Consider the following 57,671-nt stretch of genomic DNA (forward strand, 5'->3'; position numbering starts at 1 on the left):
GACCGTACGTGATGTTAAAACCATGGGCAAACGCCAGCGCTTTTCCGGCCTTTAAATGGGGGGCAACCGATTCTAAGAAGACCGCTCGCTGGTGTTCATCGGGCACGAGCATCATGATCACGTCGCCGCGCTCAGCTGCACCTGACACCGTTGTCACCTCGAGACCCGCGTCTTCAGCCTGTTTCCAGGAACTCGAACCCTTGCGAAGCCCGACCACAACCGAAACGCCACTCTCCTTCAAGTTCAGAGCGTGAGCGTGTCCCTGTGATCCGTAACCGAGCACCGCCACTGTCTTTCCTTCGAACAATCCCAAATTCCCATCCTTTTCATAAAACATTTTCATCTCAGTTCCCCCATTTCTCTTACGACGACTGATCTCAGTCCCACCAATTTTTCCATTTGTTGTTTTGCTTCTAATCCACCGCAACCGTCCTTCGACAGAATCGCAATCTCCAGCTGATGGTCCTCAGACCAACGGATGTCCTGAATGTCAAAATTTTTCCGTCTCAATACGCCCACAACCCGCAGAAGCGCATCTACGCCCTCGTCCATCTGTGCCATGATATGATTGACCATCATGATCCTCCTTCCCTTGTTGAAAAAACTTTTTTTAACATTATTTACTTTTTTGATCATTTCGAGGTATAAAAAATACCCCCCCGCCTCTAGTTGCCTTAGAGGTGAGAAAGTTTCCCACGGTACCACTCTACTTACAGATCAAATCTGTCGCTTATCGGATCGTCCGATCGTCATCGGATTAATCCTCGCCCTGTAACGGGAGCCCCCGGCGTCATTTACTCATCTTCAACTCAGCGATTCAGGAGGGATGGTCACCTTCAACGTTACGCCCGCTCGCACCAACCGCGGGCTCTCTGCATTTTGAAACGTTTCTGAATGTGACGGTCTCCATCGATATCTTTCTTCGTGATTGCATTGTCAGAAAATTCTTAGTTGTTATTATATGACCCCTTCCTTCGTTCGTCAACCCCCCTTCTGAAATTTAAAAAAAGATCAGCGCAGTGCTGATCTTTTTTGAATCCTATTCTTTTTCTTTTATGGCTTTCGCCATATCCCATTCCATGATATAGCGGTCGTGTCCTTTCCCGTACTCATCTTCTTTATAGAGAACGGACTTGAATCCAACCTTATCGCGATACAAACGGATCGCCGGCTCGTTTTCCACATCAACCGTGAGACTCATCTTATCAAAGCCCTGTTCCACTAGGCTTTCAGCGATCACCTGCAGAAACTCATAGCCCAGACCGTGACCTCTAAAGTCCTCGGCAATTGCATAATCGAAGAGATACGCTTTATAGGGGTCTTCCCAATCGCGCATGAGAATCGCGAGTCCGATGATTCTTTTCTTATCCTTCTCCTTGAGGAGGTACACGTTCCCGTGACGTACCTGGGGCACAAGACCCCACTCGTCCATGCCGAGCTCTCCAAAGATATCGAGACCGAAACTCACCATGCGTCGTAATAGTTTTAAATCGAAATCCTGTACTAAATATACACTCAGTCGTCCGACATCGAGATCGATGTCCTTGATCACCTTATGCGGCAGTTGATTGACTTCTTCTAACATAGATGCACTCCTTTCAACATATAAATCCGTATATAGTATACAACAAAAGACATGATAATGCAAAAACCGTCAGGGTATCCAACGCCTCTCTTCTTTGCAGTACATACCCACTTTTTTGGAAGGATGACAAAGAAAGTGTAGGGAAAACGTTTTTTCTTTTCACAGTCTGTGGGAGTGTAAAAATATTTGTTGAAATTTTCTGAAAACTATTGACGGTGCCTACCCGTGACTGCTATAGTGATGAAAATCAACAAAACATCCATGACGGAGAGAGCTTATGATCGATGCGCTAATCTAGAGAGTCGACGGTTGGTGGAAGTCGATAGCGTGATCAATAGCAGATCCCTCCCGAGATGCCCGACTGAAAGCTATTGTCAGTAGGCTGGGCCGTTTCCTCCGCGTTAAGGAGATGATAAGCGGTCGCTGAACTAGCGACAACTAAGGTGGTACCACGGCGTAGACGTCCGTCCTTAAGTCATGAGGACGGCTTTTTTATTTGAAGAAAGGGGAGGTGAAAGCGAAAGGACACTTCAAACCTGAGCATCCATCGACTGAATAGCATTTCACTCGCAAACAAAGGAGGAACCACGTGAAAACAACACAGGCGAACCACAGGCGCAAAGAAACATCTCCCGACAAAAAGAACAAGACAGCACAGCAGGCCGTTGCACCCGAAAATACCATCAATTACTTTGGCACTGGGCAATTCTACCGCTTTTACTAAACCCTTAGGAAGGAGCACTAGCATGAAAACAACACAGGCGAACCACAGGCGCAAAGAAACGTCTCCCGACAAAAAGAACAAGACAGCACAGCAGGCCGTTGCACCCGAGAATACCATCAATTACTTTGGCACTGGGCAATTCTACCGCTTTTACTAAACCCTTAGAGAGGAGCACTACCATGAAAACAACACAGGCGAACCACAGACGCAAAGAAACGTCTCCCGACAAAAAGAACAAAACCGCACAGCAGGCTGTTGCACCTGAGAATACCATCAATTACTTCGGCACAGGGCAATTCTACCGTTTTTACTAAACTTGAGAGAGGAGCATCATTTGGAATCTGATATTTATGATCTTACCGTAAAAAGGTGAGGCGCCGGAAGAACATAGCCGGGGACCTCACCTTTTTCATTTTTTGCAGCCCATGGTATACTACTCCTGAAAGCTCCTCATCATCCACTGCTACGAAGAAGGAGGCTACCATGCTGACCATCGACCTCACCCACACACTCCATGAAAGCACACCCGCTTATCCGGGTACCGCCCCTCCTAAGATCATTCCGGCCAACACACTGGCCACCGATGGTTTCAGAGAGAGCCTGCTCACGATTTTTTCACACACAGGTACCCATATGGATGCGCCGGCGCATCTTCTCGAAGAGGGCCTGACCCTCGATGCTCTTGATCCAGATCGTTTCCTAGGGCAGGCCCGTGTGCTACACCTCAATAAGATGGGATCCATCACCAGGGACATGGTCGCCGAAATGATTCCACCCGGTGCAGGTGTAGATTTTCTTCTGATCGCAACGGGATGGGACCGGCGCTGGGGAGGCCCAGATTACTTCGAAGGCTTCCCAACACTCACGCTAGAAGCCGCTGCCTATCTGGCGACAACGGGTCTCAAGGGGATCGGCGTCGATGCCATCTCTGTGGATCCGGTAGAGAGTTCAACACTCCCCGTGCATCGCGTGCTCTTGGAAGCCGAAATCCTGATTGTTGAGAATCTAAAAGGACTCGAAGCACTTCCCGACTACTGTTGGTTCTGTACGCTTCCATTGAAGTTCCTGGAGGCCGACGGCGCACCCGTACGGGCCATCGCCAGGTATGAATAGGAGGATCTCTTCGTGTTCTTTTTCGCCGTTTTTCGGCATCTCCGACGAGAAGCGCTCTGTCGGTCAAGTTCCTCACGTCACCTGCCCCGCCTGTGGCGCATACACGCACCTGAAGGTCGAGAAGACCTACCGCGTGTTCAAGGCCTATTTCCTCCCCCTGTGGCGCTAGCAGGAGCGTTATCTCGCCACGACACACTGTTGTGGTGCCGTCCTCGACGTTCCACCTGTTGCTGGAATCACTTTGGAATCTACGGGTCATCTGGCAGAAGAGCAGGATCCTTCCGACTGGCGACTTCTCCACAGCACAGCCCGGTGTGCGTGCGGTCATCCACTCGAGCGCTCACACCACTACTGCCCTCACTGCGGGCATCCGACAGAAAGGAGCTGAGCATGGCGCATTACTTGATCAACACACGATGCATTGGGTGTATCGCCTGCACCCGTGTCGCTTCTGAGCTTTTCGAAGTTTACCAGAAACGGGCACGCCTCTTACGCCAACCTACCACCGCCGAAGACCTCGCGCTGTTTGCAGAGGCCATGGACTGCTGTCCCGCCTCTGCCATCGAAGCAACCGAAGAAGCGATCTCCCTCTAGGTATGAATACCACGGGAGATCGCTTCTCTTTGTCCTTGATTTTCAGTTGGTCAGGCCTTACGGAGCGCGTCTACAATCCGATCGCCCATCTCTTTGGTGCCGATGGACGCACTACCGTCGGAGAGATCTGCTGTTCTGAAGCCTTGATCGAGCACTGTGGACACAGCTCTCTCCACGGCTTTCGCCGCCCCTTCTTCACCCGCACTATGCCTCAGGAGCATGGCGATGCTCATGATCGCTGCTATGGGATTTGCCAGGTCTTTCCCCGCAATATCCGGGGCAGAACCATGGATCGGCTCGTAGAGGCCGATTCCACCATCTCCCAGAGACGCGGAGGGTAGCATGCCGAGGGATCCTGTGAGCATGGAGGCTTCATCGCTCAGAATATCACCAAAGATATTGTTGGTTAAGATCACGTCGAACTGCTTGGGATTCCGTATCAGTTGCATGGCCGCATTATCCACATACATATGATCGAGCGTCACATCGGGATAGGCTGCAGAAAAAGCCACAACCGTTTCCCTCCACAGGCGGGAGCTTTCGAGCACATTGGCCTTATCGATGCTCATCAGACGTCCGCTCCTCTTGCGAGCCGATTCAAAGGCCACTTTTGCCACGCGCTGGATCTCCGCTACGGTATACCGCTCGGTGTCCCACGCCGACTGGTCCTGACCCTCGCCTTCGCGCCCCCTCTCGCCAAAATAAATCCCCCCTGTGAGCTCACGCACCACAAGAAGATCCAGTCCGCCGGCGAGCACCTCCGGTCGCAGGGTAGAGGCTTCGGTCAGCTGGGAAAACAAAATAGCCGGTCGGAGGTTGGCGTAGACGCCTAGTGCCTTACGGAGTCCCAGGAGGCCCGCCTCTGGCCGCTGATGTCCGGGTAGGCCATCCCACTTTGGACCGCCAACGGCGCCTAGGAAGACCGCGTCGCTTGCTGTGCAGACATCAACGGTCTCCCTGGGCAGTGGGCTTCCCGTTAGATCGATGGCCACGCCACCCATGGGGACCTCTTCAAAGGCAAAATCCAATGCATACTGTCCTTCCACGGCACGGAGTACTTTCACCGCTTCCGCGGTCACCTCGGGACCTATCCCATCACCTGGAATCAATGCGATTTTCATCGTAGATCTCCTTTCTCTCTGATCGCCTCGATCAACCCCCCTGCATCGATAATGGCCTGCATGAAGGGTGGAAAAGGAGCTACCTCGTAGGTCTTCTGTTGGGTGTGGTTGGTGATGAGGCCTTTTTTTACATCGACACTCACCACATCACCCTCTGCAATTTCCTTTGCCGCCTCTGGAGAGGTAACAATCGGCAGTCCGATGTTCACGGCATTCCGGTAGAAAATGCGGGCGAAGGTCTCTGCGATTACACAGCTGATACCCGCTGCTTTGATCGCCACCGGCGCATGTTCTCTGGACGATCCGCATCCAAAGTTTTTTCCCGCCACCATGAGATCGCCGTCATCCACCCTATCGATAAACGTTGCATCGAGATCCTCCATACAGTGCTGGGCTAGCTCCATTGGATCACTGGTGTTCAAATACCGTGCTGGAATGATCACATCGGTATCTACATTATGTCCGTATTTGATCGCTTTTCCTTTCATCTACAGCACCTCCTCCGGTGAAGACAGTTTTCCCGTGATGGCCGATGCGGCAGCGACGGCAGGGCTGGCCAGATAGACCTCACTCTCCGGATGCCCCATACGGCCCACGAAGTTTCGATTGGTCGTGGCCACGGCGCGTTCGCCCTTGGCCAAGATGCCCATGTGTCCGCCTAAGCATGGTCCGCAGGTCGGCGTGCTCACAGCGACACCCGCCTGGATGAAAATCTCGATCAGCCCCTCTCGCATGGCCTCAAGATAGATTTTTTGCGTAGCGGGGAAGACCAGTGTCCGTACCTTTGGATGGACCTGGCGTCCCTTCAGGATCTCAGCGGCAGCGCGCAAATCACCCAGGCGCCCGTTGGTGCAAGAACCGATGACCACTTGGTCGATGGTCACTTCACCCGCCTCGTCGATGGTTCGCGTGTTGTCCGGTAGGTGGGGGAAGGAAACAGTGGGCCTCAGGGTCGACAGATCCACTTCAATGGTTCGCACATAGGATGCATCGGAATCCGACCGGTACACCACGGGCTCTTTCGCGCTGTGCTCTTCCACGTAAGCCAGGGTTCGTTCGTCGACTTCAAAGATTCCGTTCTTAGCTCCCGCCTCGATAGCCATGTTGGCGATGGTGAACCGGTCGTCCATCGTCAGGTTCGCTACTCCTCCGCCCGTGAATTCCATGGACTGATACAAGGCTCCATCCACGCCGATCTCACCGATGATATGTAAGATCACGTCCTTTCCGCTCACCCAAGGTCCCATCTGTCCTGTGAGCTCAAAACGAATTGCCTCGGGCACTCTGAACCAGGCGCGTCCGGTAGCCATTCCGGCGGCCATATCCGTACTCCCGATCCCGGTTGAAAAGGCGCCCAGTGCACCGTAGGTACAGGTGTGGGAGTCGGCGCCAATGATGACATCGCCAGGGACGGCCAATCCCTTTTCGGGAATCAGGGCATGCTCGATGCCCATCTGGCCAATTTCAAAGTAGTGCTTGATTTCTTTTTCGTGCGCGAAATCCCGGATCACGCGACACTGCTCGGCCGATTTGATGTCTTTGTTCGGTGCAAAGTGATCGGGCACAATAGCAATTTTCTCCCGGTCGAAAACGTCCTCTTTTCCAATGGCTTGGAAGGACTTGAGTGCCACGGGTGTCGTGATATCATTACCGAGGACAAGATCGAGATCGACGGTGATCAGGTCACCAGCCTCCACTTTCTCAAGCCCCGCGTGAGCTGCTAGTATCTTTTGAGTCATGGTCATGCCCATTAGCTGTCTCCCCTTTCTGAAGTGCATTAGATTCGCTGTAAAGAAATGATTCGAAGGAATCGATCAAAGCCGCGAAGCTCGCCTCAATAATATTCGTTGATACGCCAACGGTTCCCCAAACACTGCGCCCATCAGTCGATGTGATGTGCACGCGGACCTTGGCCGCCGTTGCCCGATCAGTATCTAGCACTCGTACTTTGTAATCGAGTAGGCGCATCCGATCGAGCTCCGGATAAAAGACCCGGAGCGCCTTCCTGAGCGCACGGTCGAGTGCATTCACAGGCCCGTCTCCCTCTGCTGCCGTCATCTCTTCTTTGTCGTCGACCACCAGCTTCACCACCGCCGATGCACTCTCTTCCTCTTTGCGGTGATCATCACTGAACACACGGTAATCCACGACTTTAAAAAACGTCCGGTGGAGGCCCATCAACCGTCGGATCAATAGATCGAAAGAATTCTCAGCCCCCTCGAACTGGTAACCATTGTGCTCGAGCGTCTTGAGCTTCTCCATGAGATCGAGTGTCTCGGGCGATTGTTTCGTGACCCATGGGGCCACACGCTGTATCTTGTCCAGGATGGTACTTCTACCTGACACCTCCGACATCAGAACACGGCGATCGTTGCCCACCCAAGCGGGGTCGAGGTGTTCGAAGGAGCGGGGATTCTTACGCACGCCATCAATGTGCATTCCCCCCTTGTGTGCGAAAGCACTATTGCCCACATAGGGCGCCCGTTCGTCAGGAGCAAGGTTGGCAAGCTCGCTGACGGTGCGCGACAAGAGCATGAGCTCTTTCATCCTCTCCGGAGGAACGCAGGTGTAGGTTCCCTTCAACTGAAGGGTCGGCAGGATCGATATGAGATTCGCATTGCCGCAACGCTCCCCGTAACCGTTGATGGTCCCCTGCACCATCGTGGCCCCGTGGTGGACGGCAGAAACCGAAGCCGCCACGGCCATGCCGATATCATTGTGGCAGTGGATACCCACCGCGGTGCCAAGGGTCTTGTCCACGTCTTCTACTGCACGGGCTATCTCCTCAGGTAGTGTTCCGCCATTGGTATCACAAAGGACGAGCCAATCGGCACCGCCTCCTTCGGCGGCTGCCAGCACTTGCATGGCATAGGTGCGGTTTTCGCGGTAGCCGTCGAAAAAATGCTCCGCATCAAAGATGACCTCCTTACCCATCGCCTTGAGATAGCTGACGGTCTCGTGAATCATCGCTAGGTTCTCTTCCAAGGTCGTTCGAATGATCTTTGTCACATGAAAGTCCCACGCCTTGGCAAAGATCGCCACCGCTGGTGTCCCCGCCGAGACCAGGGCCCTTACGTTCTCATCCTCCTCCACGGAACAGCCGGCACGTCTGGTGCTACCGAAGGCCGTCAATTTTGCACGCTCCAGGTGTAGCTCCTCCGTGCGTTCGAAGAATTCCAAATCCTTGGGATTCGATCCGGGATTACCCGCCTCAATATAGTCGATGCCAAACCGATCGAGGGCCCGTGCAATCTTGATCTTGTCGAGCACGGTGAAGGCGATACCTTCGGCCTGTGCACCGTCTCGTAATGTTGTGTCGAAGGTCATGATCTTTTTCTTACGTCTTAAATCCCCAAGGGGTTCACGCTCCTTTTCGCTCATCGTTTTCCACTTCCATTTGATCGAACAGCACCTTGTTCACCGCGCTCATATAGGCGCGGGCACTGGCTTCGATGACATCTGTGCTCACGCCGCGACCGATGTACAGCTTCCCAGCGCTCTCGACCTTAGCCGTCACTTCACCGAGGGCATCCTTCCCACCGGTAACCGCTTTGATATAGTACTCTTTCAATGTGATTTCAAGTCCCGTTGCCCGGTCGATTGCCTTGTATGTCGCGTCCACCGGACCATCACCACAGGCAGCTTCCTCCACGCAAACATCTTCTCGCTTGAGACGTACGGTTGAGGTGGCCAGTAAGGTGTTCCCACTGGAGATATGATAGTAATCCAAGGTGTAGATCGACGGGGTATCGGAGGTTTCCGCACTAAGCAGGGCCTCGATGTCCTCATCGAGTACAGCCTTCTTTTTGTCGGCAAGATCCTTGAACCGCTCGAAGGCGCTGTTCAAGACGGTCATGCCGATGTCACGATAGCCGAGGTCCTTTAATTTTTCCTCGAAGGCATGTCGACCAGAGTGCTTGCCGAGTACCATCTGGCTCTTTTTCAAGCCGATGGATTCCGGTGTCATGATCTCATAGGTTTCCCTATGGCTCATGACACCGTGCTGGTGGATGCCCGATTCATGGGCGAAGGCGTTGGCTCCGATGATCGCCTTGTTCGGTTGGATCTGAACACCCGTCAGATGACTGACCAGGGCACTCGTCCGGTGAATCTCCTCGGTGATCACCTGGGTATGATAGGGGTAATGGTCTCCGCGGGTCCTGAGCACCATCACGATTTCCTCGAGTGCGGCGTTACCAGCTCGCTCGCCTAGGCCATTCAAGGTACACTCTATCTGCCTGGCGCCATTTGTGATGGCGGCGAGGGAGTTGGCCACGGCCAATCCTAGATCGTTGTGACAGTGAACGCTCAAAATCACGTTGTCGATTCCCTTTACCTTCTCTTTGATCCCTTGGATCAGCCGCCCGAATTCTTCTGGTGTACTGTAGCCCACGGTATCCGGAATATTGAGTACCGTGGCCCCCGCCTCGATAGCGGTTTCTAGTACGCGGTGGAGAAACTCAGGTCTCGTGCGTGACCCGTCTTCCGGTGAGAAAGAGATATCCTCGCAGAGACTTTTTGCGTAACCCACCATCTCGCGGACTCGATCGATCACTTCCTCCGGTGTCATCTTGAGCTTATACTCCATATGGATGTCCGAGGTCGCGATAAAAGTATGGATCCTCGGCTTCTCAGCATACTGAAGTGCTTCCCAAGCACGATCGATGTCAGCCTTGACCGCTCTGGCCAATCCGGTGATCACAGGACCGCGGACGCTCTTTGCGATGGCCTTGACCCCTTCGAAGTCTCCTTTCGAAGCGATGGGAAATCCCGCCTCGATAGCGTCTACACCGAGGATCGCCAGCTGTTTGGCAATCTTTAGTTTTTCTTCAACGTTCAAACTGATTCCCGGTGACTGTTCCCCATCACGAAGTGTTGTGTCAAAAATATAAATTTGATCTGTCATCTCAATTCAACCCCCTCTTGGTTTTTCGGCTGTCGTCTGTCGATGGCCACGGTTCCCGTCCGCACCATCTCCTGGATGCCATAGGTGAGCATCAGATCGCGTAGCGCATCGATTTTCTGCCCCTCACCGGTCACCTCTGCTGTTACCGTCGATTGATCCATGCCCACGATACGCGCGCGGAACACTTCCAGTGTCTTCAGGATCTCCTGCCGATTCTTCTGCGGTGCATGAATACGAAGGAGCGCCAACTCCCTTGCGACGGGATCGTGATCAATAATCGATACCTTGATCACATCGATCAGCTTGTTCAGTTGCTTGGTGATCTGCTCGATCAGTGCTTCGTCCCCATCGACCACGATCGTCATTCTGGAGATTCCGTGTTTTTCCGTAACGCCTACAGCTAGGCTGTCGATATTGAATCCGCGTCTGCTGAATAGCCCGGCGACTCTCGATAGCACGCCGGCGTGGTCGAGCACCTTGATGCTCAGGATTGTTCTCATACCACTTCATCTCCCTTCCTCGGGATCACCGCTGCATCGGGAGAGACCATGAGATCCAATAATACCGTTTGCTCTCCCCGGAAGACGTTCGGTAACGCCTCGCTAAAAGCAAGGTCATCAATGACTCTTCTCCCCTCGAAACCATAGGCCGAAGCGATGATGGAGAAGTCCGGATTCCCCTTCAAGTGCACTTGTCTGTGCCTTTGTTCGCAAAAATGGTCCTGGAGCTCACGCACCATCCCGAGATGATTGTTGTTGAACAGAAAAACCTTAATCGACGCGGATTCGGCCGAGGCAGTAGCCAACTCAGCCATCGCCATTTGGAAGGATCCGTCGCCGGTTATCAAGATCACCTCGCGGTCGGGATTGGCCACCTTGGCCCCGATGGCCGCAGGCAATCCGTACCCCATCGTTCCCAATCCTCCGGAGGAAAGAAACAGACTCTCCTCCTTGATCGCGAGATAGCGTCCCGCCCACATCTGGTGTTGCCCCACATCTGTCACCACGATGGTGTCGGCTGGCATCCTTCGTCCGATCTGCTGGAGTGCCTTCATCGGATGAACGCCCCCGGAGATACGACCAACCCCATGATGGATCTTTTTCCAAGAGGTGACTTTTTCGATCCAACCGCCACCCGACCGATGGATACGCTCTGCTTGAAGCTGTTCGAGAATGTTCTTCGCATCGCCAACGATCGGTAAATCCACTCTGACATTCTTTCCGATTTCCGCCGGATCCACATCCACATGGGCGATGGTCGCGCGGTGACCGAATCCACCGGTGGCACCTGTCGCCCGGTCGGCCATCCTTGCACCGATGACAAGGAGTACATCGGCTTCTTCAAGAGCGAGCGTGGCCGCGTGAACACCGTGCTGCCCCCCGATCATGCCCAGACTCAAAGGATGATCCGTCGCGATAGCCCCGATGCCCATGAAAGTAGTGGCCACGGGTATCCCCACCTGTTCGGACAACGTTCTCAGGGCTTGTTTCGCCCCTGCAGCCACTATACCGCCACCGGCAATAATCAGCGGTCTTTTGCTTTTGTTTAACAGTTCGGCCAATTTTTTCACTTGACCGGGGTGCCCTGCAACGGTTGGTTTGTAACCGGGTAGATCGAGAGGCATCGCCTGCCAACGGTCAGTCGTGGCCTGCTGCACATCCGTGGGGATATCGATCAACACAGGACCCGGTCGACCGGTTCGCGCAATGTAGAAGGCCTCTTTGATGATCCGTGGGAGGTCCTCCACGTTTTTCACCAGATAGTTGTGTTTTGTAAAGGGTTCCGTCGCTCCTGTTATGTCCACTTCCTGAAAAGCATCCGACCCGATACGCTCCCTGGGTACCTGTCCCGTGATGGCCACCAACGGTACGGAATCCATATATGCAGTGGCGATTCCTGTGATCAGGTTCGTTGCCCCGGGGCCCGATGTCGCTAGACAAACACCCGGGCGCCCGGAGCTCCGGGCGTAGCCGTTTGCCGCGTGGGCCGCCGCCTGTTCCCCCCGAACGAGGATATGCCGGATTCGCGAGTCGCCCAGCGCATCATAGAGCGGAAGAACGGCACCACCGGGATATCCGAAGAGCGTATCGACGCCCTCACTTTCAAGACTTTTGATAATCAGCATCGCACCTGTCATTTTCTCCACATCGATCGCCCCTTTCACTCGATTTTTTTGCATAAAAAAACCCCGCCCCAATCTTTGGGGCGAGATGTTTGTCCCGCGGTACCACCCATTTTTTTCAGGGCCTCGCAGCCTTGAAACTCAGTGGATCCGAATAAATGCTCAGATCACTCGATCGATAACGGGATCATCCGACCGCATCTAATGACAAGCGAAGGCTTGTGTTCAAATCGGTGCCTTGGAAGTGAGAAGGATCCAGCTAGGTTGTCGGTTTTCAGCCACGACCGACTCTCTGTTGAACGTACTGGCGCTGTGCCTCATGTCTTCCGCATTGGCTTTCGAGGTAATTACTGAATATTCTAACAGCACCTCTGGTGCCTGTCAACGGAAATGTCGAGATTTCAACAGGGTGTTTAAGACCTGTGCCAACCGTCGCAAAGCTTGCATTTCACTACACTGCAGCGTTTTGAATCTGGAAAACGATTGCACGCCCTTGTTTTGACGCAATTTTTCGAAAACGAATTGACAAGCCTTCTTGCAACCTGTTATCATAGACATCAAATTCAATACGCTTTTCATCCAGAGAGGTTGAGGGACTGGCCCTACGACACCTCAGCAACCATCGACTCGTTCGAAACGGTGCTAATTCCAGCAGAAGTTATCTGGCAGATGAAAGGAACGAAGTGCTTGACCAAGCGCATCTTCTCCTTTTTGCCGGGAAGATGTGCTTTTTTTGTGATAAGGAGGAAAACGAGATGACCGTTCAAAGTAAACAGCTAGCAACCATTGCAGTGCACGGGTCCTATCGACCGGATGCTACAGGAGCCATGCTCCCCCCCATCTACCAGACGACGGCCTATGCTTTTCAGGACGCAGACCACGCCGCACGATTGTTCAATCTTGAAGAGGGCGGCAACATCTACACACGGATCAACAACCCGACGAACGATGCCTTCGAACAGAAGATCGCAGCGCTCGAAGGAGGTGTGGGCGCACTGGCCACTGCCTCTGGCCAAGCAGCCACTACCCTGGCGCTGCTCAATATCTGTACCTCGGGGCAACACATCGTGGCTGCCAATACACTCTACGGTGGAAGCTATAGTCTCTTCGCAAACACCTTTGCAAAAATGGGCATTGAAGTGACCTTCGTGGACCCCGATGCCTCTCTCGAGACTATCGCGCAGGCATTTCGCCCCGAGACGCGGGCTCTCTTTGCGGAGACCATCGGCAACCCGGGCCTTAATCTACTGGATTTCAAAAAATTCTCAGCCCTCTCGGAAAAATTCAACGTCCCACTGGTCATCGATAACACCTTCGCGACGCCCATCTTGTGCCGCCCCCTCGAACTGGGCGCACATATTGTTGTACACTCCGCAACAAAATACCTGGGGGGACACGGTAACAGCATGGGAGGGGTGATTGTGGACGGTGGGGGTTTCGAGTGGGATCCAGAAAAATTCCCGGGACTAACGGAACCCGATCCTAGCTATCACGGCATGCGCTATGTAGATACCTTCGGATCCGCTGCCTATATTGTCAAAGCTCGCGTTCAGCTTCTGCGTGACCTCGGTCCCACCATTTCTCCCTTCAATGCTTTTCTGATCTCACAGGGTATGGAGACACTACCGCTTAGAATCAAGAAACACTGTGAGAATGCTCTGGGCCTCGCCCGTCATCTTGAAAAGCATCCCGATGTCAGTTGGGTCTGTTATCCGGGTCTAGCTAGTCACGACAGTCATGCCCTGGCCACCCAGTGGATGCCGGATGGTGTGGGGGGTATCTTGACCTTTGGAGTCAAAGGTGGAGCCACCTCCAGCAAGGTTTTCATCGACAATGTAGCATTGGCCACACATGTGACGAACCTGGGGGACACCCGTACCCTGGTCAGCCATCCGGCCAGTACAACGCATCGTCAATTGACCGAAGAAGAACAAAGGGCCTCAGGTGTACTGCCGGATCTCATCCGCGTCTCTGTGGGCATTGAAGATCTTCAGGATATTCTGGAGGATATGGACAAGGCGCTCGCAATCGCCACCACAGAAAGGGAGTGACCCCATGCCCATCGTGATTCCCGAATCCCTACCCGCCGCAACCACCCTCCGGGAGGAAAATATTTTCGTCATGAAGGAAGGCCGGGCCATCCACCAGGACATCCGGCCACTTCAGATCGTGATTCTCAATTTGATGCCTACAAAGATCGAGACCGAAACACAGTTGCTCCGATTGATTGGCAATACCCCCTTGCAGGTAGAGGTCACCCTTCTCCAGACCTCTTCTTATCAACCGACCAACGTCTCTCGAGAGCATCTGCTTCGTTTCTACACAGCCTTCGAAGCCATACGTCACCGTCATTTCGACGGGATGATTATCACAGGCGCACCAGTGGAAACACTCCCTTTTTCGGAGGTAGACTACTGGCAAGAGTTCACGGAGATCTTGGATTACGCTCGAGATCATGTGACCTCCACCCTTCACATCTGCTGGGGAGCTCAGGCTGCTCTCTATCATCGGTATGGTATTGAAAAGCATCCTCTGCCCGAGAAAGCCTTCGGTGTTTTCGATCACTACATCCATCCACATCCCTATCCACTTTTGAGGGGTTTCGATGATCTCTTCGCCGTTCCTCATTCCAGGCACACTGAAGTAAAGACCGAAGAAATCAATAAGCACCAGGATCTCGTGGTACTCGGCGATTCCGAAGAAGTGGGCGCAGGGATTGTGATGAGCCGTGACGAACGTCAGATCTACGTAACCGGTCATTTGGAGTATGATCCCGATACGCTGGATAAAGAATACCGCCGGGACCTGGGCAGGGGACTATCCATCGCACCCCCGAAACACTACTACCGGAAAGATGATCCCGACCAACCGCCGGTCGTTCGTTGGCGGTCTCATGCCAACCTACTCTTTTCCAACTGGCTGAATTATCACGTCTACCAAGAAACACCTTTTCATCTCGATTGAAGAGAAAAAATGCGGCGCATGTTCTGGATTTACCGGAACATGCGCCGCATCAGTTTTCTATTCCTGGGTTTCAGTCTGGACTAGGTTGACGAAGACCCGGGCGATATCCGGATCGAACTGACTACCGGCATGGGCCTCGATCTCCTCGATCGCCTCTCCAAAGGTCATTGCCGGGCGATAGGGGCGCTCAGTGGTCATCGCATCATAGGCATCACAAAGGGCGATCATGCGTGCTTCTACAGGGATCCGTTCCCCCGTCAGCCCCTTGGGGTAGCCTGTTCCGTCATAGCGTTCATGATGAGATAGGATGATCTCTGCAAACTCTGTCATCTCGTGAACGGAGTTCATGATGCGATAGCCGATCTCAGGATGACGCTGTACTTCTCTCCACTGTTTCACGCTCAGTTCCCCGGGACACATCAGGGTCTCCTTCGATAGGGCAATCTTACCGATATCATGGTACCATCCAATCTGCCTCAGATCTTCCACCACATGGGGTTCATAACCCAGTGCATCGGCCAATCGACCGGCTAGATCACTGACTCTTCGGGCGTGCTGTTCTTCCCCCGGGGTCGTCTCATGAAGGTGCTTCATGATCATCTTGAAGATGCCTGATTTGTACCGAGGGCTTTCTACCAGCTTATGCCGATACATTTTCTCCTCAGCTCGTTTCAGTAGGTCCGAAATCGCTTCCTCCGGTTGTGTTTTCGTCGCCCATCCTGTGGAAACCGAAAGCGGAATAGAGCGCACGGTCTCATGACGACACGCCAACTGAATGCGAGTCGCAATCGTCAGCAGATCCTCCTCCGCCGCGTGCGGCAGCAAAATCACAAACTCATCACCACCTAGCCGTGCGATGATCTCATCGGAACGGCAGTGATCGCGCAGGACCCCACCGATGCGCTTGAGCAGTTCATCCCCCGCATCATGACCGAAGGCATCGTTCGTCAGCTTCAGTCCGTTGACATCCGCCATGATGATTCCGATGGGATAATTCCGCTCGGCATCGAGGCGTTGTGATTCTTCCTCAAAAAACCTGCGATTGTACAAACCCGTGAGCTCATCGTGGTAACTCACGTACAGGATTTCTTCCTCTGTTCGCTTGCGGTCCGTGATATCCGTGTAGATACCGTAACCACCCACCACCTGTCCGTTTACAATGATGGGAACACCTTTGATACTAACGTCAACAGGCTTGTCATTCTTACCGTACCGTACCCCTTCTTCTGCGATCTTGTTCCCGCGCAGGAGAATCGTCGTCAAATTCTCAGTGTATTTTCGGTGGGCCCGATTGATAATCACTTCATCGATTTTCCGAGCGATCACATCCTCTATGGCGTACTGGAAAAGCTGGGTGAACTGATCATTGATCTCCAGGATGCGGTGTTCCTTATCGAAACGAACTATCGCATCGGAAGAATTCGTGAACAATGCTTCTGAAGTGATTTTCTGGGTCGCCAGCTCACGCTCAGCCATCTTTCGCGCCGTGATATCACTGTAAATGCCGTAACCACCCACCACTTCTCCCTCGACGATGATCGGCACACCACGCACCGAGAACTCCTTCATGAGATCGCCTTTGGTCCTGCGGTACCCTTCCACAGCAATCTGTTCTCCCGCCAAGAGAATGTCGGTCAGTCCTCGGTTTTCTTTCTCCAAGTTCTCCGGAGCAATCAAGTCGTCGATCCGCATACCCCTGATTTCTACTAAAGTGTACCCAAAGATCTCCGCGAAGGTTTCGTTGATGTCCAAGATCCTCTGTTGTGTATCAATGCGGACGATCGCATCGGAAGAATTTTTAAAAAGCGCTTCAAAATTGATTTTTTGAGATTCGATCTCCTTCTCCGCACGTTTCAGTTCCGTGATGTCAGTATAAATACCGTAGCCACCGATCGCCTTCCCCTCGAACATAATCGGCACACCCTGAACGAGGAAGGTCCTTCCATGCCCCTCCTTATCACAACGTATTCCTTCGGCCGATACCTTTTCTCCATCGAGCAGGGTTTTCGTGAGCGCCGTGTTACGCTCCACTTCCTGTGGCCCCGCGATCAGGGGATCTACGACCATTCCGCGGATCTCATCTATGCTGTATCCAAAGGTACGCTCGAAGACCTCATTGATCTCCAACACACGCTCCTCTGTATCGATGCGAACGATAGCATCGGTGGCATTGGAGAAGAGCGACTCGAAGATCCGATTTTGCTTGATCATTTCCAAACGGGAGCGATTCTCTTCCGTGATATCCCGATAGATCACAAAGGCCCCCTCGACCTTTTTCACCCCGACCACGGGGATCGCCGCTACGATTACTTCGAGCGATTGACCGAACTTGGTGTAACGCACTGCAGATTCTATGTACACGCGTCGATCCTCGATGCGATCAGACCAATACTTTGCCTTCTGGTAGCCCGCCTCATCGACGATGATCCGGTCGAGATCACGCCCGATCAACTCTTCTTCATCATATCCGAATAGCTCGACGAAGCTCTTGTTGACAGCAACAATCCGATGCTCCCGATCCACACGAGCAATGGCATCAAATGAGAATTCAAAAAGCACTTCATCATGTCGATCTCTGAGCATACTTTCACCAACCTTATCGATCTTCTCGAATAATTTGAAAGCTTCTAATTCTATTATACCTATAAAAAGCTGAAATCGCTATGTCGACTTCCTACAAATGCCATAGGAATCAGATTTTTCTCTCAATACCCAAAGAGCGCAGGGGCCGATCTGAACCAATGCAACAAAAAACACCTCTTTCTCAAAAATATCATGAGGAAAAGGTGTTCAGTCAATTGTATGTCTTCGCCGCTCGATTTCTTTCATATTAATTTGCCTTTGGTATCATGGTCTTTAAATCATGGAGATGATACTCTACCGGCAATTCATCGATTACATATTTGCCCATCATCTGATCAAAAGACAAGAGGCTGTATGGACCAGCATCGATAGCAAAGGCACCCAACTCACCGCAGGTTAGTTCCCAGCTCGCACCATCCTTCTTCATGACGCAACCCACCATATTTTCTTCAACTGGTATCGAGCACTGTAGCTGTAGACCGTTCTCGAGCAATAGATACTGTTTCATAAAGATCACCCTTCCTCTCCACACATCATAATTTATGCATCCGTTTGCATAAACACTTTATTTAATGGTAATTATACCACGTGTGCAGGGATTGTCAATGCATAATTATATATTTATATGAATATTATTCACGCCCTCGATTGCAATAGCAAATTGAAATAGTGAGCCAATATGTAACCGATGGACTAATCTAACTGCATCTAAGTAATCCTAGTTTTTCCTCAAAGGCTTCTTCAGGGGTGCTATACCCCAGGATTTTGCGAGGCAATGTGTTACACCAGAGCTCGATCCAAGCAATATACTCAGCAGAGAAGTCATTTAGGCTTTTCCCTTTTGGGATGAACCTCCTGATCATTCCGTTATGCCGCTCGTTAGTGCCACGCTCACCTGAGGTATAGGGATGAGCGAAGTAGACGCTGGTTTTGATGTGCTCCTCTAGTGAAGCTAAACCTGAGAACTCGGTGCCATTATCACTCGTGATGCTTTTGAAGACCTTCGGGGTGAACGCTCCAAATGTGATAGTCAACTCCTCTAGAGCCTCCATAACGGCGTGTGCCGTTTTACTGGGTATCTTGATGATCAACTCATAACGCGTCTGCCTCTCTGTGAGCGTCAAGAGTACAGGCTCTCCCGTGGTCTTCTTGCCGATGACCGTGTCAATCTCCCAATGTCCGAATTCGCTGCGGTCATTGATATGTTCTGGGCGTTCTTCGATACTTGTCCCTAGCTTGAGCTTATTCTGCCGTACGCGAGCGGGTTTACTCGAACGACGAACTTTCAGAGGGAGATCAAGGTTGATGATCTCAAGAAGGCCTAGGTCGATATAGTTGTAAAGGGTCTTCGTACAGACCATTTCTGAGGGTGCGAAAAGCCCTAGTTTTCGAGCTTGCCCAACGATGGCGTCGATCGAATGTTTGCTCTTTCTGAACTGTTTCATTACATGCTTGATGAAAGCTCTGACCTGGAGCAGCTTGTATTGTTTCTTCGAGTTTTCCCGATTACGCTCGTAAATGAGCTGGCCGGTATCTGGATAGTAGATCTTTACCTCGCGGTCGTTTTTGATCTGGGTGACAGTACCTCTTTCGAGCTCGACTCGAATCGTGTTATACGCTCGTCCTAGCTTCTTTGCGATGGCATAAGCGCTGTAGCCCTCTTTGAGCAGAGATGCAATTTCACCCCGCTCAAATGCACTTAGATGTTTATTCTTTCGGTCAACTGGTGTATCATTGATGGTATCCATAGTGATGCCCTCCTTATAATTGTTTGTGGTGAACTAATTATATTACAGGTTGGCACACTATGGATTTTTTATTGTTTCAATTTCATTTTACAATCAAGCATATTATTCACGCATTGCTTGTACCCGATGAAGTGGGTACGAGGGAGAGCCACTGGATTTTTATCGCTCCGCCTTTTCTAAGATCAGCTCCCATCGTTCCTCTACCAAATCTTGTCCCCAAATCTGGTGCGGTACTTCTTCCATTTTCACAAACCCAAAACGAGCGTAAAGGGCTCTTGCGGGTAGGAGCTGACTTACCGTCCAAAGTAAGATCCCGGCATAGTACTTTTCACGACTAAAGGCCACGGCCTCTCGTAAGAGGTTGGTCCCGATTCCCCGCCCCCTGGCCTCGCGATCGAGGAAAAACCACCTGAGCTGAGCCCATCCCTCCGGTGCCTTCACGATGGCCACGGCGCCCACGGGCGACCCCTCTACCTCGGCAATCCAGAGATTCTCCTGCTCAGCATCAAAGTCAGCCCAGAACGCTGTCAAAGGCTCCGCCACATAACGCTCAAAGGTATCGTCGAATCCCTCTTCCTCACCATAGATGGCCACGTGGCGTCGGATGACCCACTCGAGATCCTTCTCCTCAAATGTTCTGATCTTAGCGTTCATTGGAAGGGCTCCTCTCCTGCTGGAATAATGCTTCTGCATAACGTACCATCTCCATGGGGTCTTGTCCGTAGGCATCGGCACCGATCGTCTGAGCATACTGTGCATCGAGCACAGCCCCTCCCACAATCACGCGAGTGTTGGGAAGCTGGTCTTTGATCAATGCGATCGTCTCTTGCATACTGGTCACAGTGGTGGTCATGAGGGCGCTGAGACCGACGAGGGGAATTTCCTCTTGTCGACAAACCTCTAGGATTCTTGACGCAGGGACATCTTTGCCCAGATCAACGACCGTGTACCCGTAGTTTTCGAGCACAACCTTCAAGATGTTCTTACCGATATCATGTACATCGTGTGCCACAGTGGCCAAAAGAATCTTCTTGCTGGGCCCTTCTTCTTGCCCTGCCTGTGCCATTTTTACCTTGAGGACCGCAAAAATCTCCTTGGCCACCTCCGCCGACCGGATCAGTTGCGGCAAAAAGAGTTTTCCCTCCTCATATTGTTCCCCGACGACGTTGAGAGCCGGAATCATCTCATCGTTGATAATCTCCAGGGGATCTTTCTCTTCCAGTAGTTCATCGAGCGCACGCAAGGCCGCTCTCGTGTGCCCCGCCCTAATGGCCTCTGACATCGTCATCATGATGGTCTCAGACTGAGTCGATGAATCGTCGTTAGATTTTCCATATCGGTCGATGAACCCTCTTCCGTCCACATCCGTTCCCCGGAGCAAACGGGCGGCATGAACCGTCTCCACAACAGAAGCCTGCCCAGGGTTGGCGATGACCAGGTCGAGACCCTTGCTGATGGCGAGGGCTGTGAAGGTGCGGGTGATCGCCTCACGGTTCGGTAGGCCAAAGGAGATGTTGCTCACGCCCAAGATGGTGTGCACATCGTATGTCGCTTTGACGCGCTCAAGTGCCTCTAGTGTAGGCTCGACCTGTTCCTGCTTGGCTCCAGCGGGCAGGGTGAGGCAATCCATGACAAGATCCTTCGGATGAACGCCGAGCGCGGTAGCTTTTTTTAGGATCTGTCTGGCGATCTCCAATCGCTCGTCTACCGTTTCCGGTAGTCCGCTGTCATCGAGTAACAAGCCGACCACCGATGCCCCGAAGCGTTTGACCAGTGGGAGTATGTGATCGAGGCTATTCACTTTCCCGCTCACTGAGTTGATCAGTGCTTTTCCTTGGTAGACCCTGAGCGCAGCTTCGAGAGCCTTTGGATCAGAGGAGTCGAGCACAAGAGGCACATCGACCACCGTCTGCAGTTCCATGACCAGCCGTGGTAAAAGCGCCACTTCATCGATACCCGGGAGCCCGATGTTCACATCGAGCAGATCGGCACCTTCTTCTACCTGACGAATCGCTTCCTCGATGAGATAATCGAAGCGCTCTGCTTTCAGAGCTTCCTTCATGGCCGGACGTCCGGTGGGGTTGATCCGTTCTCCAACGATCAGTGGCCCTTGCGCCAAGCGGACAACACGGCGATGGGAGGCCAGCCGGGCGATATGCGAGATCCTTCTCTCTACCAAAGGCGCTTGATCCGCAGCCTGTCGGATCAGTTGGATGTGCTCTGCCGTGGTCCCACAGCAACCGCCCATGATCGAAACACCCCGATCAAAAAAAGTGCGCGCATGAAAAAGGAAAGCCGCATCCGGCTTTTCGTAAACAGTTTGTCCGAATCGAACCGTGGGGAGGCCGGCATTCGGTTGGACCATGATCGGTAGATGCGTGCTGCTGAGAAGATTCTCAATATGGGACAAGAGCCCCTCGGGTCCAAAGGAACAGTTCAGTCCGATGGCCGTGGCGCCCATGCCCTCGAGAACGGTGGCCATGGTCTCCGTGTCTGTTCCCATGAAAGTACGACCGCTCTCTTCAATGCTCATGGTGACAATCACCGGTAGGTCTGTATGGTCTTTTGTCGCCAAGAGTGCACAGCGCGCTTCCTGTAGATCGGTCTGTGTTTCGATAAGCATCAGATCCACGCCAGCGGAGACGCCCAGTTTCACTTGTTCAGCGTACAGAGTGTAGGCTTCGTCGAAATCCAGGTCGCCGTAAGGGGCCATGAGACCGCCGATCGGGCCTAGATCGAGGGCTATAAATCGTTCCTTATCATCTGCTCCAAGTTGGTCAATGGCCTTCCGTGCACAGGCCACCGCCTTCGGAATGACTTCTTCAGGCGTGAACCCGCCCTTTTTCAACTTGATTGCGTTCGCACCGAAAGTTGCTGTAGTGATCACATCGGCACCTGCCAGTAGATGCGCCCTGTGGACTTCTTCTAGCCAATCGGGGTGCTCGATAGCCACAGCCTCCGGTAGCATGCCATGTGGTAAGCCTTTTTTCTGTAGAGCCGTTCCCATAGCGCCGTCAAAAACGATGATCCCTCTTTTGAGCTGCTCAATGAATCGATTCATGTGCGACTCCTTTCTGTCAGACATAGCTTTGCATCGCATTGCAAACATCGGTGGTCACAAGCTACCGATGTTTGCATCAAACCTTCTGGTCCGATACCCACCAGAAATAAAATCGACTTCTCTGGAATCATCAGATGCCCTGCGTTGGTGTGAATCCCCAGTCGTTCTTGTGCGCCGATCAGCGCAAGTAGCTCCTCTTGACTTTCCAACGACAGGTCGCCGTATCCGGGACTGTAGCGTATCCCAACAGTTTGTTCTTTGGATCGGGGCAAATCCCTGTGGATCACTTCGGCCAGCGCTTCGACCAAGGCAGAGGCAGCGGCATCGAAAAGAACACCCTCCGAGGGACGTGTCATCATGCGCTTCTTGATCTGTCGCATGACTTCGTGGCCCAAGGTGCAGGCCACGACCGCCACCTCCTCAGCACCTGTAAGCGTTCGGGCGAGATCTTGCGATAAGAGGGTCGGCCCCTCTTGGAGCGCTACACCCTTTTCCACGCTAGCCAGTCGAAAGACGTGAGCGATGGCCCGCGGATTCGAAATTGCGATGACCTCATCGATGGCCGTTTCAATGGCCATTTCCTGTTCTGAATGGAGTCCTGCTCCCCCATGGTGTAGGTAGGAGAGGAGGGCAGTGCGATCGATCTGTTCTCGCATGCGTTCTTTACGCTTCTTGAGCATATGGCTTCACACTGCTTTCACCGGATTTCTCCGCCTTGAGCATCTTGACGATACTCTGTGTCGATCGAACCAAACGACGGGCAACCTCCGGTTTATTCATCACATACAGATGGATCCCATCAACCCCACTGGAGAACAAGTCGACGATTTGCTCGACGGCATAGGCTATTCCAGCATCGAGCAGTGCATCCGGGTCATGCTCGTAGCGCATGAGTACTTTCCTGAATTTCGGGGGTAAGGTGGCGCCGCTGAGCGCCACCATCCGCTCGATCTGACGTCTATTGAGCACCGGCATGATCCCTGCGAACAGAGGAGAATGGATATCGATCGAGCGCATTTCCTTGCGAAAATCATAGAACTTCTCGTTATCAAAAAACAGTTGGCTGATTAAGAAATCGGTTCCGGCGCCCGCTTTCTCGCGCAGGTGCAGAAGATCGGCTGTGAGGCTCTTCGCTTCCACATGCCCCTCCGGATAACAGGCGGCGCCAATGGAGAAAGCCTCGCGCTTGCGAATCATCCGAATCAAATCGGAAGCGTGGTGGAAGTCCGATGTGAAAGGTCCTTCCGTCTCCGGACGATCCCCCCTTAGGGCCAGGATATTACGGATGCCGCGCTCGGAAAAAGTGTCGAGCACCCTTTCCATCTCTTCACGGGTGGCTCCCACACAGGTCAGGTGGGCGAGAGCATCTATTCCTACCTCCCTTTGGATCCAGTCGGCGATACGCAGGGTTCCCTCGCCACGCTCTGATCCTGCAGCTCCGTAGGTTACACTACAGAAATCCGGAGAAAGATCGGATAACTCCTCAATCGTGCGATAGACCGATCTGAGATCACCCTTTCGCTTCGGTGGGAAGACTTCGAAAGAAATCAGTGGTTTGTTGCTTTTCGCAAGCTCGTGGATGTACATGGTCTCTCCTCCTCTACTGAAATAAAAAAGCGTCGCTTTCTATTGATAGAAAGCGACGCTTGATCTTATAATCTGACGCTCTCATCTTTCATTCCCCTTATCGGGGAATGCAGGATTTAGCACCATGCTTAGGAACAGCTGGTTGCCGGGCGTCATCGAGCCTGTCTCTCGGCCTCTCTTGATAAGAAATGCGATGCAATTGTCTGAATGGTTCTAATTGATAGTCATCCTACCACAGATTGGCACCTGCAGACAAGTGATCAGATGAGAAACCTTCCAATTTCTTCGCAACCGACGCTCGTAGGAGGCCCGCCGACTTTCTCATGGTTTCTGTTGAAAAAAGACCCTCCATTGTGGAGGGTCCGGTTATGACTAATTAAAGTTGTAAGCGGTAACGATCTTTTCGCGATCCGTAGTCTGATCGCGGAAGTACTCGTGACAACAAATGCCCAGATAAGAGCCCGAAATGTTGCACACGTTGTCAAACCCGTTACCCTGGAGAGCCAGTACCGCATTGTAGCTACGCTGCGCAGAGCGGCAGTGTAGGTACACGGGTTGGTCCTTCGGAATCTCATCGAGGCGATTGCGGATCTCGCTGAGCGGGATGTTCACAGAGTTCACGAGGTGACCCTCTGCGAACTCGTCGGGCTCGCGTACGTCGATGATGAAGGCGTCGCTTTCCACGAGGTTCCTCACTTCGGATACGCGCACCTGGTTGAACTTACCGTAGAGCAAGTTCAGACCTACGAGGGCAGCAAAGTTCACGACATCTTTCGCCGTTCCAAAGGGAGGAGCGTAGCAAAGCTCGAGTTCTTTGAGGTCTTCGAGTGTCCCACCCATGGTGATCATCGTGGCGATGACATCGATGCGTTTATCCACGTTGCCGACACCGATGGCCTGTGCGCCGAGGATTTTACCCGTCGGGTATTCGTAGATCAGCTTGAAATGCATAGGGCTACACTCGGGCATCAGACCCACCATATCACCAGGAATCACATAAGCCACATCGTAGCTGAGTCCAGCGGCCTGGCAGGTTTTTTCGTTGAGGCCCGTGGAGGCAGCACCCAGCTCAAAGATCTGAACAACGGAAGAACCGATGACACCGTTATTGTTGTGGTGGATGCCGTACATATGATCAGCCGCAGCTCTCGCCTGTCGCTGGGCGGGGCCAGCGAGAGCCAATCGCGTGGGTTTGCCCGTGATCTTGTGGAAGACTTCGATCGCGTCACCGACAGCGTAGATATCTGGATCGTTCGTCAGGTAATTGTGATCGACCTTGATTCCACGCGTTGCACCGATCTCCAGACCAGCGTCTACGGCTAAGGATGTTTCCGGTGCGATACCAATAGCCATGATCACAGCATCGGCCTTGATTTTTTTATCAGAAGCCAATTCCACTTCTCCTTTGGTAATCTTAGAGACACCATCGGAGAGAACGAGATCGATTCCATTGTCGTGCATTTCTTTATGGAGGAGTTGGGCCATGTCGTAGTCAAAAGGAGCCATAATTTGATCCTGGGCTTCGATCAGGGTTACATTCTTTCCAGCCATCTCGAGGTTCTCAGCCACTTCACAACCGATGAAACCACCACCGACAACAGCAACATCCTGGATCTTGTTCTCGTTGATGTATCCCTGGAGCTTGCGAATATCCACAACGTTTCTCACGACGAATACGTTTTCACCCGTGATCCCCTCGATGCTACGCGGTAAAATCGCATTGGCTCCGGGTGAGAGCACCAGCTTGTCATAGCTTTCCTCGTATTCTTCATTCGTCACGAGATTTTTCACGAGAATTTTCTTCTCATCTCGCATGACCTTGATGACTTCTGAGTTAACACGCGCTTCGATATTGTACTGCTTATCAAACATATCAGGGCACATCAACACAAGGTCGTCAGCTTCCGGCACGATACCCGACAGATGGTAGGGCAGTGAGCAGTTTGAAAAAGAAACATTGGGACCTCTCTCGAACATGACCACTTCTGCTTGTTCATCAATTCGTCTCACACGTGCGGCAACTGATGCGCCTCCCGCTACGCCACCCACGATCAAAATTCTTTTGCTCATTGGTACGCCTCCTCTTTCCGCGTTCTCTATATTTATATGTAGTTCTCCCCCTCCCTACTGAAGGGGAGATGGTTTTGATACCAAGCTGCTTATGCTTTCACCAAGTTGGCGACTTTCTTACCGATGACTCCTCCGACGACCATAGCCACGAGGAAAAACCAACCGGAAAGCGATAAATTGGCGATCGGCGTGTAGAGTGCTCCCACGTTGCATCCATTGGCGAGTCTCGTTCCGAAGCCCATGAAGAAGCCACCCATGGCGAACAGTACGACTTCTTTCGGTGTCACCTTCAGCTCTGCGGTGAACATCTTTTTGAACTGACCGGCGGTGAGCATGAAGACCAAGGTCCCCATGATGATCCCGAAGTTCTGTACGGATACGGGATGCTCAAAGAACGGGAGTAAAAAGGCCGACGGTTTCATCTTCGTGAAGTTCGCGATACTGTCCACAGGTGTGCCGAAGACCATCATGATCTTGCCCCACCATAGACCGTAAGGTGTCGACGCGCCCCAACCGGAGCGTGTTACGCCCATGAGGACCGTGTAGAGCAGGGCCAATACCAGACCACCCTGCAAGAGTGTCCATGGTTTAGCGAAGACACGGTAATAGGTATCTTCACTGAGGACTTTGAAATTCGTGGGGTCAAAAGGTTCGGATGTATCCTGCAGGCGCTCGATATCGAGTCCTTTGTACGTGCCTGTCTGCTTTCTCTTTTTTTCGTAAAGGAACGAAAGGTAGATCACGATACCGCAGAACACTGCGATCAGGCCCAGTGCGCCGAGGTAACCGCCCATTCCATCCCATTGAAAGAGGTCCGGTAAAAATACGCCATTTTTGAAGTTAAGCCCCGTCTCCGACGTGAACCAGGAGTCCCGAACAATCGAAGCACGATTCTGAATCGGAAACCCGACGAACACACCGAGCATGAAGAAAATCAAGGTGACAAAGGCTCGCGGAAGTCCCGTTACGAGGTCCGTCATCACACCAGAAGCACAACACGTGGAAAAGCCCATACCGTAACCAAAGGAAATTCCTCCCAAAATCAATCCAAGGTTGATCGGGTTGATCCAGAGACCGTAAGAAGTCACATCGTTGTTGAAAAGTAGCCCCGCCGTGATCACGGCAGAGATAAAGAACATGAACATCATGGCGCGCATCAGTTTCGTAGAACCTGCGTTCAACGCCCTGTTCACGCTTCCTGCAAAGCCTGTGTATGCTCTAGAAAGCGCGTACCCTAGTCCAATCCCGACGACCAATCGGAAGAATATCATATTGGAAACCAACATCGATTTTCCAATGAACAACAACAGGCCCAACAAGACAAACCCTAGAATTCTTTCCGCTTTTTCCATGGTTACTGAATCGGCTCCCCTCGTGATGGATTGCTCCGATACCATAATTCTTTCTCCTTTATTCATTGTTTCCTCCAAACTCTTGCTTTCATTGAACTGATCCGGACATTCTCTCGAAGTGACACGTTTACGCACTCACACTTTGGAATCATTTTTAGAATGAAAGATGCATGAAAAAATGATCTGAACTATCCAAAGCGAACGCGGGCCCCTTCTCCATGAGTCTCTCCGATCTTTGCCAACTGTTAATGGAATATTCTTGACTCGTCCTAGTACGTTCACAGGAGATTGCTAGCGTACGATTCTCGTAGTGAACGCAATAAACGAACTATTGGGGAGTGTCTTGGGCTCCTCTGGGCCCGATTTAAAAGCGATACGAGAATGCGTCATCCTCCTTTCCTAGTTTGACGATGCCTTCACAATCGATGGTATACGTTTCCTATCTGAAAATAATGTATTCACCACTTGGGTCGATTCTCCATACGTTCGAAGCCTTTGCTCTCTGCTCCACGGGTTGGACCGGCATGGGCCGCGACCTATCGGTCATCCACCCTACGAACGTCCTGCTCCTACTCTGTGGACACCATGGTTCCACTTTTTTCATAGTAGTTGCAGAAAACCTCGACCACTTTATGAAAACTTTAACATTCAGGACTGGAACCTGTCAATTGAATCCCTTCAATAAAAGCCCACTATTAAAGAAACCTTTTCTGACCCAGTTTTTCTAATAGCACAATCCTCACCTACGTTTTCGTTATCCTTACCCCTATCACAAAATATATAAAGGGTTCGCATGTGTATTCTTTCATCAGACCATGCTTGCAGAGTAGATCGCACCGGTATCATATAAAAATCTGGGTACTATGAAAAAGAGAATCATTAAAAGACCAAATCAGAAGGAGGAAGTGAGATGAAAGCAATACAATTGACTGAATTCGGCGGACCTGAAGTACTAATCTATAGGGATGTTAACGAACCCATTCCACAGACGGATGAAGTACGCGTGCGCTTGTTTGCCGCTGGTGTCAATCCGAATGAAACGTATATCCGTACGGGTACTTATTCCTTTTTAATTCCCACACTACCCTATACACCAGGATTCGATGGTGCTGGCATCGTCGATGCAGTTGGTGACGGCGTGAATCACCTGGCCGTCGGTGATCGGGTTTTCGTTGCCGCACTGCTGGCCAAGCGAAATACAGGCACCTATGCGCAAAAAGTCGTTTGTGATGCGAATACTGTTCACCGACTACCGGAGACGATCTCTTATCAGGAGGGGGCCTCGCTGGGGATTCCTGCTTTGGCCGCTTATCGTGCTTTGTTCCACAGGGCAAAGATCAAGCCGGGTGAAAGCATTTTGATCCACGGTGCCAGTGGCGGGGTCGGTTCTCTGGCCGTTCAGATGGCAAAAGGCATGGGGGCCACGGTCATCGGGACAGCCAGCACCGAGAAAGGACAACTCGTGGTGAAAGCCTCGGGGGCCGACCATGCGATCGATCATGTGACGAAAGAGAACATGGACGAAATCATCTCCCTGACCAATGGCCGCGGCCCAGATGCTATCATCGAATTCCTGGCCAATGTGAACTTGGAGACTGATTTAAAAATCATCTCGTCCTATGGTCGGATTGTCGTTGTCGGTAACCGCGGTAGTCTGGAGATCTCCCCTAGGCTGGCCATGATGAAGGAAGCGGCTATTCTGGGCATGGCCCTTTGGAACGCACCACCCAGCGAGTACCAAGAGAGTCTTGCTGCCATTGGGGCCTTTCTACAATCAGGGATATTACGCCCTCAGGTTGGAGATGAAATTCCGATCGAGAATGCAAAAGACGCGCACGAGCAGATCTTGAACCAAAAAGCACACGGGAAGATCATCCTAGCGATTGATTGATTCTACAAAATTATCCAGTTCGTCCACTAGGAGAGGGTTTTGCTCATCTGCCTGCTCTGCTCATGCGAAATGATCGTCACCTTTCTCGCCGATGAACGTGTAATAAAATTGCCCCTGAGAATGCCTTCGTCATGGCACTCTCAGGGGCAATTGCTTTCTTTTCTTTCGTTCTAGCGAACGTCCGCATGAACCCCCCCACTTATTGAAATGTGGGATGAATTGTGGAAGTGCTTTAAACTTTAAACTTCTCAAGCAAATGACGTAATTCTGAAGCCACAGTAGCTAAGCTCTCTCCCATGTGAGCAATTTCTTCAATCGTTGCGGCTTGTTCTTCCATGGATGCTGACACCTCTTCAGTTCCAGCTGCATTTTCTTCTGATATTGCAGATAGATTTTGTACAAGCTCTATGATATTATCCTTATTTTTCTTCATAAGGTTACCTGAAGCATTTAGCTTCACCACGACCGTCTTAATCAATTCACTTGCCTCGGCTATAGCATCAAACTTCGTTTTAGTAGCTTCTACACTTTGGCTTTGTTCATTTACAGTGACTTTCACACCATCCATTGTACGAACTGCGAGTTCGGATTTTGATTTTAGTTCAGTGATTACCGACTTAATATCACCCGTAAATCGATTTGATTCTTCTGCGAGCTTCCTTATTTCATCTGCAACCACCGAGAATCCTCGACCTGCTTCTCCTGCCCTAGCTGCCTCGATCGCAGCATTTAATGCCAATAGATTGGTTTGATCAGCGATATTTTGAATCATCTCACTGGCCGTTTCGATCTTTTCAGCACTCTCGTTGTTACTAAGAATAATCCCATAAACATGATTTGCCGATGCGTTTACATTTTTTGTTTTGCCGACCAGTTCTTCTAGAATGAAAACGCCTTCATCGTTTTGGGAATCTATTCTTTTAAATGCAACATTCAGATCCTCTACGCTTTGACTGTTTTCCTCCATTATGCTAGCGAGTCGTTCCATGGTGTTGTAAGTGTTTTCCGTATCTTTAGCTTGATCATTTGCACCGTTCGCAATTTCTTCGATGGTCCGAGCAACTTCTTCTGCGGCTAGTGATGACTGTTTGGAAGTAGTAGACAATTTTTCTGATGATGAGGCTATTTGCTCTGATGATTGCTTGACTTCATTAATAATGTTTCTAAGATTATTCGTTATGCCCTGTAGTGCATTTGAAAGTTCTCCCACCTCATCATTCTTGTTTTGCAGACTTTCTGGAATATTTTCTACTATGTCTAAGTTAGCAATTTTATGGGCGTACATCGTGACTTCAATTATTGGTTTTATCACAAATTTCTTGACTAAAGCAAATGCAGCTAGACAAACGATCATTACGATGCTAAATAGCATGATGGAAAGGTTATACAAACTGCTTAGCTTTCTAGCTATTACTTGATTTCCTGTGATGAAATTGTTCTCTGCTTCAATGATAAGCACTTCAATATTTTGTTCCATTCTCTCGGAAAAAGGATCGAATTGTTCCATATAGATATTTCCTTCATCAGTCCCTTGATCTATATAGGTGTTTGCCATGACTATTCCCATTTCGTAAAATTCTTCTAAACTATTAGATAGCGTAATAATCATTTCAGGATCAATTCCAAGTTCTTTTAGCGTTTCAATTCTGTTCTTAGCACTCTGATAGAATTCTTCTGCCATATCAAATCCATCATCAAATCCTGGCTTTCCCCTAGTTGCTGATACATCTGTGAGCCATTGTTGAATCTGGATTATATCTTTTTGTAATGATAAAGAAGTAATCATCGCGGGTGAATTTCTATTTTGATGCTCATTGGTTATTGCACTAATATCATGCAATGAATTCACAGTTAAGTACCCAAAAACCCCGATCGCGATAATAATGGAGAGTATTATGAATGCAAACTTAGTTGTCAACTTCATCCTAATGTAACCTCCTCAATGCCTATTGCTTTTTTAAGCTACGTGGTATGACGTTCCAAGTAATTTTCTTGGCTGTTCGTAAAAAACACAGGGAATTTGATCGCATCAATCTTCAACAGATATTCATTGCTTCAGCTTCTTTGCGGTGTTTTTCTTGCGTATAGGATTGGATTATTACCTCCTAACCACTCGTCATTCTTTAAAATGAGGATTAACGAAACAGAAATATTTTACATAATTTAGAATCTATTCTCTATATTGTAAATATACAAATATTATATTCTTAGATGCAAGCAATAGCAAGACTTAATTGGAATTTTTTGTATATTTTATAAGTGCATGATTGTAAATTTCGACCAGAAGTAATTCCACCAAACATTTGACCGCAAAAAGCTAAACTGCTATCAGGATGGGTAGGATAAGGCTCTTTCTCTTTTTCACGTTAAGAACGCTCTAATCTATCATCTCAATCACCACAAAAAATAAAGAAACCCCTGAAAACGCCGTAAACACGGCATCTTCAAGGGTTCATGTATCTATTTTCTTGTCAGCAGAACAACGGTCTCGACATGGTAGGTTTGCGGAAACATGTCCACCGGCTGTATGTTCTTGACCTGGTATCCATTCTTCTCAAGGTAAGCAAGATCTCTCGCTTGCGTTGCCGGTTCACAGGAGATGTAGATCACGCGGCGAGGTGATAGTTCCACTAAGGCCCCGAGGAAATGCTCATCGCTCCCCGCACGCGGTGGATCGAGAAACACCACATCGATCCGCTGCCCATCGGTTGCCATGGCCTGCATGAGTTCGCTGGCATCGGCCTGGTGGAACCAGATGTTCTTCACACCATTGCGATTCGCGTTACCGATGGCATCCCTGACCGCCGTGGCGCTGAGCTCCACACCGATTACGGCCTCAGCTTCTTCGGCCGCCATGATCCCAATGGTGCCCGTTCCACAGTAAGCGTCGAGGACAATATCGCCAGACTGAATCTCAGCCATGCCCAGTGCGATTTCGTAGAGTTTCTCCGTCTGTACCGGGTTCACCTGGTAGAAAGAACTAGAGGAGATTCTGAAGCGTTTACCACGGAGGTGATCCTCAATATATCCTGGGCCATAGAGCGTTTTGCTTTTTTTACCGAGAACCATACTGGTTTGGTAGTCATTCACGTTCTGGATAATCGTGGTGATCTCGGGATGTTTCTTCCGAAGTGCCTGGAGGAAATTATTCTTCGATGGAAAGACCTGCATACCCGTCACCAAAACGACCATGATCTGACCGGTATGGTAGCCCGTCCGAATGAGCACATGGCGCAAGAAACCCTTGCCGCGGTCCTCATCATAGGGATCCAACTTAAAGGTGCTCAGTAGTTTCCCGATCGTCGAGATAATCTTGTTCGCACGATCATCCTGGATGATACATTGATCCACATCGACCACGCGGTGGGTGTTCTCTTCGTAGATGCCCGATCGGATTTTGCCGCGCTGGTCGCGCTGGAAGGTCGCTAGACTCTTGTTGCGATAGTAGTAAGGATCCTCCATCATGATTAGCGGCTGTGGTGTGGTGAAGCGTCCGAGAAGGCTCTTGACCTTTTCTTCCTTGAAGACACGCTGTCCTTCCACGGTCAGGTGCTGGATCTGGCAACCACCACAAGCTTCATAATAAGGGCAGGGTGGCTTGGCCCGAAGGGGCGATGGGCTTTCGAGATCCATCTCCCTGAGCATCTCGCGACCAATTTTGCCACCGAAGTCAATTTGAGCGCGCTCCCCTGGGATCAACCCGGGGATTGCCGTCTCCTTGTTGCGGAGCATGACGACACCCCGTCCCTTCTCATCGAAGGCAGTGCATGTTACGATATCCTTCATCGGACAAAATCCTCCTTCTCAAGTAAAGCGATACTTTCCACATGGTAGGTGTGTGGGAACAAGTCCACGGTCTTCGCGCGCTTGACGCGGTAACCTGACACGGCCAAGGTCTCCAGATCTTCCTTGAGCGTCACAGGATTACAAGAGATATACAGAATCTGAGGGACTCCGTACTCGGCAATACGAGCCGCTGTCTTCTGACCCAGTCCCACTCGTGGTGGATCTACCACAATGAGGTCCGGTTTTTCTTCAATTTCCGGGAGCGTTTGGAATACATCCCCCGCTAAAAATGTCACGTTCTCCAGAGCGTTCGAGCTGGCGTTGTCCCTCGCGGCCTTTACCGCATCAGCGACAATTTCGATTCCATAGACGTGTCGAGCGCTCCGGGCCATTACCTGCGCGATGGTCCCCGTCCCCGAGTAAAGATCGTATATCACCTGATCATGGTGGTTATCGAGGAGTCCGATGGCCTCAGTGTAGAGGCGTTCCGCTCCCGATGTGTTGGTCTGAAAGAAGCTGAAGAAAGACACTTGAAAAGACAAATCGAAGAGACGCTCCTCATAATAGGAGCGACCGTGGATCACGCGCACGTCGCCATCCTTAACCACATCACCGAGATCTCGGTTGACGAGCAGAAGAATCCCCACGATCTCATGCTCCAGTTCTAGATCGAGCAAGAGATCTTTGTAGGCTTCGGTGTCGATCGCGCTAGGGTCTGCTACCGAGAGCCCCACCAATATCTGTCCGGTTTTCTCACCCCGACGGATGACAAGGTGCCTAAGCGTTCCTTCGTGCTTCTTGCGGTGGTACTGACGGACCTTGCGCTCTTCGAAAAACGCAAGCGTTGCCGCCTGGATTCGATTGAAATCCTCGTGCACGATCAGGCACTGGTGCGTGTTAATCACGTCCATGAAACGCCCCCTACGGTGCATGCCCAGGGTCATCGGACCGTCTTTCTCGGCATCACCAAAGGAGTACTCCATCTTATTGCGGTAGTGAAAAATGGAGGGACTCGGGACGATCCCCTCGTAGGTTTCTTCATCCCATCCCATCAGTTCTCGGACGGCGTTAGATTTCAATTGCAGCTGGTCATCATAACCAAGCTGTTGCCTTTGGCAGCCGCCACACGCCTCATAATGAGCACAGGGAGGTAGCACGTGATGCGTCGCCGGCTCGAGCACAGCAATCGGTTTTGCTTCCGCTTTTTCTGCGCGCGTACGCTTCACTCGTGCCAAGACCGTTTCGCCGGGTAGGGCATGCTTGATGACCACCGGTTTTCCTTCAAACCGACCGATTCCCTTGTTCGGAAACCGGAAATCCTCTATCTTCACTGTAATCTCTTGATTTCTTTTCATCGGATAGCCTCTTTCACGAGTAACTCATAAGTTTCCAGATAATAATCAGCATCTTTGGCGATGGCGTCGCGATGGGCTGCCGACACTTCATCGAAAATAGCCACAACGTCCATTCCGGCTGCTTTGGCTCCTTTGACTCCGGCATGCGTATCTTCGAAAACGAGACATCTCTCAGGTGTCACGTCAATACGAGACGCCGCTTCCAAGAAGACATCAGGGGAGGGTTTTCCACGCCCCACCATGTCGGAGGTGACGATCTGCTCGAAGAAATCCTCGATCCCATTGTTCCTCAGTACCTTTTCTGCAAGGGTCAGCGAATTCGATGTCGCGATGGCTATGCGTTTGCCGGAATCTTTGAAGGCTTGAAGGAGTTCTAGAATCCCCTCTTTGACGAAAATTTTCTCCTCGTAGAAGGTCACCGTGTGGGCGTGAAACTCCTCCATAATAGCCTCGGGACTCTCCGGAAGACCGAAGGTCTCCTTGAAGTATGCTGCCGTCTCCTGAAAGCCCATTCCCTCGATCTCCTTGCCCAGGTTTTCGGGGATGTTGAGATTCCGTTTTTCCAAAAATGTACGATCGACCTCGAGCCACAACCACATGCTGTCCACCAAGGTTCCATCCAGATCAAAAATTACTGCATCGTAACCCATCATTTTTTCAAAAGTCATTCTACCACTTCCATTCTCATTCCTTTTGTCTCTTCATATATCAGGAAAAAAGATGGGTTGCCCCATCTTTTTAAAAATCTTTATTCTGTAGTGCTTCAACCCGCTCTTGGGCTCTGTTGAGCAACCCTCTCTGGTTCAAAATGACACGGGTGTTCTCACCTTTGCCGATCTTACCAACCTCATCGTAAGCTTCCATCGTCAAGTAGACGTAGTTGCCCTCCACATGATCCACCGACACTTTCACCGTCACCTTTTCACCCATAACCGTGGGTTCCGTGTGATCGACCATTGCTTTTTTCCCGACAGAGATGTAATCTTCGGGTAGTTTTGCATCAACGAGCTCAGCACCCGCCTCTAACATCATCTCGAGTAATGCGGGGATGGCGAAAAGCGTCTCCAGCTTTCCACTGCCATAGTGCATGGCTGTTTCATCCTCCGTCACCATACGCTGTACTGTGACCGATTCTCCTCGCTCATAATGTGGAATCTTGATCATGTCTTCACCCCTTTCGGTTCTTATTCCATAGATACCAAAAGAGGTGAAGCTCTAATCAATACTTTGTATTGATATAAGCATCGATCAGTGAAGGCTTCGTCTCTTCGCAAAACACATTGCGATGCTTGAGACGCTTGAGGATCAGGGTGCTTTTCGAATGAAAAATGGCCCTTGGATAATCTTGAATGACGATCTCATAGAGCTGACCTCTTAGAGATGGACTATCCGTTTTAACAAAATAAGCCTCGATCCGATGGTAACCCGCTGCCTCCAACAGGTGGAGCAGCCCTCGGTCCTTCTCATCGTAGTAACGAAGGGCACGATCCCGATGATCATCGGCGCTTTCGGGGTCCTGAAAGGCGAGTTCATCGGCTCGTATCAACTCGTGTTTTGCCATGACATTATAGTACTGATAATTGAAAAGACCTTGTTCGAGGGTGTGATACGGTGTAGAAAACGGCTCTGCATCCAGACTGTGAAAATATCTCACATTCTCCACGATGTAGTCCGTTTTATCCAACTCCCCCAACTCAAGTCTATCGATCAGTTGATCGCGATTTCGCGAAAAATCATCGATCAAAGCTTGTTCTCTTATCCCTTCTTGCACAGTGTTCCCCCATCTTCTAACGATAGCAATCGAAAATCCAAGTAATCACAAGCTGTGAGGTAAACCATCGTTTCTTTCCAGCAACCTTTGTACCCCATCTTGAAGGCCTTCTCTGTGTGCAGATGGCCGTAAATAACCGTCTCCACTTCATACCGTTCGATCAACTCGGTGAACAGAGAGGGTTCCATCTTATCATTGGTCGGTGGATAGTGCAACATGGTGATGATCCGATGAAAACCTTCTTTCTTCGCAGCGGCCAGACTCAACTCCAACCGTTGTGCCTCCCTACGGTAGATTTTCTCGTCATGTTCGGAAAAGGTGGCATCGTTCGGGCACAACCACCCCCTACTACCGCAGATGGCTATCTCTTTATGGACATAAAAATTATTGTGTAGAAAGTCGATCGATGGATAAAGCCCTTGCATCTTGTTCAGTGATGACCACCAGTAATCGTGATTTCCCTTGATGATGATCTTGCGACCCGGTAGGGCGTCAATGGCCAAGAGATCTCGATCAGCTTCCTCCAGACTCATGGCCCAGGAAGTATCCCCACCGATTAACACGAGGTCCTCATCCGTCACTCGCTCCTGCCAGTCCCTCTTGATCTTATCGAAATGACCGATCCAGTGAGCACCGAAAACATCCATGGGTTTATCCGTCGAAAGACTCAGATGTAAATCGCTGATCACATAGATCATCGCATCACTCCTTGTCCGTTTCTAGAACTTTGTAACGAGGCATAGCCTCTTTCATCTCCTCGAGCAGCCTCTCAAGGGCATCAGCATCCCCGTGCCCGATGTCATAGATCTCTTCAAAACGCTTCCTAAAGGATAAGGCTTCTTCCGTGCGGTCGCTTAAGAAGAGTACCTTGAGATTGTTGACAATGTCAGCCACTACATTGGACTTCTGTTCGAACATCATCTGCGCATTGATGACCTCATTGCGGATCTCGGTCATCTCATTATCGAGCTGCCATGCTGCCTCCGCCGAACTCTTTAGCCGTTTGCGCACCTCTGCTGGGATGTTCTCCTGGTACTTGTAGTTCAAGGAGTGCTCGATTGTCGCCCAAAAGTTCATGGCCAGAGTTCGGATCTGGATTTCCGCCAGGATCTCCCGCTCTCCCAAGGCTGTCTGAACGGGATACTTGATGATCATGTGGTGGGACTTATAGCCGCTCGGCTTCGGGTTGTTGATGTAGTCCTTCTCGTACATGATCATCAGGTCTTTTCCATCGCGTTCGCGCAAGAGCTCGGCCACTCGAAAAATATCCCCTGTGAACTGACACATGATCCGGATCCCGGCGATATCCTCCATCTTCTCTTCAATTTCATCGTCTTCCATATGATAGCGCTGGGCCTTTTCGATGATACTCGAAATTTTCTTCACCCGACCGGTGACAAATTCGATCGGCGAGTAAAGACCTAGGTCTCTATATTCCTTGCGAATCGCTTTGAACTTGACCTTCAGCTCTTCTATGGCCTGTTCATAAGCGATCAGCATTTCTTTCCATTCCCGATTGTTCTCCATGTCAGTTCACCTCAATTAGTTGCATGAAACGTTCGATCTCCTCAAAAGAGGTCAGAATCCCCGTGGGTTCATGGGCCGCCAGTGCCGGGTGAGCATAGGACCCCGTGGTGACGACAAGTTGCTTGTACCCGGCACCCTTGCCCGCATGAATATCATCGGGGGTATCCCCGATGACATAGACCTCGTCGCTCGTGTACTTGCAAGCGAATGCCGCTTCGGCCCTACTCACGGCAAGCTTGACCAGGTCGGTCCGGTTCTCCGCCTCGTCACCATAAGCACCTAGTGTAAAGAATCTCTCGAGGCCGGCATGTCGCAATTTGATCTCTGCACCCCGTCGATTGTTCCCAGTCACAATAACCATGTGAATGCCCGCCCTACGCTTTAGTCTTTCGAGCAGCGGGACCACACCAGGTAAACAGGTGATCGTATTCTCTTCCCTGAGGTGGCGATCAAGAATAGATCCATAGGCTTCGAAAAAGGAGTCCATGGAGTCCAGTGGGAGCGCATGGTGGTCCAGTGCCCGCCTCAAGATCCCCGAGTCCAGTTTCCCGGCCATGGGGACATCTTTGAAACCAGAATCAATTTCGAAAAAAAACAAAAAGGTTTCATCCATGGCCCTACGGCCGCTACCGCCACAATCGATTAATGTACCGTCGATATCCCAAACCAATAACCGTCGCATCGGTTTACACCCCTTCTATTGTAATATAAATCCACTGCGAATGAAAGTCACCGGAAGCGACTCATCACGCCGCGGTTCGCGTTCTGGACCCAGACGTCCCCCTGCTCCGCTCCTTGGTCTTCCAACCCCTCGTCAATTGCCTCGACGATTTTCCACCAACTCTTGTTCCAATTGCAAAAGAGTGTATCTTTCTCCGGCGCACGACCGGCCAATCGCTGGATGACCATATCGGGATTCACCAGTCGGAGAAAGCGAATGACGCGGGCGACGTAGTCCTCAAAGGCAATCACTTGAAGGGTCCCTTCCTCGAACTGTCTTCCCATAAGGGTGTTCTTGGCGATATAAAGGGAATGTAGCTTCACCGAGTCCACAGACAAGGCGTTCATCATTCCCGCGGCCTCTTCCACATCGATCAATTCGTCACCGGGTAGGTTCAAGATCAGATGCACACATAGTTCGAAACCCCGTCGTTTCACACGTAGCGCTGCATCGACGAAGGCCGCGAGACCGTGTCCGCGGTTGATACGCTCGAGGGTCCGATAGTTGACGGTCTGCAGACCCAGCTCGATGGTCACCGATATACCCGTTCGATCACGCAAGCGTTCGAGATAATTGAGCTGTTCCTCGGTCATGCAATCCGGTCTCGTGCTGATGGCTATTTCTACGATATCCTCCCCAACGGCCTCCTCCATGTACATTTCAAAGGTTTTTTGGTCCATGTAGGTGTTGGTGAAATTCTGAAAATAAGCAATGAAACGTTTCGCTTTGAAACGCTTTGCCATGAAGGTTCTGTTTTGATCCAACTGGGACCGCACGGGCACACAATCGGCAAAACTTTCGAAACCGGTCCCCACCTCCGCACAGAAGGTGCATCCCGATCGCGATAGGTTGCCATCACGATTCGGACAAGTGACCGGTAGATTGACCGGTAGTTTATAGACCTTTTCACCATACTTTTCTTTTAAGTAGACGCTGTAGGTACGGTAGCGTTTTGAGGACATAGAAACTCCTTCCATCTGATAAATCACTATTCTCATCCTACACCATCCGCGATGATTTGTGTAGTTTTTCGCCTGAAAAAAGCACCCTCCCCGAAGGGAAGGTGCTCGGCTTTTTCGTTTTACTGCATTGGAATCATGATCTCGTCGCCAGGGAAGATCAGATCGGGGTTTTCCATGTCATTGTACTCGGCAAGTGTCTGCCAAGTTGTGTCGTACTTCGCTGCGATCTTGTAGAGCGCATCGCCCGAAACAACCGTGTAGACTGCACCTTCAACTACAGGCTCTTCGGTTGATTCTTCCATGGTATCCATCGCCACAACGCGACCTTCTACCATGGCACCAGCTGTACCGTACTCAGCGATATAATCCATCACCGCTTCGTCAAGACCCGGGTACTCACCTAAGATCGCATCGTCTGCGAACATCGTGTAGTCATCGCCACCTGCGGCCATGAAGTCATTGGTGGCCAGTACGTAGGTTTCCATGATATCCAGTGGTTCGCCATCGACGGTGACTTCCGTCACGCGCATCATAGCGGGTTTGCTCGGATCAAAAGTAAAACTCATGCCGCCCACATGTGGGAAAGCACCTTTTGTAGCGGGATAGCTATCGATACCATGCTCGATGGCCATGAGCAGGTCTGCACCGCTTACTTCTTTCGTCACGATATAGTTACCGAAAGGTAGCACCGTGATCACATCACCTTTTGTCACTGTGCCGGATTCGATTGAAGCGCGGATTCCGCCACCATTTGTCATGGCGACATCAGCACCTGTTACATCCAGCATCGCATTGGTAATCAGATTACCGAGGTTCGTTTCACCTGTGCGTACGAGCTCACGTTCGCCAACCAAATCTTGATCAGCTTCACCAACGACTACCGATGTGATCTCCTCGATCTGGGTCTTGATATCGGCGACTAGCGATGTGATCTCTTCTGCATCTTCTAACTCAGCTGCTTCTTCCTTTGTCAGGTGAGAAGGCATCACGGTCAATGAACCGTCTGCGTATACGACTTCCACCAGCCCAAGGGCCTTATCATATTCTCCGGCCATGACGATCGTCGTATCACCAACGACAAGACCTTCTGGCAAGAAAGTGTGAGAATGTCCGTCCACGATAATATCATAGCCAGGAACCGCTTCGGCGATATCGGCAGACGTGATCTCTGTTGATTCGTCTACTCCGACGTGGAAAAGCCCGATGACGATATCCGCTTCGTCTTCCACCGCTGCGAGCGCCTCGCGTGCTGCTTCGATGGGGTTCGTGAACGTGATCCCTTCGACATTCTTAGGATGCGTTTTATAAGAGGTTTCTGGAGAGGTCATGCCCACGATGGCAATGCTCACACCGTCGATCTCTGTCATCGTGTAAGGAGGTAGGAAATTTTCGCCATCCTTCATGATGTTCGCGCTGACCATGGGGAAGTCGATCATGTCTTTCAACTCGAGCAGCCGCTCCTGGCCGTAGTTGAAATCGTGGTTGCCGACTGTCATCGCATCATAGCCGATGGCATTCAGTACCCGAACAACCGATTCGCCTTCAACCAGCGATGCAATCGTCTGGCCATGGAAGGTGTCTCCAGCATCCAGGATCAAAAGTTCTTTTCCCTCTTCCTCGAGCATTCTTACTTTCGTGTAAATCTTCGCGAAGCCCATACCATCGTAGTCGCCCTCTTCAATTCGAGCGTGGGTGTCGTTGGTGTGGACGATCGTGAAGGTCGTCATGTGATCATCGGCAAAGGTAACGCCCGATGCGATCAGTACGACGAGCAACATGATGCTCAACAATTTTCTCATACAGCAAATCCTCCCTTGTTAAATGATATTTATCTAAAATCCCACGACGGGATTTCAGACGATCTGTGATGATGGATTCTCTTCATTCAAATGAAAAGGCACCGTTTCCACCTGGATCTTACGATTCAGATGGTTCTCAAGACGATGGATCATATTCTGCTGTTCATCTTTTTCAAAGGATTCACCCATCACAATTGTATCGATCCGGTGATCCTCTGCATACTTACCTAGGGTCCCCTCTATGTCCTTGGCTTTGATCACGCTGAGCGAAGCACCATGCTGTTTTGAAATATCAAATAGATATTCCAGGGCATCGGCTTCTTTCAGTTGGCCGAAATAACGCCAATTCTCCTTGACCACGTGTACGACATGGAGTTCATCCGATGCCTTTCGCATATACGTGGCCCCTTGGGCGATCAAGCGTTCACAGGACTTCTGTTGGGTAACACATACCATGATTCTTTTCTTTCGCATGCAGCAACTCCTTTTTACTCTTCTTAGCTCAAGTATATCAAACGTTGCTTACACGTGTGTATTCTTTGTAAAAACTTAACAAATTGTTCACTTCGAAAGAGAATGCCGAGGGAGACCCCGGCATGATAGATTACGCTTCTAAATATTCTTTTAATGACTCGGGAATTTCTTTAGGCGGATGACTGAGGGTCAAGTAAAAATTGATTTCATACTTCTCAGAGAGATTGTCGACTTTCTTCAACCATGGGGTCAAGTCATCAACGGAAATGTCGATCACGTTCTTGATTCCGTCTATATAAACGCTTTGTATATCAAAGTCGTTGGAGATTAATCCGCAGAGGAAACCATAAAACTCATCGGGTTTTTTGATTGGGAACTCATCCATGGAGATAAAACGAATGTCATGCTTCACTTCATACATATGATGGGAATCGTCGTCAATGTAAATAATGTGACCCTTGATCTTTCCCATGTCGTCATTCGCTCGATCAATGAGCTGCTTGGTCTTCCCTGTACCTTTTGCACCACAGATAATCTTGACCATAAGAATTCCTCCTTCATCCTCTTGTGTCTCGAAAGTGCCTGGGACGGTCTCTTCTCTCTCCGTAGCACGGTCGTCTCCAGTTCCTTCAAGACGTCATACGTTTTTTCGAGGAAGTTCAGTCGTGAATCACGACGCTCAGATCATCGAGGTAAGATTTCCTCAATTGACCACAGGCGGCGTTAATATCCGAACCGAGCTCCCGACGAATTGTCGTATTCAATTTATACTCCTCCAAGGTGCTTTTAAACGCTGATATCGCATTTTCTTCCGTCGGACGGAAATCTTTTTCCTGCACAAGGTTGACGGGAATCAGATTTACATGCGAAAGTGTTCCACGGAGCAGTTTCCCCAGCGCGTGGGCGTGACGCGGGGTGTCATTTTCTCCGCTGATCAAAGCATACTCAAATGTGATTCTCCGGTGCGTAGTCTCACTGTAGTAACGACAGGCGGCCATGAGATCCTGCAGTGGATACATGCGACCGATCGGCATCACCCGCACACGTTCTTCATCAAAGGGATTATGGAGCGAAATGGCCAGGTTGATCTGCAACTGCATATCGGCAAGCTCATAAATTCTGGGGACAATCCCACAAGTCGATAAGGTGATCCGCCGGTGACTGAAGTTCAGTCCCTCTGGATCGTTCACCATCTCGAGATAGCGGACCACCTCATCGAAATTATCGAGCGGCTCACCACTGCCCATGAGCACCACATTCTGCAGTGTCACCTGCTCCGCGTCCATGATGGTCAGCATTTGCCCTAGAATCTCCCCCGCTGTCAGATCGCGTACGCGGCCCTCCAGGGCAGACGCGCAGAAGGTGCAACCCATGCGGCAGCCCACTTGTGTGGACACACACACACTGTTTCCATGTCGGTATTTCATCAGTACGGCTTCGATGATCTGACGATCTTTCAGTGCCATGAGGTACTTGATGGTCCCATCTGATGAGACGTGGCGCTCGACAATCCTCACATTATCGACATAGGCTTTCTCTGATAAGGCTTCTACCATTTTTGCAGGAAGATTGGTCATCTCCTCGAAAGACATGATGCCCTTTGTGATCCAGTTGAAGAGCTGTTTCGCTCGAAAAGCAGGGTAACCTTCTTCTACGATCCAACCCTTGAGAGCCGTAAGATCCATGTTCCTCAGATCAATCAAGACGTCTCCCCCGTTCACGCAAGAAAAGCTTAAAGACCTCCACCGATCGATTGACAATCAGCTCTTCGCTAATGCCCGCCCGTTCGGCCACCGTCAGCGCATCTCCAAAATTGCCCAGGTCATAAGCGATATGAGAATCGCTCCCAAACATCACCCGGACCTGTTTCTCTGCACACAGCTTGGCGATTTCCTGACAACGGTCCCAACTACCCCGGCGGGAAAAGGAGCGGAAGGAGGAGTTGTTGATCTCAATCAACACATTGTATTTCTTGGCACCCTCCACAAGTGCTTCGAAATCCACCGGGACCTGGGGATTGCCCGGATGACCGATGGCATCTACCACACCCGATGCCATGGCAGCCAAGTAACTCTGTGTATTTTCCTCCCTTGTCCCTGGCTCGAGCGTCGGAGGGTGAAAGCTGGCGATCACAAAATCCAGATACTCGGCCAATGGCCGTTCTACATCGATGGTCCCGTTGAGATCCACGATGTTTGCTTCAACTCCCCGTAGAACCTCGATACCCTCGATGCGTCTCGGGATCACCGACTGGTTACCGATGTGAAAAATATGACTAGCGCCCGGCATCTTGGGTCCGTGGTCGGTCAGACAGAACAGTTCGATTCCTCTCTCACCGGCGATTTTTACATAGTCGCTCAGCGTGCTATAGGCATGGCCACTGGCGATCGTGTGGACATGGGTGTCCACCACCATTTTCGAGTACATATTAATAACCTCTTTCTATATCCACGACGTTTTTCAACGGCTCTTTTACCATATAACGCCTCAAGTTTTCCTTGATCAGAGCGAAACGCCTCTCGTTTCGCATTTCAGAGATCCATGAGTTGTGAGGGGTAATCAGCACACGATCGAATGCCCACAGCGGGGACGTGGGATCTAGCGGCTCTTCCGTGACCACATCGAGGGCCACCCCGGAGAATTTCCCGGTATTCAGCACGTCGATCAGCGCATCCTCGTCCAGGATCTCCCCCCTGGCAATATTGATCAGCACCGCATCATCTGCCATGAGGGCAAGACGCTCACGATTCACGAATCCTCTCGTCGAGGGTGTCGCCGGTAGGGCGATCACCACAGCATCGAGCGTCGGCAGGTGTTCCTCCACCCGGTCCAGTGCATAACAGGCATCAAAGTGGTTCTCCGCATGTCCTGTCGTGTTGAAACCGATCCGTTCCACTTCGAAACCCGAAAGACGCTTGGCCGTTTCCGATGCAATGGTCCCGGTACCGAGAAAGCCGATTTTTTTTCCGAAGAGCTCACGCACTTCACTCGAGAGCTTCCACTGATGCGCCCGCTGTTGTTCGTAAAGCTTAGGACTCTGCTTGTAGATCTCAAGTAGTTTACCGACGACCCACTCCCCCATGGGAATCGAGTATCCCCCACGGTTGTTGGTCACCGTCACCCCCTGGGCGATCACTTCTTCTTTGGGCAATTGATCGATTCCGATGGAGGACAGCTGGATCCACTCGAGGCGCGACATGCGGGTGATGTCGATGCGGTCGAAGGGATTGTAACAGCACAAAATCTCAACCTCATCGACCTCAGGACCATTCTCCACTTTCTTCTCGCTGATGTAGAGCACCTCGTAGCCCATATCCTTGATCTCAGCCATTTTCTCATCGCCATAGTGATAAGTGAACAGTACTTTCATCCTTTTCACCTCCGAAAGAAAAAGTTACTGCATTGATGCAGTAACTCTACGTTGTTATGTTTTCTTCGTAATCGTCGATATAGTGGGTCAGAATATCCGCCAAACCCACGAACTCACATCCGTAATGATATAGGGCTTGCTCTTTCTCATAGCGCGTGCGGATGATCTTGAGCACACTGTAAAAACTGCGGTCTTCGCCGAGAGAAATGCGGGCGTTGAAGAAAAAATTGAGTGGTAGTTCCACCGTTGTCACGAAACCGATACCACCTTTGGAAATATCGATCACCTCGATATCCTTGTTGATCTCCTCGAGTGCTTCCTTACCCTCTCTATAGAGCGAGTCTACGTGAATGTAAATGTCCACGGGCAGTCGGTTGTACCTTCGTCTTTCTTCCATGTCACTGGTCCCCCTCGTTCGGATACCGTTCCTTGATCGTCTTGATCTGTTCATAGTGCTTGAAGAATAAGGAGACAATCGTCGGGTCGAACATGGCACCCGATTGGTCTCTCAAGTAGGCCAAGACCTCGGCCTCTGGCCACGCCACTTTGTAGACGCGCTTGTGGCTCAGTGCATCGTACACATCACAGATCGCTGTGATCCGTGAGAAAACATGAATGTCATCACCTGCCAGGGACAGGGGATAGCCAGTGCCATCCCATCGTTCGTGATGTTGCCATGCGATCGTTGCTGCTGCCTTCAGTATATCACGATTTGATTTTCTGAGTACTTCGTACCCGATGGTCGTGTGCGTCTTGACGATCTCGAACTCATCCACATCCAACCGACCCGGCTTATCCAGGATTACATCCGGGATCCCGATTTTTCCGATATCGTGCATGGGTGAGGCGAGACGCAGAAGCATCGCTTGCGATTCCTCGAGCCCGTAAGCACTCCCCAGGACATAGGAATATTCTGCCACACGCCTCACGTGATTTGCCGTCTCCTTCGATCGGGTCTCGACAATCTCACCGAGGGTGATGATCACTTCCTTCTGTGTATCGATAATCTCTTCACTGAGATACAGATTGTCGATGGCCACAGCGACGTTCGAGTGGAAAATCTTAATCAGATTACGGTCCAATCCATCGATCGGTTGTTGGGCCTCGAAGAAAACTATGGTCTCCAAACCACCGAGCGATTCAAAACTCCCGAGAAATTGTCGGCCTTCGAAAAAGGTCCCGCGCTCGTTTCTGCCCGGCCCAATCCGCTGCTTTTCCGCTTCGGGCCAGTCGGAAAAATGATCTCCGGGACTTTCCTCATACCGACCGCTACGCGCCACGACGACCAAGTGCTCGGAGCGACCAGACAGAACGAAGCCGCTACCATACTCCCGTCCATTTGCCCGCGTCAGTTCATCCAGTCGATCCAGCACTTTCATCGAAAAATCTTCGATCGTCTGCAAACGGAAGAGCTCTCTAGAGGATCTCAGGATTCCCTCGAGCCCCCGTTGGTTCTTCTCGATCGTCAACATGTCCTGATAGGCCCTCAGGGAAGCGACTACCGCCGTGTATAGCTTTTTCACCGTCAACTCGGTCTTCGATTTATAGTCATTGATGTCATAGTGGCGAATCACATCTTCTTCAGGTGCCTGTCCCGGCTGTCCGGTTCTCAGTATAATGCGCACCAGCGAGTTTTTCAGATTCTCCCGTACGTATTGAACGACCTTCAGGCCGGCATCTTCTGCTTCCATGACGACATCGAGGAAGAGAATTGCGATTTCTCCTTCTTCCGCCATCATCCGTTTGGCCTCTTCACCGGAATAGGCGCTCAGAATTTCCACACCCCGACCCTCGAAGTGAAATCTTTTCATGACCATGCGCGTCATTGTATGGACCTGCTCTTCGTCGTCTGCCACGAGAATTCGCCATGGCGGGGCCGTCGCATGTTCTGGTATCTCGATCCTATCTCGATTGAACTGCATCAAATCCATAAAACGCGCCACCTCATTCTTCATTCTCTTCTTTCTAGTATACGGGCTCTGCCAGGAAATAGCTATTTTTTTCTTACCCTCCTACCGCAGCTACAACCAAAGAAAAGGCTCCCTAGGCGGGAGCCTCTTGATCAAGTTCCATTAGCAATTGGCCGGCTGAAACCGTCTCATTTTCTTTCACCAGAATACTCTCCACAGAACCGCTCAGCGGCGACGTGATCTCAGTCTCCATCTTCATGGCCTCTACGACCAGCAGCGGTTGACCCATCACCACTTTTTCCCCTGGGGAAACGAGAATCTTTGATATGCTACCGGGGATCGAAGCACCCACCTGGCAATCATCCGATTCGTCTTTCATCGGAATCGACTCCCTTTGCTCCGTCTTGGCCGCCTTCTCATCTTTGATGCGAATCTCACGACGGTTGCCATCCACTTCAAAGACCACCGTGCGCTGGCCATCTTCAGCGACCTTGCCGATCTCGCTGAGCGTGATCACGATCACGCGTCCTTCGGTGACTGTCACCTCACATGTCTCCCCTTCTTTGAGGCCGTGGAAATAGACGTCGGAGCCCATCTCGCTGAAATCGCCACTCTTTTCGAGATAGACCAGGTAATCCTCATACACCTTGGGATACAGAGCGTAACTGATGCGCTCTGACCGATCGAAGGGGCGTCCGTAGGTCGTCTCGAGATGTGTATTGATCGCCTCGAAGTCTTCAGGTTTGAGCAGTGTCCCCGGACGAACGGTAATCGGCTTTTCCCCCTTGAGTATCATTTTCTGAAGGTCCACCGGAAAACCACCCTCCGGCTGTCCCATCATGCCCTTGAAGTAGGCCACCACACTGTCGGGATAAGTAAGGCCCTTTCCCTTGTCCAGGATGTTCGCGGGTGTCAGATCATTCTGTACCATGAAGATCGCCATATCCCCTACGGCTTTCGACGAAGGGGTCACTTTGACAATATCCCCCCACATCAGGTTTACGGCCCTGAACATTTCCTTCACTTCGTCAAATCGATGGCCAAGTCCAAAGCTTTCCACCTGCGGCTTGAGGTTGGAGTACTGCCCACCGGGTATCTCGAATTTGTATATCTCGGCTGCACTGGATCGGAGATCCGATTCATAAGCCTCGTATACCGGTCTTACATTCGCCCAGTAATCGTTGAGCTGTTGTAGCTCCTCGGTGTTGATCCCCGTGTCTCTCGGTGTATGCTTCAGCGCCTCCACCACGCTGTTCATCGCTGGCTGGCTGGTGAGCCCGCTCATGCTGTTGATCGCCGTATCCACGATGTCAGCGCCCGCCTGTGCGGCCATGAGCATGCTGGCCACACCGTTGCCCGTTGTATCGTGGGTGTGCACGTGGAGCGGGATGCTGATTTCATTCTTGAGGGCTTTCACGAGCTTGTAGGCTGCATGGGGCTTCAGAAGGGCAGACATATCCTTGATCCCCAGGATGTGAATCCCACGTTTCTCAAGTTCTTTCGCTTTCTTCACATAGTAGTCCAGGGTATACTTGTCCCTCGTCTCGTCCAAAATGTCACCGGTGTAGCAAATGGCCGCCTCGGCCACCTTACCGCTCTTGATGACCTCGTCGATCGCCACTTCCATGCCTTCGATCCAGTTGAGAGAGTCGAAGATCCTGAACACGTCGATTCCACGTGCGGCCGACTCGCGGATCAATTCTCTGATCACGTTATCGGGGTAGTTCTTATAGCCCACACCGTTGGATCCGCGAAGGAGCATCTGTAGCAAGAGGTTAGGTACGCGCTCGCGAATGAGATCCAAGCGTTCCCAGGGGGATTCCTTCAGGAATCGATAGGCTACATCGAAGGTAGCGCCTCCCCACATCTCCAGTGAGAAGAAATCACGTCCGATGTGCGACGTGGCCTTGGCAATTTTTTTCATATCCTTCGTCCGCATACGCGTGGCCATGAGCGATTGTTGGGCATCGCGCATCGTTGTATCCGTCAGGAGCAACTTACGCTGCCCCTGGATCCATCGAACGAGACCATCGGGACCCTGCTCATCGAGAATTTGCTTGGTCCCGATCAGTTTGTCCGTCTTCGGCACCTTCGGTACCTTGGGTACATCATAATCCCGCTTGTCTCCGCCCGTTTCGTTCACCACTTTGTCTGCCAGGTAGTGAAGTACCTGTAGCTCATGGCTCTTTTTCACGGAAAGATCGAAAAGATCCGGATGGACGTTGATGAAATTCGTATCACACTCTCCGCGTCGGAAGACCGGATGGTTTAGTACGTTGATCAGAAAATCCGTGTTCGTTTTCACGCCCTCAATCTTCAGTTCCTTGATCGCCCGGATATTCTTGTTGATCGCATCGTCGAAATGGCGGGACCAGGAGGTAGACTTCACCAGCAGCGAGTCAAAATAAGGACTGATCACCGCACCGGTGAATCCATTCCCTCCATCGAGACGAATCCCAAACCCTGCGCCCGTTCGATAGACATCGATGCGTCCGGTATCCGGCATGAAATCATGGTGTGGGTCTTCCGTGGTCACCCGGCACTGGATGGCGTACCCGCGTGGCTGGATATCCTCCTGCCCCTGGATTCCAATCTTGTCAGAACCCAGGGCATGACCTTGTGCGATGAGAATCTGCGCCTGCACAATATCGACACCTGTCGTCATCTCCGTCACAGTGTGCTCCACCTGAATGCGGGGGTTCATCTCAATGAAATAGTGATTGTCCTCCTTGTCCACGAGAAACTCAACGGTACCAGCGCTTCGGTATTGTACGGAGGCTGCGATCTTCAGTGCATCGGTACAAATTTCCTCACGTTTTTCATCGCTCAGGGATAATGCCGGCGTGAACTCGATTAATTTTTGATGGCGCCGCTGGATCGAACAGTCTCTCTCGTAGAGGTGCACGAGATGACCTTCCGAATCCCCTAGCACCTGTACCTCGATATGCTTGGGACTCTCAAGGTATTTTTCGATGAAAATCTCCTCGCTCCCGAAGGCCTTCAAAGACTCCGAGCGCGCGTGCGCATATGCCTTTAGCAGGTCTTCTTCATTGCGCACGATCCGCATCCCCCGACCACCGCCTCCTGCCGCGGCCTTCAACATGACGGGATATCCGCAGTGAGCGGCAAAATCCTTCGCCTCGGCATCGGAGGTAATCGCACGGGTGACCCCAGGGATCGTGGGTACGCCTACCTTTTCAGCCACTTTTTTCGATGCGATCTTGTCACCGAGCGCACGCATCATGTCCGCTGTGGGCCCAATAAAATGAATCCCCGCCTCTTCGCACTTCTCGGCAAACTCCGGATTCTCCGAAAGAAAGCCATATCCCGGGTGAATCGCATCAACGCCTTTTTTCTTGGCCAGTTTAATGATTTCTTCGATGCTCAGGTAGGCTGTCACCGGCCCTTTGTTCTTTCCAATCTGGTACGCTTCATCTGCCTTCGTTCGGAACAGGGCATTCTTATCTTCGGCGGAGTATACTGCCACCGAGCGGATTCCCAGCTCTTTACAAGCACGGAAGATTCGAATTGCGATCTCCCCTCGGTTCGCCACGAGCACTCTCTTGAACTTTTGCATTCTCACCACTCCATTTCCGTATATTTCGAGTATAATTGTATGCAATATTCGTAATTATTATTCTTACTATACCAAGAAGAGACGCCCTCTTCAAGAGTAAAAATTTATTTATTTAACTTTTGCAGGTTTTTTCTTAACTTAGTAAAGCAACATCGTTGCAAACTTAAATAAATACAGCAAATTTCCTTATATTGTAAATCGGGGCAACAAAAAAACACCGGTTGGCCGGTGTCTCTTGCTATGCATTCTCTGACAGATTCTCTACCAAGGGAATCGTGATCATCTGATCGATTTCGTGGTCCCAACGGACCACCTGATCCCCTTCTAGGAGGGCATAAGCGCGATCTTCAGCGGCAGCCATCGATTTGATGAAGCGGACGCCCTCTACCTCTACGGGTTTCGCGAAGGTCTTGTGGTTCACCGGATTGTATCGACCCCAGGTGTATATCTTCCCGGTCTCAGACAAAGCGATAACAAAATCACCCTTGGCCTCCACACGTATGATCCCCTTGAGGCTAAGCAGTTCCTCTGGGAACAAGTACTCATCCCTACCGCTGATGCCCAACTGATTGTGATCGTTCAGGCCACAGACCACCACCCGGTTCGCGTTGGTCACGCAAATGGTGTAACGATCCCCAGCCATCACCTGCTTGATATTCTTAAACTCTGTCATGACCACTTCCATCGGGCCGCTCTTCATACCCAGGCCGAGTTGACCGTGGTCATTATCACCCCAGGCCAGTACGGTACCGTTGTAGCTCAAGGCCAAGCCATGGGTAGCACCCAGTGAAATCTGCTTGATATTCTCAAGCCCCGGCATCTTGATGGCCGTCTCTTTGTAAAGGATCCGTTCCGGTGTCAGCTGGCTGTTCTGGTTGTCTCCCCAGAGGTACACATCACCATCCACCGTCAGCACACCACTGTGCTGGTAGCCACAGGCCACTTGTTTAACACGGTCCATCCCCCATACTTCTTTGGGAAATCGGCTATCGTGCCGATTGCCAAGGCCCAGCTGCCCGCGGTCATTCTTCCCGGCAGCGTACACCTTTCCATCGTAGGTTTTGAAGAGGGTATGGTATTCACCCGAGGCCACGCTCTCGATAAAATCCAACCCATCGACACGGATCGGCTCGAGGACCTCATCGGTGGTTCCCACGCCCAGTTCACCGTGGATATTCTCCCCGGCACCGTAGACGTGTCCATTCCATTTGACGATAAAGAATTGGTAGCGACCGGCGGCAATCGAAAGCAGTCCCGGCTTCTCCACCACTTCGATCGATTCTTCCGCCCATTCGGACCAGTTCCCGTTCTGATCCATAATCCGCAAACGGATCGTTTTTGTACCGGCTTCTTTGAACCGTGATCTGTTGTTCTCCCACTTGTACTCCTTGATCACCTGGTCTTCTGCCGTTGACGCCGAGGCATCATACTCCACCAGCGTGGTCGTGGTGATGTCCTTGCTCGGGATCACTTTGAACCGCGCCACGGGCATTACCTCGCTAGTTTTGTTCAGGCTGAGGAAACTCAAGTGGAGTCGGTCGCCACGGATAACAGATTTCCCGCCCACCCGTCGCAAGATCTCTCTCTGCTCTTCCTCTTCCAATCCCTTCACGACCAAAAATTTGCCATCCTTGGATAGGCTGTAGGGATCGAGGTTTATCTTCTGCGATAGATGCTCCGTCAGCTCATGCAGATCAATCGGCTCACGTTCCTGTTCTTTTCGAAAAGTAAGAAACGCCAGCTTCAACTGCTTGTACTCATCAAATACATCTCTCTTCTTCCCAAAAGGTTTAAGAAAGATGAGCATGCCCGTGACGAAAAACAATAGGATAAGGGTTAGAATAATGGCTAGTATCACATTCGTACACTCCTCACAAAGAAAAAAGTAGCTGGTATGCAGCTACTCTTATTCTATCATTGGGTGGAGTGCTTTGCACTCAAAACTGTGTTATACAGCAACATCGTGATGGTCATCGGACCTACCCCGCCGGGAACGGGTGTTATATAACTCGCGTGTTGCGATACCTCTTCGAAATTCGCATCACCATACAGCTTCCCATCCTCACGATTGATGCCCACATCGATCACCACCACACCGTCCTTGACCATATCGCCGCGCAGGAAATTCCTTTGCCCCACTGCTGCAACGATCAAATCGGCCTGCTTCGTGATTGCGGCCAGATTCTCCGTGCCCGAGTGACAGATGGTGACGGTGGCATCTGCATCGAGGAGCATTTGCCCAACGGGCTTACCCACGATGTTGCTCCGTCCCAAGACCACAGCGTGCATGCCGGAGACATCGATGCCCTCCGCTTCGATCAGCTTCATGATCCCATGTGGTGTACAGGGCTTGAAAAGAACCCCTTCCCCTGCGAATAGCCGGCCCACATTGATCGGATGAAATCCATCCACATCTTTGTCCGGTGAGATTCTCTCGATCACACGCAGTTTGTCGATCTGATCGGGTAGCGGTAGTTGAACGAGAATACCGTGAATTTTGGGATCGGCATTCTTCTCATCGATCAGTGCGAGGAGCTCTTTCTCCTCTGCCTCGGCGGGGAGGTAGATGCCCTCTGAGTACATACCGATCGCTTCACAGGCGCGACCTTTCGCTTTTACGTAGGTTTGGCTCGCCGGATCCTCTCCCACGAGGATCGTGCACAGACCCGGGGTAATTCCCCTTTCCTTGAGAAGGGCCACCTCGGCGGCCAAGGATTGTCTCATATCTTTAGATACTTGCTTTCCCTCTATTCGTTTCATCCAACCATCCCTTTCCATAGGCTATATACCCATCTAGTTCGTCAATAATATATCGAACAATAAGCAAAATAGCAAGAGGATTATCCGTGATAACACGAATAATCCTCTTCACTTCAATTGCTTAAAGGCTCCTATGCGTCTTTCGCCTTTAGAATCAGCTCACGTGCAGCCTTGGCCTCATCGATCCGTCGCACCGGTGTATGGTGTGGTGCTTCCTTCAACAGTTCGGGCGATTCCTTGGCTTCCCGAGCAATCTGCTTCATCATCTCGATGAATCCATCGAGCGTTTCGCGACTCTCCGTCTCCGTCGGCTCGATCATCATAGCCTCGGGTACGATCAATGGGAAGTAGATGGTCGGTGGATGGTAACCGAAATCGATGATCCGCTTGGCGACATCCAGCGTCGTGACCTCTAAGGAGCGATCCTTGAATCCAGAGAGGACGAACTCATGCTTGCATACGGTATCGATCGGCAGGTGATAATCCTCTTTCAGGAAATGCATCATGTAGTTGGCATTGAGAACCGCGTTCTCCCCGACAGCCTTCAGGCCATCACAGCCCAAGGTTTTGATGTAGACGTAGGCACGAACCATAATCCCAAAGTGACCATAGAAACCCTTCACTTTGCCGATGGACTTCTCTCCACTCATATCCAACGTGTAGGCGCCATTGTCTTTTCTTCTGACCACAGGTTTCGGTAGATAGGGCGCCAGGTGTGATTTCACACCCACCGGACCACTACCCGGTCCACCGCCACCGTGCGGTGTACTGAAGGTCTTGTGGAGATTGAAGTGCATCACGTCAAATCCCATGTCCCCCGGGCGAGCCTTGCCAACGATCGCGTTCATATTGGCGCCATCGTAATAGAGCAAGCCACCGGCCTCGTGAACAGCCCCGGCAATTTCCATGATTTCTCTCTCGAACAGTCCAAGTGTATTGGGGTTGGTCAGCATCAACCCTGCGATCTCATCAGAGAGCAGGTCCTTCAGTGCGGCCACATCAACGAGGCCGTTCTTGTTGGATTTGACCTCCACCACATCGAAACCGGCTACCGCCGCACTCGCGGGATTCGTCCCGTGGGCTGAATCCGGCACGATGATCTTGGTACGCTTTAGATCGCCACGGTCTTCATGGTAGGCTTTCATCAGCATGAGACCGGTCAGCTCGCCATGGGCACCGGCTGCAGGTTGCAGGGTGACCTCGTCCATACCGGAAATCTCTCCCAGCATCTCGCTCAGCTCGTGCATCATGGCCAGGGCGCCCTGGGCATACTCTTCAGAAACCAAGGGATGCAGGTGGGCAAAGCCCCCCATAGCCGCTATTTCTTCGTTGATTTTGGGGTTGTACTTCATCGTACAGGAACCGAGAGGATAGAAACCAGTGTCCACACCAAAGTTTAGCGTCGACAGATGGGTGTAGTGTCGGACCACATCCACCTCGTTGACCTCGGGTAAGTCGACCACTTCGCTCCTTTTCATGCCTCCGGGGAGGTTTATTTCGCTCCGTTCTACATCGAGGTCAGGCAGACGGTAACCCTTTCTGCCGGGATGGTTGTATTCAAAGATTAACTTCGCGGCTTTCTTCATAAGATTCCCTCCAGTGCATCCACCAGGCCATCGATCTCCTCGCGCGTTCGTTTTTCTGTCACGCACAGGAGCATCGCTCCCTTCATGTCGTAGAAGGGCTCAAGATCGAAACCACCGAGATATCCTGCTTCGGACAGTTTCTTGTTGATCTCGTCGACAGGTTTGTCACATTGAATCACGAACTCATTGAAGAAGGGCTCCTCGAATACGGCGTTGACGCCTTCGAGGGCCGTCAATCGTTTGTAGGCGTAATGGGCCTTGTGGTAACTCTGTTCAGCGACTTCTGTGATACCACTTTTCCCCATGAGGCTCATGTAGAGCGCCGCTCTGACAACCATAAGTCCCTGGTTGGAGCAGATATTGCTCGTCGCCTTCTCGCGCCGGATGTGCTGTTCTCTCGCCTGAAGCGTCAGGACGAAGGCGCGCTTACCGTCTTGGTCGACGGATTGACCGCAGATTCTACCCGGCAACTTGCGAACGAGCTTCTTGGTCGTTGCGATAAACCCCAGGTAAGGACCTCCGAAATTCAGAGGTAGACCTAGCGGTTGTCCCTCGCCTACTACGATGTCCACGCCCAGGTTGCCCGGGGCCTCTAGGAGACCGAGGCCAATGGGATTGACATAGGCGATGGATAGGGCTTTATGTGCATGTGTGATTTCCGTGAGTGCACCTAGATCCTCAACTAATCCGAAGAAGTTTGGACTCTGGGCCAAGAAGCCGCTGTAAGCGCCTTCGGCCAGTCTTGTCTCTAGATCCTCTCGATCGGTCACACCGTCCTTCATCTTCACTTCTACCATCTCGACATTCCGGAAATGGAGGTAACTGGCGATGACCTGACGAATCTCTGGGTTCACCGTTTGACTGACCAGTACCTTGTGGGTCTTCTTGCTGGTTGCATCGGCCATGAGCAGCGCTTCAACAGCCGCCGTGTGGCCGTCGTACAATGAAGCGTTCGAAGCATACATGCCCGTGAGCTCACAGATCATCGATTGGTACTCGAAGATGGTCTGTAGCGTCCCCTGTGCGATCTCCGGCTGGTAGGGGGTGTAGGCTGTGTAGAATTCACTGCGACCTGTGATCTGATCGATCACCGAAGGGATCTCGTGATCGTAAGCACCAGCACCCAGGAAACACACCAGTTCGTCGGCACTCTTATTTTCTGCAGTCAGACTGCGCATAAGCCTCCGGATCTCCATTTCGGATTTTCCCGGCTCGAGATCTAGGCTCTCGATGCGCGCTACCTCGGGAATATCGCTGAAAAGTTCAGAGATATCTTTTTTCCCGATGGTCTCGAGCATCTGTTTGCGGTCTTCTTCTGTCATCGGAATATATCGGTTCAATACCATCATCCTTTCTCATGGGACTACTCGAGTGATTCAGTATACCTCTCGTATTCGTCGGCATCCATCAGACCGTCCAGTTCACCTTCGTCCTCCAGCTTGATGCGGATAATCCACGCTGTGAAAGGTTTCTCGTTAAGGAGCTCCGGCTCGTCCTCAAGATCTTCGTTGATCCCGATGATCGTTCCGCCAACAGGCATCAGTGCATCGGAAGCAGCCTTGACACTCTCGATGGCGCCGAAGGCATCCCCCTTCTCGAAACTGTCGTCTTCTTCGGGCATATCCACGAACACGATGTCCCCGAGTTCGTGTTGCGCATAGTCCGTGATCCCGATGAGCGCCTCGTCACCCTCAATCTTGACCCATTCGTGATCTTCTGAGTACAGCAAATCTTTTAAAATTTCCATCATGAACCCTCCTTGGCTATTTTTTATAGTTCTTTTTCAAGAAACGTTTTGAAACCACGGTGGCCTCTTTGGCCTTGCCGCGGATGTCGATGTGGATGGTGTTGCCCATCTGAGCTTGGTCGATGGGCACCATGGCCAGGCCGATCGTCGTACCCAGCGTAGGTGATTTGTAGCCAGTGGTCACGAAACCGATGGGTTCCCCCCCTTCGTTCACCACCTCGTATCCGTGGCGCGGGATGCCTCGATCGGTCAGCTCGAAACCTACGATCTTCCGCTCGAGTCCCTCGGATTTCTGTTTCTTCAGCGCGTCTTTTCCAATGAAGTCATCGTCGACATCCAGTTTCACGAAAAAGCCCAGTCCCGCTTCAAGTGGCGTGATCTCCGGTGATAACTCATTGCCGTACAGGGGGAGCGATGCTTCAAAACGCAGCGTGTCCCTCGCGCCGAGTCCGCAGGGAACCAATCCCTCTTCTTCGCCTGCTTCCATCAGGGCGCGCACGATGGGTTCGATCGCTTCGTTTGTTGAGTAAACTTCGAAACCATCTTCACCCGTGTACCCTGTGCGGGAGACCAGGCAAGGGTAACCCGCCACCTCGACCTCTTCATCGAAATAGAAGAAAGCGATTTCCTCGAGGTTTTTAGGTGTGACCTTTTGCAAAATCTTCTGAGCAGAGGGGCCTTGGATCGCCACCTCTGCAAAGGATGGAGAGAGGTCCTGAACCGTGACATCAAAGCCCTCGGCATTTTTCTCAATCCATGCAACATCTTTATCTATATTGGCAGCATTGATCACGAGGAAAAAATCCCCTTCATTCTTTCTGTAGACCAAGAGATCGTCGACGACGCCACCGTTTTCGTAACACATGAAGGTATAAAGGATCTGATGATCCGCGAGCGACCGCACG

Annotated in this window: 52 protein-coding genes, 2 riboswitches and 1 other annotated feature (2 of these 55 cut by a window edge); of the genes, 8 read left to right on the forward strand and 44 right to left on the reverse strand. The window is 51.2% G+C overall.

Annotation, left to right across the window (positions count from 1 at the left end; genetic code table 11):
• The 3 genes from ilvC to ACULM0_RS06210 all read right to left on the reverse strand — a co-directional run.
• A protein-coding gene (gene ilvC / locus ACULM0_RS06200; protein WP_463679561.1) for a ketol-acid reductoisomerase crosses the window boundary here: on the reverse strand, positions 1-343 show its 5' portion. The gene continues 644 nt to the left of window position 1, outside the view; only the first 343 of its 987 coding nucleotides appear in the window; the start codon lies at positions 341-343; its stop codon lies off the left edge, out of view.
• Entirely contained in the window at positions 340-579 is a 240-nt protein-coding gene (locus tag ACULM0_RS06205; RefSeq protein ID WP_463679562.1) for a hypothetical protein, read from the reverse strand. The genes ilvC and ACULM0_RS06205 overlap by 4 nt, the downstream gene beginning before the upstream one ends.
• A gap of 460 nt (positions 580-1,039) precedes the next feature.
• Positions 1,040-1,585: a GNAT family N-acetyltransferase gene (locus tag ACULM0_RS06210; RefSeq protein WP_463679563.1), complete on the reverse strand. Its 546-nt coding sequence runs from the start codon at positions 1,583-1,585 to the stop codon at positions 1,040-1,042.
• A 252-nt stretch (positions 1,586-1,837) separates the two neighbouring features.
• Positions 1,838-2,060: a binding site (T-box leader), on the forward strand.
• A 114-nt stretch (positions 2,061-2,174) separates the two neighbouring features.
• Between ACULM0_RS06210 and ACULM0_RS06215 the strand changes: the two genes are divergently transcribed.
• The 5 genes from ACULM0_RS06215 to ACULM0_RS06235 all read left to right on the forward strand — a co-directional run bounded on the left by ACULM0_RS06215 (position 2,175) and on the right by ACULM0_RS06235 (position 4,016).
• Entirely contained in the window at positions 2,175-2,309 is a 135-nt protein-coding gene (locus ACULM0_RS06215) for a hypothetical protein (protein WP_463679564.1), read from the forward strand.
• Positions 2,310-2,331: 22 nt separating this feature from the next.
• Positions 2,332-2,466 (forward strand): hypothetical protein, encoded by a 135-nt coding sequence (locus ACULM0_RS06220; protein WP_463679564.1) that lies wholly within the window; start codon positions 2,332-2,334, stop codon positions 2,464-2,466.
• 22 nt (positions 2,467-2,488) lie between these two features.
• Positions 2,489-2,623 carry a hypothetical protein gene (locus ACULM0_RS06225; RefSeq protein ID WP_463679564.1) on the forward strand — a complete coding sequence of 45 codons (135 nt, stop codon included), beginning with the start codon at positions 2,489-2,491 and terminating at the stop codon, positions 2,621-2,623.
• 169 nt (positions 2,624-2,792) lie between these two features.
• On the forward strand, positions 2,793-3,422 hold the full coding sequence (locus ACULM0_RS06230) for a cyclase family protein (RefSeq protein ID WP_463679565.1): 630 nt from the start codon (positions 2,793-2,795) through the stop codon (positions 3,420-3,422).
• A gap of 390 nt (positions 3,423-3,812) precedes the next feature.
• Positions 3,813-4,016, forward strand: coding sequence for a ferredoxin (locus ACULM0_RS06235; protein WP_463679566.1), 204 nt, complete (start codon positions 3,813-3,815; stop codon positions 4,014-4,016).
• A gap of 50 nt (positions 4,017-4,066) precedes the next feature.
• On the opposite strand, the gene leuB is transcribed toward ACULM0_RS06235, so the two are convergent.
• Genes leuB through ilvB form a run of 7 tightly spaced genes read right to left on the reverse strand, consistent with a single transcriptional unit; the run spans position 4,067 to position 12,222 of the window.
• Positions 4,067-5,137: a 3-isopropylmalate dehydrogenase gene (leuB, locus tag ACULM0_RS06240; RefSeq protein ID WP_463679567.1), complete on the reverse strand. Its 1,071-nt coding sequence runs from the start codon at positions 5,135-5,137 to the stop codon at positions 4,067-4,069.
• Positions 5,134-5,625, reverse strand: a complete 492-nt coding sequence (leuD, locus tag ACULM0_RS06245) for a 3-isopropylmalate dehydratase small subunit (protein ID WP_463679568.1) — start codon at positions 5,623-5,625, stop codon at positions 5,134-5,136. The genes leuB and leuD overlap by 4 nt, the downstream gene beginning before the upstream one ends.
• Complete coding sequence (gene leuC / locus ACULM0_RS06250; RefSeq protein WP_463679569.1) at positions 5,626-6,888, reverse strand: 3-isopropylmalate dehydratase large subunit; 1,263 nt, start codon at positions 6,886-6,888, stop codon at positions 5,626-5,628.
• Positions 6,839-8,518 (reverse strand): citramalate synthase, encoded by a 1,680-nt coding sequence (gene cimA, locus ACULM0_RS06255; RefSeq protein ID WP_463679570.1) that lies wholly within the window; start codon positions 8,516-8,518, stop codon positions 6,839-6,841. The genes leuC and cimA overlap by 50 nt, the downstream gene beginning before the upstream one ends.
• A complete protein-coding gene (locus ACULM0_RS06260) occupies positions 8,499-10,043 on the reverse strand; it encodes a 2-isopropylmalate synthase (RefSeq protein WP_463679571.1) in 1,545 nt (514 codons plus the stop codon). The genes cimA and ACULM0_RS06260 overlap by 20 nt, the downstream gene beginning before the upstream one ends.
• Entirely contained in the window at positions 10,040-10,543 is a 504-nt protein-coding gene (gene ilvN, locus ACULM0_RS06265) for an acetolactate synthase small subunit (protein WP_463679572.1), read from the reverse strand. Before ilvN ends, ACULM0_RS06260 begins: the two co-directional genes overlap by 4 nt.
• Positions 10,540-12,222, reverse strand: a complete 1,683-nt coding sequence (gene ilvB / locus ACULM0_RS06270; protein WP_463679573.1) for a biosynthetic-type acetolactate synthase large subunit — start codon at positions 12,220-12,222, stop codon at positions 10,540-10,542. Before ilvB ends, ilvN begins: the two co-directional genes overlap by 4 nt.
• A 515-nt stretch (positions 12,223-12,737) precedes the next feature.
• A riboswitch (SAM riboswitch) is annotated at positions 12,738-12,841 on the forward strand.
• 79 nt (positions 12,842-12,920) lie between these two features.
• On the opposite strand from ilvB, the gene ACULM0_RS06275 reads away from it, so the two are divergent.
• The gene (locus ACULM0_RS06275; RefSeq protein ID WP_463679574.1) at positions 12,921-14,216 is read left to right on the forward strand and encodes an O-acetylhomoserine aminocarboxypropyltransferase/cysteine synthase family protein; all 1,296 of its coding nucleotides are present in this window, start codon (positions 12,921-12,923) and stop codon (positions 14,214-14,216) included.
• A 4-nt stretch (positions 14,217-14,220) separates the two neighbouring features.
• On the forward strand, positions 14,221-15,129 hold the full coding sequence (metA, locus tag ACULM0_RS06280) for a homoserine O-acetyltransferase MetA (protein WP_463679575.1): 909 nt from the start codon (positions 14,221-14,223) through the stop codon (positions 15,127-15,129).
• Positions 15,130-15,186: 57 nt separating this feature from the next.
• Here the strand turns inward: metA and ACULM0_RS06285 are convergent, their stop codons facing one another.
• The 9 genes from ACULM0_RS06285 to ACULM0_RS06325 all read right to left on the reverse strand — a co-directional run bounded on the left by ACULM0_RS06285 (position 15,187) and on the right by ACULM0_RS06325 (position 27,575).
• A complete protein-coding gene (locus ACULM0_RS06285; RefSeq protein ID WP_463679576.1) occupies positions 15,187-17,712 on the reverse strand; it encodes a PAS domain S-box protein in 2,526 nt (841 codons plus the stop codon).
• A 247-nt stretch (positions 17,713-17,959) separates the two neighbouring features.
• Positions 17,960-18,220 carry a hypothetical protein gene (locus tag ACULM0_RS06290; protein WP_463679577.1) on the reverse strand — a complete coding sequence of 87 codons (261 nt, stop codon included), beginning with the start codon at positions 18,218-18,220 and terminating at the stop codon, positions 17,960-17,962.
• Positions 18,221-18,410: 190 nt separating this feature from the next.
• A complete protein-coding gene (locus ACULM0_RS06295; RefSeq protein ID WP_463679578.1) occupies positions 18,411-19,460 on the reverse strand; it encodes an IS30 family transposase in 1,050 nt (349 codons plus the stop codon).
• 159 nt (positions 19,461-19,619) lie between these two features.
• Positions 19,620-20,114 carry a GNAT family N-acetyltransferase gene (locus ACULM0_RS06300; protein WP_463679579.1) on the reverse strand — a complete coding sequence of 165 codons (495 nt, stop codon included), beginning with the start codon at positions 20,112-20,114 and terminating at the stop codon, positions 19,620-19,622.
• Positions 20,104-22,521, reverse strand: coding sequence for a homocysteine S-methyltransferase family protein (locus tag ACULM0_RS06305; protein WP_463679580.1), 2,418 nt, complete (start codon positions 22,519-22,521; stop codon positions 20,104-20,106). The genes ACULM0_RS06300 and ACULM0_RS06305 overlap by 11 nt, the downstream gene beginning before the upstream one ends.
• On the reverse strand, positions 22,518-23,201 hold the full coding sequence (locus tag ACULM0_RS06310; RefSeq protein ID WP_463679581.1) for a hypothetical protein: 684 nt from the start codon (positions 23,199-23,201) through the stop codon (positions 22,518-22,520). Before ACULM0_RS06310 ends, ACULM0_RS06305 begins: the two co-directional genes overlap by 4 nt.
• Positions 23,185-24,108, reverse strand: coding sequence for a methylenetetrahydrofolate reductase [NAD(P)H] (gene metF / locus ACULM0_RS06315; protein ID WP_463679582.1), 924 nt, complete (start codon positions 24,106-24,108; stop codon positions 23,185-23,187). The genes ACULM0_RS06310 and metF overlap by 17 nt, the downstream gene beginning before the upstream one ends.
• 78 nt (positions 24,109-24,186) lie before the next feature.
• A riboswitch (SAM riboswitch) is annotated at positions 24,187-24,296 on the reverse strand.
• Between the two features lie 184 nt (positions 24,297-24,480).
• Entirely contained in the window at positions 24,481-26,178 is a 1,698-nt protein-coding gene (locus ACULM0_RS06320) for an FAD-dependent oxidoreductase (protein ID WP_463679583.1), read from the reverse strand.
• 89 nt (positions 26,179-26,267) lie between these two features.
• Positions 26,268-27,575, reverse strand: coding sequence for a YeeE/YedE family protein (locus ACULM0_RS06325; RefSeq protein WP_463679584.1), 1,308 nt, complete (start codon positions 27,573-27,575; stop codon positions 26,268-26,270).
• Between the two features lie 865 nt (positions 27,576-28,440).
• On the opposite strand from ACULM0_RS06325, the gene ACULM0_RS06330 reads away from it, so the two are divergent.
• Entirely contained in the window at positions 28,441-29,421 is a 981-nt protein-coding gene (locus ACULM0_RS06330) for an NADPH:quinone reductase (protein ID WP_463679585.1), read from the forward strand.
• 232 nt (positions 29,422-29,653) lie between these two features.
• Here the strand turns inward: ACULM0_RS06330 and ACULM0_RS06335 are convergent, their stop codons facing one another.
• From ACULM0_RS06335 to gcvT, 25 genes are all read right to left on the reverse strand, one after another.
• Positions 29,654-31,345, reverse strand: coding sequence for a methyl-accepting chemotaxis protein (locus ACULM0_RS06335; RefSeq protein WP_463679586.1), 1,692 nt, complete (start codon positions 31,343-31,345; stop codon positions 29,654-29,656).
• 536 nt (positions 31,346-31,881) lie between these two features.
• On the reverse strand, positions 31,882-33,207 hold the full coding sequence (rlmD, locus tag ACULM0_RS06340) for a 23S rRNA (uracil(1939)-C(5))-methyltransferase RlmD (RefSeq protein ID WP_463679587.1): 1,326 nt from the start codon (positions 33,205-33,207) through the stop codon (positions 31,882-31,884).
• Entirely contained in the window at positions 33,204-34,562 is a 1,359-nt protein-coding gene (gene rlmD / locus ACULM0_RS06345; RefSeq protein ID WP_463679588.1) for a 23S rRNA (uracil(1939)-C(5))-methyltransferase RlmD, read from the reverse strand. The genes rlmD (ACULM0_RS06340) and rlmD (ACULM0_RS06345) overlap by 4 nt, the downstream gene beginning before the upstream one ends.
• Positions 34,559-35,230 (reverse strand): HAD family hydrolase, encoded by a 672-nt coding sequence (locus tag ACULM0_RS06350; RefSeq protein WP_463679589.1) that lies wholly within the window; start codon positions 35,228-35,230, stop codon positions 34,559-34,561. Before ACULM0_RS06350 ends, rlmD (ACULM0_RS06345) begins: the two co-directional genes overlap by 4 nt.
• 70 nt (positions 35,231-35,300) lie before the next feature.
• Positions 35,301-35,726, reverse strand: coding sequence for a thioesterase family protein (locus ACULM0_RS06355; protein ID WP_463679590.1), 426 nt, complete (start codon positions 35,724-35,726; stop codon positions 35,301-35,303).
• A 55-nt stretch (positions 35,727-35,781) separates the two neighbouring features.
• A complete protein-coding gene (locus ACULM0_RS06360; protein WP_463679591.1) occupies positions 35,782-36,333 on the reverse strand; it encodes a DUF6648 family protein in 552 nt (183 codons plus the stop codon).
• On the reverse strand, positions 36,318-37,031 hold the full coding sequence (locus ACULM0_RS06365; RefSeq protein WP_463679592.1) for a metallophosphoesterase: 714 nt from the start codon (positions 37,029-37,031) through the stop codon (positions 36,318-36,320). Before ACULM0_RS06365 ends, ACULM0_RS06360 begins: the two co-directional genes overlap by 16 nt.
• A gap of 4 nt (positions 37,032-37,035) precedes the next feature.
• Positions 37,036-37,860, reverse strand: a complete 825-nt coding sequence (locus ACULM0_RS06370; RefSeq protein ID WP_463679593.1) for a GTP pyrophosphokinase — start codon at positions 37,858-37,860, stop codon at positions 37,036-37,038.
• Position 37,861: 1 nt separating this feature from the next.
• Positions 37,862-38,542 carry an HAD family hydrolase gene (locus ACULM0_RS06375; protein ID WP_463679594.1) on the reverse strand — a complete coding sequence of 227 codons (681 nt, stop codon included), beginning with the start codon at positions 38,540-38,542 and terminating at the stop codon, positions 37,862-37,864.
• Between the two features lie 47 nt (positions 38,543-38,589).
• Positions 38,590-39,543: a tRNA modification radical SAM protein MnmL/YtqA gene (gene mnmL, locus ACULM0_RS06380; protein ID WP_463679595.1), complete on the reverse strand. Its 954-nt coding sequence runs from the start codon at positions 39,541-39,543 to the stop codon at positions 38,590-38,592.
• 119 nt (positions 39,544-39,662) lie between these two features.
• A complete protein-coding gene (locus ACULM0_RS06385) occupies positions 39,663-41,342 on the reverse strand; it encodes a 5'-nucleotidase C-terminal domain-containing protein (protein ID WP_463679596.1) in 1,680 nt (559 codons plus the stop codon).
• A gap of 54 nt (positions 41,343-41,396) precedes the next feature.
• Complete coding sequence (locus ACULM0_RS06390) at positions 41,397-41,816, reverse strand: adenine nucleotide alpha hydrolase family protein (protein ID WP_463679597.1); 420 nt, start codon at positions 41,814-41,816, stop codon at positions 41,397-41,399.
• 130 nt (positions 41,817-41,946) lie between these two features.
• On the reverse strand, positions 41,947-42,360 hold the full coding sequence (locus ACULM0_RS06395; RefSeq protein WP_463679598.1) for a hypothetical protein: 414 nt from the start codon (positions 42,358-42,360) through the stop codon (positions 41,947-41,949).
• A gap of 115 nt (positions 42,361-42,475) precedes the next feature.
• Entirely contained in the window at positions 42,476-43,519 is a 1,044-nt protein-coding gene (rlmN, locus tag ACULM0_RS06400; RefSeq protein WP_463679599.1) for a dual-specificity RNA methyltransferase RlmN, read from the reverse strand.
• Complete coding sequence (locus ACULM0_RS06405; RefSeq protein ID WP_463679600.1) at positions 43,512-44,243, reverse strand: PHP domain-containing protein; 732 nt, start codon at positions 44,241-44,243, stop codon at positions 43,512-43,514. The genes rlmN and ACULM0_RS06405 overlap by 8 nt, the downstream gene beginning before the upstream one ends.
• Position 44,244: 1 nt before the next feature.
• Positions 44,245-45,186 (reverse strand): phosphoglycerate dehydrogenase, encoded by a 942-nt coding sequence (locus ACULM0_RS06410; protein WP_463679601.1) that lies wholly within the window; start codon positions 45,184-45,186, stop codon positions 44,245-44,247.
• Between the two features lie 46 nt (positions 45,187-45,232).
• Positions 45,233-45,583 (reverse strand): PilZ domain-containing protein, encoded by a 351-nt coding sequence (locus ACULM0_RS06415; protein WP_463679602.1) that lies wholly within the window; start codon positions 45,581-45,583, stop codon positions 45,233-45,235.
• 1 nt (position 45,584) lies between these two features.
• Positions 45,585-47,117 (reverse strand): DUF3369 domain-containing protein, encoded by a 1,533-nt coding sequence (locus ACULM0_RS06420; RefSeq protein WP_463679603.1) that lies wholly within the window; start codon positions 47,115-47,117, stop codon positions 45,585-45,587.
• 112 nt (positions 47,118-47,229) lie between these two features.
• Positions 47,230-50,673, reverse strand: coding sequence for a pyruvate carboxylase (locus ACULM0_RS06425; protein WP_463679604.1), 3,444 nt, complete (start codon positions 50,671-50,673; stop codon positions 47,230-47,232).
• Between the two features lie 238 nt (positions 50,674-50,911).
• The gene (locus ACULM0_RS06430; protein WP_463679605.1) at positions 50,912-52,531 is read right to left on the reverse strand and encodes a hypothetical protein; all 1,620 of its coding nucleotides are present in this window, start codon (positions 52,529-52,531) and stop codon (positions 50,912-50,914) included.
• Positions 52,532-52,587: 56 nt separating this feature from the next.
• A complete protein-coding gene (gene folD, locus ACULM0_RS06435) occupies positions 52,588-53,433 on the reverse strand; it encodes a bifunctional methylenetetrahydrofolate dehydrogenase/methenyltetrahydrofolate cyclohydrolase FolD (protein WP_463679606.1) in 846 nt (281 codons plus the stop codon).
• A gap of 131 nt (positions 53,434-53,564) precedes the next feature.
• The gene (gene gcvPB, locus ACULM0_RS06440) at positions 53,565-55,019 is read right to left on the reverse strand and encodes an aminomethyl-transferring glycine dehydrogenase subunit GcvPB (RefSeq protein WP_463679607.1); all 1,455 of its coding nucleotides are present in this window, start codon (positions 55,017-55,019) and stop codon (positions 53,565-53,567) included.
• Positions 55,016-56,341 carry an aminomethyl-transferring glycine dehydrogenase subunit GcvPA gene (gene gcvPA, locus ACULM0_RS06445; RefSeq protein WP_463679861.1) on the reverse strand — a complete coding sequence of 442 codons (1,326 nt, stop codon included), beginning with the start codon at positions 56,339-56,341 and terminating at the stop codon, positions 55,016-55,018. Before gcvPA ends, gcvPB begins: the two co-directional genes overlap by 4 nt.
• A gap of 41 nt (positions 56,342-56,382) precedes the next feature.
• On the reverse strand, positions 56,383-56,766 hold the full coding sequence (gcvH, locus tag ACULM0_RS06450; RefSeq protein WP_463679862.1) for a glycine cleavage system protein GcvH: 384 nt from the start codon (positions 56,764-56,766) through the stop codon (positions 56,383-56,385).
• A gap of 16 nt (positions 56,767-56,782) precedes the next feature.
• Positions 56,783-57,671: the 3' portion of a glycine cleavage system aminomethyltransferase GcvT gene (gene gcvT / locus ACULM0_RS06455; protein WP_463679608.1), read on the reverse strand. The gene runs 224 nt beyond the window's last position; only the last 889 of its 1,113 coding nucleotides appear in the window; the start codon falls outside the window, past its right edge; the stop codon is at positions 56,783-56,785.

This window comes from Halotolerantifilum yawarlongkerapense, assembly GCF_054506745.1.

Excerpts from the sequence above, each read along its gene's own strand:
- ACULM0_RS06205 (WP_463679562.1), bottom strand. The coding sequence starts at position 579 with ATGATGGTCAATCATATCATGGCACAGATGGACGAGGGCGTAGATGCG.
- ACULM0_RS06210 (WP_463679563.1), bottom strand. The coding sequence starts at position 1,585 with ATGTTAGAAGAAGTCAATCAACTGCCGCATAAGGTGATCAAGGACATC.
- ACULM0_RS06220 (WP_463679564.1), top strand. The coding sequence starts at position 2,332 with ATGAAAACAACACAGGCGAACCACAGGCGCAAAGAAACGTCTCCCGAC.
- ACULM0_RS06225 (WP_463679564.1), top strand. The coding sequence starts at position 2,489 with ATGAAAACAACACAGGCGAACCACAGACGCAAAGAAACGTCTCCCGAC.
- ACULM0_RS06230 (WP_463679565.1), top strand. The coding sequence starts at position 2,793 with ATGCTGACCATCGACCTCACCCACACACTCCATGAAAGCACACCCGCT.
- ACULM0_RS06235 (WP_463679566.1), top strand. The coding sequence starts at position 3,813 with ATGGCGCATTACTTGATCAACACACGATGCATTGGGTGTATCGCCTGC.
- leuB (WP_463679567.1), bottom strand. The coding sequence starts at position 5,137 with ATGAAAATCGCATTGATTCCAGGTGATGGGATAGGTCCCGAGGTGACC.
- leuD (WP_463679568.1), bottom strand. The coding sequence starts at position 5,625 with ATGAAAGGAAAAGCGATCAAATACGGACATAATGTAGATACCGATGTG.
- leuC (WP_463679569.1), bottom strand. The coding sequence starts at position 6,888 with ATGGGCATGACCATGACTCAAAAGATACTAGCAGCTCACGCGGGGCTT.
- cimA (WP_463679570.1), bottom strand. The coding sequence starts at position 8,518 with ATGAGCGAAAAGGAGCGTGAACCCCTTGGGGATTTAAGACGTAAGAAA.
- ACULM0_RS06260 (WP_463679571.1), bottom strand. The coding sequence starts at position 10,043 with ATGACAGATCAAATTTATATTTTTGACACAACACTTCGTGATGGGGAA.
- ilvN (WP_463679572.1), bottom strand. The coding sequence starts at position 10,543 with ATGAGAACAATCCTGAGCATCAAGGTGCTCGACCACGCCGGCGTGCTA.
- ilvB (WP_463679573.1), bottom strand. The coding sequence starts at position 12,222 with ATGCAAAAAAATCGAGTGAAAGGGGCGATCGATGTGGAGAAAATGACA.
- ACULM0_RS06275 (WP_463679574.1), top strand. The coding sequence starts at position 12,921 with ATGACCGTTCAAAGTAAACAGCTAGCAACCATTGCAGTGCACGGGTCC.
- metA (WP_463679575.1), top strand. The coding sequence starts at position 14,221 with ATGCCCATCGTGATTCCCGAATCCCTACCCGCCGCAACCACCCTCCGG.
- ACULM0_RS06285 (WP_463679576.1), bottom strand. The coding sequence starts at position 17,712 with ATGCTCAGAGATCGACATGATGAAGTGCTTTTTGAATTCTCATTTGAT.
- ACULM0_RS06290 (WP_463679577.1), bottom strand. The coding sequence starts at position 18,220 with ATGAAACAGTATCTATTGCTCGAGAACGGTCTACAGCTACAGTGCTCG.
- ACULM0_RS06295 (WP_463679578.1), bottom strand. The coding sequence starts at position 19,460 with ATGGATACCATCAATGATACACCAGTTGACCGAAAGAATAAACATCTA.
- ACULM0_RS06300 (WP_463679579.1), bottom strand. The coding sequence starts at position 20,114 with ATGAACGCTAAGATCAGAACATTTGAGGAGAAGGATCTCGAGTGGGTC.
- ACULM0_RS06305 (WP_463679580.1), bottom strand. The coding sequence starts at position 22,521 with ATGAATCGATTCATTGAGCAGCTCAAAAGAGGGATCATCGTTTTTGAC.
- ACULM0_RS06310 (WP_463679581.1), bottom strand. The coding sequence starts at position 23,201 with ATGCTCAAGAAGCGTAAAGAACGCATGCGAGAACAGATCGATCGCACT.
- metF (WP_463679582.1), bottom strand. The coding sequence starts at position 24,108 with ATGTACATCCACGAGCTTGCGAAAAGCAACAAACCACTGATTTCTTTC.
- ACULM0_RS06320 (WP_463679583.1), bottom strand. The coding sequence starts at position 26,178 with ATGAGCAAAAGAATTTTGATCGTGGGTGGCGTAGCGGGAGGCGCATCA.
- ACULM0_RS06325 (WP_463679584.1), bottom strand. The coding sequence starts at position 27,575 with ATGGTATCGGAGCAATCCATCACGAGGGGAGCCGATTCAGTAACCATG.
- ACULM0_RS06330 (WP_463679585.1), top strand. The coding sequence starts at position 28,441 with ATGAAAGCAATACAATTGACTGAATTCGGCGGACCTGAAGTACTAATC.
- ACULM0_RS06335 (WP_463679586.1), bottom strand. The coding sequence starts at position 31,345 with ATGAAGTTGACAACTAAGTTTGCATTCATAATACTCTCCATTATTATC.
- rlmD (WP_463679587.1), bottom strand. The coding sequence starts at position 33,207 with ATGAAGGATATCGTAACATGCACTGCCTTCGATGAGAAGGGACGGGGT.
- rlmD (WP_463679588.1), bottom strand. The coding sequence starts at position 34,562 with ATGAAAAGAAATCAAGAGATTACAGTGAAGATAGAGGATTTCCGGTTT.
- ACULM0_RS06350 (WP_463679589.1), bottom strand. The coding sequence starts at position 35,230 with ATGACTTTTGAAAAAATGATGGGTTACGATGCAGTAATTTTTGATCTG.
- ACULM0_RS06355 (WP_463679590.1), bottom strand. The coding sequence starts at position 35,726 with ATGATCAAGATTCCACATTATGAGCGAGGAGAATCGGTCACAGTACAG.
- ACULM0_RS06365 (WP_463679592.1), bottom strand. The coding sequence starts at position 37,031 with ATGATCTATGTGATCAGCGATTTACATCTGAGTCTTTCGACGGATAAA.
- ACULM0_RS06370 (WP_463679593.1), bottom strand. The coding sequence starts at position 37,860 with ATGGAGAACAATCGGGAATGGAAAGAAATGCTGATCGCTTATGAACAG.
- ACULM0_RS06375 (WP_463679594.1), bottom strand. The coding sequence starts at position 38,542 with ATGCGACGGTTATTGGTTTGGGATATCGACGGTACATTAATCGATTGT.
- mnmL (WP_463679595.1), bottom strand. The coding sequence starts at position 39,543 with ATGTCCTCAAAACGCTACCGTACCTACAGCGTCTACTTAAAAGAAAAG.
- ACULM0_RS06385 (WP_463679596.1), bottom strand. The coding sequence starts at position 41,342 with ATGAGAAAATTGTTGAGCATCATGTTGCTCGTCGTACTGATCGCATCG.
- ACULM0_RS06390 (WP_463679597.1), bottom strand. The coding sequence starts at position 41,816 with ATGCGAAAGAAAAGAATCATGGTATGTGTTACCCAACAGAAGTCCTGT.
- ACULM0_RS06395 (WP_463679598.1), bottom strand. The coding sequence starts at position 42,360 with ATGGTCAAGATTATCTGTGGTGCAAAAGGTACAGGGAAGACCAAGCAG.
- ACULM0_RS06405 (WP_463679600.1), bottom strand. The coding sequence starts at position 44,243 with ATGTACTCGAAAATGGTGGTGGACACCCATGTCCACACGATCGCCAGT.
- ACULM0_RS06410 (WP_463679601.1), bottom strand. The coding sequence starts at position 45,186 with ATGAAAGTACTGTTCACTTATCACTATGGCGATGAGAAAATGGCTGAG.
- ACULM0_RS06415 (WP_463679602.1), bottom strand. The coding sequence starts at position 45,583 with ATGGAAGAAAGACGAAGGTACAACCGACTGCCCGTGGACATTTACATT.
- ACULM0_RS06420 (WP_463679603.1), bottom strand. The coding sequence starts at position 47,117 with ATGGATTTGATGCAGTTCAATCGAGATAGGATCGAGATACCAGAACAT.
- ACULM0_RS06425 (WP_463679604.1), bottom strand. The coding sequence starts at position 50,673 with ATGCAAAAGTTCAAGAGAGTGCTCGTGGCGAACCGAGGGGAGATCGCA.
- folD (WP_463679606.1), bottom strand. The coding sequence starts at position 53,433 with ATGAAACGAATAGAGGGAAAGCAAGTATCTAAAGATATGAGACAATCC.
- gcvPB (WP_463679607.1), bottom strand. The coding sequence starts at position 55,019 with ATGAAGAAAGCCGCGAAGTTAATCTTTGAATACAACCATCCCGGCAGA.
- gcvPA (WP_463679861.1), bottom strand. The coding sequence starts at position 56,341 with ATGACAGAAGAAGACCGCAAACAGATGCTCGAGACCATCGGGAAAAAA.
- gcvH (WP_463679862.1), bottom strand. The coding sequence starts at position 56,766 with ATGGAAATTTTAAAAGATTTGCTGTACTCAGAAGATCACGAATGGGTC.